This is a genomic window from Nocardioides sp. InS609-2, from assembly GCF_023208195.1.
In the GTDB taxonomy this organism is placed as follows: domain Bacteria; phylum Actinomycetota; class Actinomycetes; order Propionibacteriales; family Nocardioidaceae; genus Nocardioides.
The window spans coordinates 1,180,125-1,233,274 of the sequence record NZ_CP060034.1 but is presented as its reverse complement, the minus strand read 5'-3'; the positions used below and the strand labels follow the sequence as shown (position 1 = coordinate 1,233,274).

66 protein-coding genes and 3 tRNA genes (2 of these 69 cut by a window edge) are annotated in these 53,150 nt (G+C 69.2%); 32 read left to right on the top strand and 37 right to left on the bottom strand.

The features are described 5' to 3' along the window. The 23 genes from H4Q84_RS06475 to H4Q84_RS06370 form a co-directional block, all read right to left on the bottom strand. Nucleotides 1-401, bottom strand: the 5' portion of a protein-coding gene (locus tag H4Q84_RS06475; protein WP_248582580.1) for a hypothetical protein. The gene continues 145 nt to the left of window position 1, outside the view; the window shows 401 of its 546 coding nt (coding positions 1-401); it begins with the start codon at nucleotides 399-401; the stop codon falls past the left edge of the window. A gap of 550 nt (nucleotides 402-951) precedes the next feature. After that, nucleotides 952-2,589: a DnaB-like helicase N-terminal domain-containing protein gene (locus H4Q84_RS06470; protein ID WP_282580318.1), complete on the bottom strand. Its 1,638-nt coding sequence runs from the start codon at nucleotides 2,587-2,589 to the stop codon at nucleotides 952-954. Between the two features lie 196 nt (nucleotides 2,590-2,785). Continuing rightward, nucleotides 2,786-3,316: a hypothetical protein gene (locus tag H4Q84_RS06465; RefSeq protein WP_248582578.1), complete on the bottom strand. Its 531-nt coding sequence runs from the start codon at nucleotides 3,314-3,316 to the stop codon at nucleotides 2,786-2,788. Continuing rightward, on the bottom strand, nucleotides 3,313-3,537 hold the full coding sequence (locus tag H4Q84_RS06460) for a hypothetical protein (protein WP_248582577.1): 225 nt from the start codon (nucleotides 3,535-3,537) through the stop codon (nucleotides 3,313-3,315). Before H4Q84_RS06460 ends, H4Q84_RS06465 begins: the two co-directional genes overlap by 4 nt. Continuing rightward, nucleotides 3,537-4,253: an Lsr2 family protein gene (locus H4Q84_RS06455; RefSeq protein ID WP_248582576.1), complete on the bottom strand. Its 717-nt coding sequence runs from the start codon at nucleotides 4,251-4,253 to the stop codon at nucleotides 3,537-3,539. The genes H4Q84_RS06460 and H4Q84_RS06455 overlap by 1 nt, the downstream gene beginning before the upstream one ends. Further along, nucleotides 4,250-4,534 (bottom strand): WhiB family transcriptional regulator, encoded by a 285-nt coding sequence (locus H4Q84_RS06450; protein WP_248583621.1) that lies wholly within the window; start codon nucleotides 4,532-4,534, stop codon nucleotides 4,250-4,252. Before H4Q84_RS06450 ends, H4Q84_RS06455 begins: the two co-directional genes overlap by 4 nt. A 5-nt stretch (nucleotides 4,535-4,539) precedes the next feature. Then, entirely contained in the window at nucleotides 4,540-5,088 is a 549-nt protein-coding gene (locus H4Q84_RS23130) for a RusA family crossover junction endodeoxyribonuclease (RefSeq protein ID WP_282580317.1), read from the bottom strand. Beyond that, the gene (locus tag H4Q84_RS06440) at nucleotides 5,085-5,906 is read right to left on the bottom strand and encodes a hypothetical protein (RefSeq protein WP_248582575.1); all 822 of its coding nucleotides are present in this window, start codon (nucleotides 5,904-5,906) and stop codon (nucleotides 5,085-5,087) included. Before H4Q84_RS06440 ends, H4Q84_RS23130 begins: the two co-directional genes overlap by 4 nt. Next, nucleotides 5,903-6,352 (bottom strand): hypothetical protein, encoded by a 450-nt coding sequence (locus H4Q84_RS06435; protein ID WP_248582574.1) that lies wholly within the window; start codon nucleotides 6,350-6,352, stop codon nucleotides 5,903-5,905. The genes H4Q84_RS06440 and H4Q84_RS06435 overlap by 4 nt, the downstream gene beginning before the upstream one ends. Before the next feature lie 94 nt (nucleotides 6,353-6,446). Then, complete coding sequence (locus tag H4Q84_RS23125) at nucleotides 6,447-6,572, bottom strand: hypothetical protein (RefSeq protein WP_282580316.1); 126 nt, start codon at nucleotides 6,570-6,572, stop codon at nucleotides 6,447-6,449. Continuing rightward, nucleotides 6,573-6,833 carry a hypothetical protein gene (locus H4Q84_RS06430; protein WP_248582573.1) on the bottom strand — a complete coding sequence of 87 codons (261 nt, stop codon included), beginning with the start codon at nucleotides 6,831-6,833 and terminating at the stop codon, nucleotides 6,573-6,575. Further along, a complete protein-coding gene (locus H4Q84_RS06425) occupies nucleotides 6,830-7,711 on the bottom strand; it encodes an exonuclease domain-containing protein (protein WP_248582572.1) in 882 nt (293 codons plus the stop codon). The genes H4Q84_RS06430 and H4Q84_RS06425 overlap by 4 nt, the downstream gene beginning before the upstream one ends. Then, nucleotides 7,708-8,580 carry a hypothetical protein gene (locus tag H4Q84_RS06420; protein WP_248582571.1) on the bottom strand — a complete coding sequence of 291 codons (873 nt, stop codon included), beginning with the start codon at nucleotides 8,578-8,580 and terminating at the stop codon, nucleotides 7,708-7,710. Before H4Q84_RS06420 ends, H4Q84_RS06425 begins: the two co-directional genes overlap by 4 nt. Further along, entirely contained in the window at nucleotides 8,577-9,707 is a 1,131-nt protein-coding gene (locus tag H4Q84_RS06415; RefSeq protein WP_248582570.1) for a hypothetical protein, read from the bottom strand. Before H4Q84_RS06415 ends, H4Q84_RS06420 begins: the two co-directional genes overlap by 4 nt. Before the next feature lie 2 nt (nucleotides 9,708-9,709). Then, a complete protein-coding gene (locus H4Q84_RS06410; protein ID WP_248582569.1) occupies nucleotides 9,710-9,910 on the bottom strand; it encodes a hypothetical protein in 201 nt (66 codons plus the stop codon). Between the two features lie 71 nt (nucleotides 9,911-9,981). Further along, the gene (locus H4Q84_RS06405) at nucleotides 9,982-11,010 is read right to left on the bottom strand and encodes a hypothetical protein (RefSeq protein WP_248582568.1); all 1,029 of its coding nucleotides are present in this window, start codon (nucleotides 11,008-11,010) and stop codon (nucleotides 9,982-9,984) included. Then, nucleotides 11,007-11,189, bottom strand: a complete 183-nt coding sequence (locus H4Q84_RS06400) for a hypothetical protein (RefSeq protein ID WP_248582567.1) — start codon at nucleotides 11,187-11,189, stop codon at nucleotides 11,007-11,009. The genes H4Q84_RS06405 and H4Q84_RS06400 overlap by 4 nt, the downstream gene beginning before the upstream one ends. After that, complete coding sequence (locus H4Q84_RS06395; protein ID WP_248582566.1) at nucleotides 11,189-11,506, bottom strand: hypothetical protein; 318 nt, start codon at nucleotides 11,504-11,506, stop codon at nucleotides 11,189-11,191. The genes H4Q84_RS06400 and H4Q84_RS06395 overlap by 1 nt, the downstream gene beginning before the upstream one ends. Continuing rightward, nucleotides 11,503-11,883 (bottom strand): hypothetical protein, encoded by a 381-nt coding sequence (locus tag H4Q84_RS06390; protein WP_248582565.1) that lies wholly within the window; start codon nucleotides 11,881-11,883, stop codon nucleotides 11,503-11,505. Before H4Q84_RS06390 ends, H4Q84_RS06395 begins: the two co-directional genes overlap by 4 nt. After that, on the bottom strand, nucleotides 11,880-12,287 hold the full coding sequence (locus tag H4Q84_RS06385) for a hypothetical protein (RefSeq protein WP_248582564.1): 408 nt from the start codon (nucleotides 12,285-12,287) through the stop codon (nucleotides 11,880-11,882). Before H4Q84_RS06385 ends, H4Q84_RS06390 begins: the two co-directional genes overlap by 4 nt. Next, nucleotides 12,257-12,580 carry a hypothetical protein gene (locus tag H4Q84_RS06380; protein WP_248582563.1) on the bottom strand — a complete coding sequence of 108 codons (324 nt, stop codon included), beginning with the start codon at nucleotides 12,578-12,580 and terminating at the stop codon, nucleotides 12,257-12,259. Before H4Q84_RS06380 ends, H4Q84_RS06385 begins: the two co-directional genes overlap by 31 nt. A 74-nt stretch (nucleotides 12,581-12,654) precedes the next feature. Next, on the bottom strand, nucleotides 12,655-12,864 hold the full coding sequence (locus H4Q84_RS06375) for a helix-turn-helix domain-containing protein (protein ID WP_248582562.1): 210 nt from the start codon (nucleotides 12,862-12,864) through the stop codon (nucleotides 12,655-12,657). Next, complete coding sequence (locus tag H4Q84_RS06370; RefSeq protein ID WP_248582561.1) at nucleotides 12,861-13,112, bottom strand: helix-turn-helix transcriptional regulator; 252 nt, start codon at nucleotides 13,110-13,112, stop codon at nucleotides 12,861-12,863. Before H4Q84_RS06370 ends, H4Q84_RS06375 begins: the two co-directional genes overlap by 4 nt. A 214-nt stretch (nucleotides 13,113-13,326) precedes the next feature. On the opposite strand from H4Q84_RS06370, the gene H4Q84_RS06365 reads away from it, so the two are divergent. The 5 genes from H4Q84_RS06365 (at nucleotide 13,327) to H4Q84_RS06345 (ending at nucleotide 16,214) form a co-directional block, all read left to right on the top strand. Further along, on the top strand, nucleotides 13,327-13,734 hold the full coding sequence (locus H4Q84_RS06365; protein WP_248582560.1) for a hypothetical protein: 408 nt from the start codon (nucleotides 13,327-13,329) through the stop codon (nucleotides 13,732-13,734). Then, on the top strand, nucleotides 13,701-14,165 hold the full coding sequence (locus H4Q84_RS06360; protein ID WP_248582559.1) for an ImmA/IrrE family metallo-endopeptidase: 465 nt from the start codon (nucleotides 13,701-13,703) through the stop codon (nucleotides 14,163-14,165). The genes H4Q84_RS06365 and H4Q84_RS06360 overlap by 34 nt, the downstream gene beginning before the upstream one ends. After that, a complete protein-coding gene (locus H4Q84_RS06355) occupies nucleotides 14,162-14,530 on the top strand; it encodes a hypothetical protein (protein ID WP_248582558.1) in 369 nt (122 codons plus the stop codon). Before H4Q84_RS06360 ends, H4Q84_RS06355 begins: the two co-directional genes overlap by 4 nt. A gap of 80 nt (nucleotides 14,531-14,610) precedes the next feature. After that, nucleotides 14,611-15,063: a hypothetical protein gene (locus tag H4Q84_RS06350; protein ID WP_248582557.1), complete on the top strand. Its 453-nt coding sequence runs from the start codon at nucleotides 14,611-14,613 to the stop codon at nucleotides 15,061-15,063. A 23-nt stretch (nucleotides 15,064-15,086) separates the two neighbouring features. Then, complete coding sequence (locus H4Q84_RS06345; RefSeq protein WP_248582556.1) at nucleotides 15,087-16,214, top strand: site-specific integrase; 1,128 nt, start codon at nucleotides 15,087-15,089, stop codon at nucleotides 16,212-16,214. 21 nt (nucleotides 16,215-16,235) lie between these two features. Here the strand turns inward: H4Q84_RS06345 and H4Q84_RS06340 are convergent. The 4 genes from H4Q84_RS06340 to H4Q84_RS06325 all read right to left on the bottom strand — a co-directional run bounded on the left by H4Q84_RS06340 (nucleotide 16,236) and on the right by H4Q84_RS06325 (nucleotide 17,573). Continuing rightward, a tRNA-Arg gene (locus H4Q84_RS06340) sits at nucleotides 16,236-16,312 on the bottom strand. Between the two features lie 79 nt (nucleotides 16,313-16,391). Beyond that, nucleotides 16,392-16,676, bottom strand: a complete 285-nt coding sequence (locus tag H4Q84_RS06335; protein ID WP_248582555.1) for a hypothetical protein — start codon at nucleotides 16,674-16,676, stop codon at nucleotides 16,392-16,394. Nucleotides 16,677-16,706: 30 nt separating this feature from the next. Then, nucleotides 16,707-17,306: a hypothetical protein gene (locus tag H4Q84_RS06330; RefSeq protein WP_248582554.1), complete on the bottom strand. Its 600-nt coding sequence runs from the start codon at nucleotides 17,304-17,306 to the stop codon at nucleotides 16,707-16,709. Between the two features lie 9 nt (nucleotides 17,307-17,315). Beyond that, complete coding sequence (locus H4Q84_RS06325) at nucleotides 17,316-17,573, bottom strand: hypothetical protein (RefSeq protein ID WP_248582553.1); 258 nt, start codon at nucleotides 17,571-17,573, stop codon at nucleotides 17,316-17,318. 43 nt (nucleotides 17,574-17,616) lie between these two features. On the opposite strand from H4Q84_RS06325, the gene H4Q84_RS06320 reads away from it, so the two are divergent. Both H4Q84_RS06320 and H4Q84_RS06315 read left to right on the top strand, forming a co-directional pair. Further along, the gene (locus H4Q84_RS06320) at nucleotides 17,617-17,955 is read left to right on the top strand and encodes an HIT domain-containing protein (RefSeq protein ID WP_248582552.1); all 339 of its coding nucleotides are present in this window, start codon (nucleotides 17,617-17,619) and stop codon (nucleotides 17,953-17,955) included. Further along, the gene (locus tag H4Q84_RS06315) at nucleotides 17,952-18,842 is read left to right on the top strand and encodes a hypothetical protein (protein ID WP_248582551.1); all 891 of its coding nucleotides are present in this window, start codon (nucleotides 17,952-17,954) and stop codon (nucleotides 18,840-18,842) included. The genes H4Q84_RS06320 and H4Q84_RS06315 overlap by 4 nt, the downstream gene beginning before the upstream one ends. Here the strand turns inward: H4Q84_RS06315 and rlmC are convergent. After that, nucleotides 18,812-19,969, bottom strand: a complete 1,158-nt coding sequence (gene rlmC / locus H4Q84_RS06310) for a 23S rRNA (uracil(747)-C(5))-methyltransferase RlmC (RefSeq protein WP_248582550.1) — start codon at nucleotides 19,967-19,969, stop codon at nucleotides 18,812-18,814. The two genes, H4Q84_RS06315 and rlmC, sit on opposite strands and share 31 nt — an antisense overlap. 7 nt (nucleotides 19,970-19,976) lie before the next feature. After that, nucleotides 19,977-21,395 (bottom strand): aminopeptidase P family protein, encoded by a 1,419-nt coding sequence (locus H4Q84_RS06305; protein ID WP_248582549.1) that lies wholly within the window; start codon nucleotides 21,393-21,395, stop codon nucleotides 19,977-19,979. Between the two features lie 60 nt (nucleotides 21,396-21,455). On the opposite strand from H4Q84_RS06305, the gene H4Q84_RS06300 reads away from it, so the two are divergent. From H4Q84_RS06300 to ettA, 6 genes are all read left to right on the top strand, one after another. Continuing rightward, complete coding sequence (locus H4Q84_RS06300) at nucleotides 21,456-22,589, top strand: PrsW family intramembrane metalloprotease (protein ID WP_248582548.1); 1,134 nt, start codon at nucleotides 21,456-21,458, stop codon at nucleotides 22,587-22,589. Then, nucleotides 22,586-24,409 (top strand): dynamin family protein, encoded by a 1,824-nt coding sequence (locus H4Q84_RS06295; protein ID WP_248582547.1) that lies wholly within the window; start codon nucleotides 22,586-22,588, stop codon nucleotides 24,407-24,409. The genes H4Q84_RS06300 and H4Q84_RS06295 overlap by 4 nt, the downstream gene beginning before the upstream one ends. A 39-nt stretch (nucleotides 24,410-24,448) precedes the next feature. Then, the gene (locus tag H4Q84_RS06290) at nucleotides 24,449-26,104 is read left to right on the top strand and encodes a GTPase (protein WP_248582546.1); all 1,656 of its coding nucleotides are present in this window, start codon (nucleotides 24,449-24,451) and stop codon (nucleotides 26,102-26,104) included. 150 nt (nucleotides 26,105-26,254) lie between these two features. Continuing rightward, nucleotides 26,255-26,671, top strand: coding sequence for a single-stranded DNA-binding protein (locus H4Q84_RS06285; RefSeq protein ID WP_248582545.1), 417 nt, complete (start codon nucleotides 26,255-26,257; stop codon nucleotides 26,669-26,671). Between the two features lie 449 nt (nucleotides 26,672-27,120). Then, entirely contained in the window at nucleotides 27,121-28,782 is a 1,662-nt protein-coding gene (locus H4Q84_RS06280; RefSeq protein ID WP_248582544.1) for an ABC-F family ATP-binding cassette domain-containing protein, read from the top strand. Nucleotides 28,783-28,824: 42 nt separating this feature from the next. Beyond that, nucleotides 28,825-30,507: an energy-dependent translational throttle protein EttA gene (gene ettA, locus H4Q84_RS06275; protein ID WP_248582543.1), complete on the top strand. Its 1,683-nt coding sequence runs from the start codon at nucleotides 28,825-28,827 to the stop codon at nucleotides 30,505-30,507. A 134-nt stretch (nucleotides 30,508-30,641) separates the two neighbouring features. Here the strand turns inward: ettA and H4Q84_RS06270 are convergent, their stop codons facing one another. The 3 genes from H4Q84_RS06270 to H4Q84_RS06260 are packed head-to-tail and all read right to left on the bottom strand — an operon-like array spanning nucleotide 30,642 to nucleotide 33,027. Next, nucleotides 30,642-31,145: a MarR family transcriptional regulator gene (locus H4Q84_RS06270; protein ID WP_248582542.1), complete on the bottom strand. Its 504-nt coding sequence runs from the start codon at nucleotides 31,143-31,145 to the stop codon at nucleotides 30,642-30,644. Nucleotides 31,146-31,153: 8 nt separating this feature from the next. After that, nucleotides 31,154-32,380, bottom strand: a complete 1,227-nt coding sequence (locus tag H4Q84_RS06265; RefSeq protein WP_248582541.1) for an acetyl-CoA C-acetyltransferase — start codon at nucleotides 32,378-32,380, stop codon at nucleotides 31,154-31,156. A gap of 41 nt (nucleotides 32,381-32,421) precedes the next feature. Next, complete coding sequence (locus H4Q84_RS06260) at nucleotides 32,422-33,027, bottom strand: TetR/AcrR family transcriptional regulator (RefSeq protein WP_248582540.1); 606 nt, start codon at nucleotides 33,025-33,027, stop codon at nucleotides 32,422-32,424. A gap of 137 nt (nucleotides 33,028-33,164) precedes the next feature. Here H4Q84_RS06260 and H4Q84_RS06255 point away from each other — a divergent pair, with 137 nt between their 5' ends. Next, the gene (locus H4Q84_RS06255; protein WP_248582539.1) at nucleotides 33,165-33,347 is read left to right on the top strand and encodes a hypothetical protein; all 183 of its coding nucleotides are present in this window, start codon (nucleotides 33,165-33,167) and stop codon (nucleotides 33,345-33,347) included. A gap of 46 nt (nucleotides 33,348-33,393) precedes the next feature. Beyond that, on the top strand, nucleotides 33,394-34,260 hold the full coding sequence (locus tag H4Q84_RS06250) for a thioesterase family protein (protein WP_248582538.1): 867 nt from the start codon (nucleotides 33,394-33,396) through the stop codon (nucleotides 34,258-34,260). On the opposite strand, the gene H4Q84_RS06245 is transcribed toward H4Q84_RS06250, so the two are convergent. Together H4Q84_RS06245 and H4Q84_RS06240 are read right to left on the bottom strand one after the other, a co-directional pair. Then, a complete protein-coding gene (locus H4Q84_RS06245) occupies nucleotides 34,244-34,636 on the bottom strand; it encodes a globin (RefSeq protein WP_248582537.1) in 393 nt (130 codons plus the stop codon). The genes H4Q84_RS06250 and H4Q84_RS06245 overlap by 17 nt on opposite strands. A 28-nt stretch (nucleotides 34,637-34,664) precedes the next feature. Then, nucleotides 34,665-35,726 (bottom strand): mechanosensitive ion channel family protein, encoded by a 1,062-nt coding sequence (locus H4Q84_RS06240; protein ID WP_248582536.1) that lies wholly within the window; start codon nucleotides 35,724-35,726, stop codon nucleotides 34,665-34,667. Between the two features lie 87 nt (nucleotides 35,727-35,813). Between H4Q84_RS06240 and H4Q84_RS06235 the strand changes: the two genes are divergently transcribed. Next, complete coding sequence (locus H4Q84_RS06235) at nucleotides 35,814-36,185, top strand: hypothetical protein (protein WP_248582535.1); 372 nt, start codon at nucleotides 35,814-35,816, stop codon at nucleotides 36,183-36,185. Next, nucleotides 36,163-36,555: a DUF5130 family protein gene (locus H4Q84_RS06230; RefSeq protein WP_248582534.1), complete on the top strand. Its 393-nt coding sequence runs from the start codon at nucleotides 36,163-36,165 to the stop codon at nucleotides 36,553-36,555. Before H4Q84_RS06235 ends, H4Q84_RS06230 begins: the two co-directional genes overlap by 23 nt. Nucleotides 36,556-36,557: 2 nt before the next feature. On the opposite strand, the gene pepN is transcribed toward H4Q84_RS06230, so the two are convergent. Continuing rightward, the gene (pepN, locus tag H4Q84_RS06225; RefSeq protein ID WP_248582533.1) at nucleotides 36,558-39,101 is read right to left on the bottom strand and encodes an aminopeptidase N; all 2,544 of its coding nucleotides are present in this window, start codon (nucleotides 39,099-39,101) and stop codon (nucleotides 36,558-36,560) included. Nucleotides 39,102-39,741: 640 nt separating this feature from the next. Between pepN and H4Q84_RS06220 the strand changes: the two genes are divergently transcribed. Beyond that, entirely contained in the window at nucleotides 39,742-40,341 is a 600-nt protein-coding gene (locus H4Q84_RS06220) for a DsbA family protein (protein ID WP_248582532.1), read from the top strand. Between the two features lie 6 nt (nucleotides 40,342-40,347). Here the strand turns inward: H4Q84_RS06220 and H4Q84_RS06215 are convergent, their stop codons facing one another. Next, nucleotides 40,348-41,028 (bottom strand): GPP34 family phosphoprotein, encoded by a 681-nt coding sequence (locus H4Q84_RS06215; RefSeq protein WP_248582531.1) that lies wholly within the window; start codon nucleotides 41,026-41,028, stop codon nucleotides 40,348-40,350. Nucleotides 41,029-41,087: 59 nt separating this feature from the next. Here H4Q84_RS06215 and metG point away from each other — a divergent pair, with 59 nt between their 5' ends. The 13 genes from metG (at nucleotide 41,088) to H4Q84_RS06150 (ending at nucleotide 51,798) form a co-directional block, all read left to right on the top strand. Further along, a complete protein-coding gene (gene metG, locus H4Q84_RS06210; protein ID WP_248582530.1) occupies nucleotides 41,088-42,875 on the top strand; it encodes a methionine--tRNA ligase in 1,788 nt (595 codons plus the stop codon). Nucleotides 42,876-42,878: 3 nt separating this feature from the next. Then, a complete protein-coding gene (locus H4Q84_RS06205) occupies nucleotides 42,879-43,640 on the top strand; it encodes a DUF3626 domain-containing protein (protein ID WP_248582529.1) in 762 nt (253 codons plus the stop codon). A gap of 66 nt (nucleotides 43,641-43,706) precedes the next feature. Beyond that, on the top strand, nucleotides 43,707-44,156 hold the full coding sequence (locus tag H4Q84_RS06200; protein ID WP_248582528.1) for a hypothetical protein: 450 nt from the start codon (nucleotides 43,707-43,709) through the stop codon (nucleotides 44,154-44,156). Beyond that, nucleotides 44,087-44,734: a hypothetical protein gene (locus tag H4Q84_RS06195; RefSeq protein ID WP_248582527.1), complete on the top strand. Its 648-nt coding sequence runs from the start codon at nucleotides 44,087-44,089 to the stop codon at nucleotides 44,732-44,734. Before H4Q84_RS06200 ends, H4Q84_RS06195 begins: the two co-directional genes overlap by 70 nt. 97 nt (nucleotides 44,735-44,831) lie before the next feature. Beyond that, nucleotides 44,832-45,401: a hypothetical protein gene (locus tag H4Q84_RS06190; RefSeq protein WP_248582526.1), complete on the top strand. Its 570-nt coding sequence runs from the start codon at nucleotides 44,832-44,834 to the stop codon at nucleotides 45,399-45,401. A 2-nt stretch (nucleotides 45,402-45,403) separates the two neighbouring features. Continuing rightward, nucleotides 45,404-46,174 (top strand): MBL fold metallo-hydrolase, encoded by a 771-nt coding sequence (locus H4Q84_RS06185; RefSeq protein WP_248582525.1) that lies wholly within the window; start codon nucleotides 45,404-45,406, stop codon nucleotides 46,172-46,174. Between the two features lie 154 nt (nucleotides 46,175-46,328). Beyond that, on the top strand, nucleotides 46,329-46,844 hold the full coding sequence (locus tag H4Q84_RS06180) for a ribose-5-phosphate isomerase (RefSeq protein WP_248582524.1): 516 nt from the start codon (nucleotides 46,329-46,331) through the stop codon (nucleotides 46,842-46,844). Beyond that, on the top strand, nucleotides 46,837-47,700 hold the full coding sequence (locus tag H4Q84_RS06175; RefSeq protein WP_248582523.1) for a DNA-formamidopyrimidine glycosylase family protein: 864 nt from the start codon (nucleotides 46,837-46,839) through the stop codon (nucleotides 47,698-47,700). The genes H4Q84_RS06180 and H4Q84_RS06175 overlap by 8 nt, the downstream gene beginning before the upstream one ends. 35 nt (nucleotides 47,701-47,735) lie before the next feature. Then, entirely contained in the window at nucleotides 47,736-48,788 is a 1,053-nt protein-coding gene (locus tag H4Q84_RS06170; RefSeq protein WP_248582522.1) for a PP2C family protein-serine/threonine phosphatase, read from the top strand. Nucleotides 48,789-48,887: 99 nt separating this feature from the next. After that, nucleotides 48,888-48,961, top strand: a tRNA-Gly gene (locus tag H4Q84_RS06165). Between the two features lie 34 nt (nucleotides 48,962-48,995). Further along, a tRNA-Pro gene (locus tag H4Q84_RS06160) sits at nucleotides 48,996-49,068 on the top strand. 45 nt (nucleotides 49,069-49,113) lie between these two features. Further along, nucleotides 49,114-50,505 carry a trigger factor gene (tig, locus tag H4Q84_RS06155; RefSeq protein ID WP_248582521.1) on the top strand — a complete coding sequence of 464 codons (1,392 nt, stop codon included), beginning with the start codon at nucleotides 49,114-49,116 and terminating at the stop codon, nucleotides 50,503-50,505. Nucleotides 50,506-50,655: 150 nt separating this feature from the next. Beyond that, on the top strand, nucleotides 50,656-51,798 hold the full coding sequence (locus tag H4Q84_RS06150; protein WP_248582520.1) for a GPI inositol-deacylase: 1,143 nt from the start codon (nucleotides 50,656-50,658) through the stop codon (nucleotides 51,796-51,798). On the opposite strand, the gene H4Q84_RS06145 is transcribed toward H4Q84_RS06150, so the two are convergent. Then, on the bottom strand, nucleotides 51,799-52,635 hold the full coding sequence (locus H4Q84_RS06145; protein WP_248582519.1) for an aldo/keto reductase: 837 nt from the start codon (nucleotides 52,633-52,635) through the stop codon (nucleotides 51,799-51,801). Nucleotides 52,636-52,795: 160 nt separating this feature from the next. Between H4Q84_RS06145 and H4Q84_RS06140 the strand changes: the two genes are divergently transcribed. Beyond that, a protein-coding gene (locus H4Q84_RS06140) for an ATP-dependent Clp protease proteolytic subunit (RefSeq protein WP_248583620.1) crosses the window boundary here: on the top strand, nucleotides 52,796-53,150 show its 5' portion. It continues 263 nt past the right edge of the window; 355 of the gene's 618 nt are visible here — the first part of the coding sequence; its start codon is at nucleotides 52,796-52,798; the stop codon falls past the right edge of the window.

Sequence of the window (53,150 nt, the reverse complement as noted above, 5' to 3'; positions counted from 1 at the left end):
GCCTTGTCCTGCTCGAGCTGGATGTGCTGCTCCGCGATCCCCATGTCGTGCGCCGCCTTCGCGAACCGCACCACCCGATCCCGCCACTCCGCCTCCAACGCAGCCAGACCACGCACCCGCTCACCCGTCTCCACCCGGGCGCCGCCATCACGACCCACGGCGTACGTCGGACCCACCAGACCCCATGCGTCCTCGTCCGCGACCTGCAACCGCAGCAGCTCGCCGTAGATGTCGGCCCGCAGCACCGCCACCCGCAGCTGGTCCATCACGACCTGACCCGGATCCATGGCCGCCAGCGTCCGACCCGACGCGGCGGCCGACGACCAGGCGAGCAGGTTCGCCTCACCCTGCGTCCTGGCCACGTCGAGCGCTTTGCCGACGTGGTGCCGACACATCGCCATGCCCCGAACCGCTGACGCATGGTGGTCAGGCTTGTTGGCCGAGCACTCCCACCGGTCGTGCTTCTCACACCACCTGGCACCCGACTGCCTCATGGGGTCCTCAACGGTCTTGGGCTGGCCGCTCACGACCGGCACCTCGAGCAGGTGAGTAGGAGGGCGAGGGTGCTGGGTCCGTCGCCGGTGATGCGGGCGACCTGGGCAGCTAGGAGGAGGTGTTCGGTCTGGTGCCGGCGGGTGTGGTTCGAGGTCGTCCCGGTAGCGGGGGACGAGCTGGTGGTGGGGGTGTGGTGTGTTTTGGACGTCTCGGCGACCTCGTCCCCCAGAGGGGAGGGGGACGAGGGACGAGGTCGCTGTTGAGGTCGTCCCCGATCGGGGGACGAGGTGGGGACGAGGTGGGGACGAGGTCGATTTGGCTGGATTTCGGTGGTTTCTGGCAGAAGATGCCCGCTCGCCTGGTCGGTATGCGTCTGGTGATATACCGAGCCTGCGGGACGAGGTGGGACGAGGTCGTCCGGTGTGGATTCGGTGTGCGTGTATGCGCTGGGTGACGTCATGACGCCTCCTCCTCGTGGTCGTGAAGAGCCGAGTGCTCGTCGGGAGCGGTGCTGTCCTCGGACTGGTAGTACGCCTTCATGTGGTGGTGGCTGACCCGGCCGCGTGACTCCTGCTTGGTCCCGATGTAGCCGCGGGTGACGAGGAGCTCGAGCGCGAGGCGTTTGGTGGCTGCCTTGCCGGAGACGAGGTCTTCGATGGCCTTCTTCGACAGGCCTGGGGTGAGCTGTACGGCGCGGCTGATCTTCTCCATGAGGTAGGTGGGTTCGAAGGTCTCGCCGCGGCGTCCGGAGGCTTCTCCGGGGGGTGCGAGGGTGGCGGTGAGGATGGTGTCGGAGACGGATGCGTCGAGGGTGAACTCGGCGATGGTTTTGCCGAAGGCGTGCTCGCGGACGTGGCCTGGTCGGTCCTTGCCGATCTCGACCTTGGCGAGTCCGCGCTTTCCGCGGGCGAAAGGCTGAATCATGGTGACGATGTAGGCGACTCCGTCGAGGCCGGCGAGCTTGTGTTGGGCGCCGAGGGCGAAGCGGCCTTGCTTCTCCTTGTCCTTGACGACGTGGTCGATGAGGACGACGGCGGGGCCGTGGTCGGCGATCCAGCGGGGGATGAGGCCTTGGAAGAGGGCGGAGTCGGCGTTGGAGTTGAGGTCGAAGCCGTGCATGGTCATGGCTTCGGTGACGCCGTCGACGATGACGAGTGAGGCGTTGTGGAGGGCTGGTGCGAGTTGTGCGCGGCCGTCGTCGTCGAGGGGTCTGTCTGGGCGTACGTAGGAGAAGTGGTCGCGGATCTGGTCGGGGGTGGCTCCGAGGGCCACGAGTCGGCCGATGACGCGGTCGGCGCGGTCTTCGAAGTCGATGAACACGACGTTGAGGGCGGCTTGGACGAGCTGTAGTGCGGCGATGAGGGTGAGCCAGGTTTTGCCGGATTCGGATTCGCCGGAGATGGAGTGGACGGCGCCGTCGTAGAGGAGGGGGATGCCGTCGGTGCGGCGGAGCATGGTGGGTGGTGGGTCGAGGTAGTCGCCGGCGAGGACCTGGGCGAGGTTGACGGGTGTCCAGGTGGTGGGGACGGGGAGGCCGGCGAGGTTGTCGCGGGCTTCGGTCATGGCGGCGGCGGTGTCGTTGAGGGCTTGGTCGACGTCCGCGTCGGCGCCGGGGGACCAGAGGCGTTGGAGGTTTCGTTCGTGGGCGGTGATGGCGCGGCGGCGGCGGGCGAGGGAGTCGACGCGGTGGGCGTAGAACTCGACTGAGCCGGCGGTGTCGAAGGCTTGGGCTGCGAGGTCGTGGATGTAGAGGCCGAGGCTGGAGTCTCGGAGTTGGCCGGTGTCGAGGAGGTGAGCGACGACGGCGGCTGGGGTGGTGGGTTGGCCGGCGCCGTGGAGGTGGGTGAGGGTGCGCCAGATGGTCTCGTGGGTGGGGCGGTAGAAGTCTGCGGCGGTGATGATGCTGGCGCAGGTGGTGACGGCGTCTGGTTCGTTCATCGCGGCGCCGAGGATGGCGGCTTCGAACGCGGCGTCGTGGGGTGGTGTGCGTCCGGTCTCTGGTCGGGTTCGGGGCGCGGTTGGCTCTGGCTCTGGGTCGTCCCAGGGCGGGGGTGGGTCGTCGACGATGGGTGGTCGGTCGTCGGTGTGGGTCAACGTGTTCGCCCTCGAGTCGTTGTGGTGGTGGCCTGGTCGTCGTTGCCCGGCTACCGGGTGGTGCAGGTGGTGCGGGGTGCGGCTGCGGGGCAGGTACTCCCTGGGCTGCGAAAGGGGGTTCAGCCGTGGTGGGGTGTCCTTGCCCGTGCGATGGAGTTGTAGGGCGGGTTTGACCCCGCAGCCGCAGGTCTGCGGGCTACGTCTCGTCGTCGTCGGGCTCGGGGTCGCCTTCGTCCTCGCTGAGACCGTCGTCGTTGTCGTCGACGAGGAACGGGTTGGCCAGGTTGCTGCGGTCGGCGTGCACGGGGGCGTCCTCCATGAGGCCGCAGACGTCGCAGGCTCCGTTGTCGACGGCGAGGCCGGAGGCGATGTACGGGTGGGCGGTGTGTCGTTGGCCGGCGGCGATGACCTCGGAGACCTTGGGCTCGATCTCCTCACCAGTCCCAGGGAGAGTCTGCTCGCCGGCAGCGAGCTGGCGTTCGTAGTAGAACTGCTGGGCGAGGTCGCGGAGGTGGTCGACGGTCATGTCGTTGGGTGCTGGCTCGACGGTGAGGATGGACAGCACGACCTTCTCGTCGCCGTTGCGCTTCTTCTGGCGGGCTTCCGCGACGAGCTCGACGACGGCGAGGACTTTCTTGCCGAGGTTGTTGTGGAGGGTCTGGGCGAGGTCCTCGGTGATGCCGGTGCCTGAGCAGCCTTTGGCTGAGATGTTGGCGGTCGTGGTCATGCGGTGTCTCCTGTCGAGGTGGTGTTCGGTGCGGTGTTGGCGAGGTCGGGGTGGGTGGCGAGGTAGTCGCGGCGTACGACGGCCTGGTCGTGCTCGACGCAGGCGGTCGCGTGCTCGGCGGCGAGACGGTCCCGCTTGGCGCCGAGCCGTTTGACGGTGCGCTCCGCGGTGGCCAATTGCTCCTCGGCGCGTTGGCGGGGTGTCTTCGCGTGGCGGGCCATCAGGACGCCTCGGCGTGCTGGTGTGCGTTGTTGTACGCCTCACGGACGTTGGCGGGCACGCGGCCGACACCGGGGCACTCGACGTCGTTCGCGACGGCCCAGGCGCGGATGTCGGCCGCGGCGGGTCCGTCGCTGGGTCCGCCGGGTGCCGGCTTCTGGACGGCAGGTTTGCCGCGCAGCTTGGCCTTGGCGTCGGCGAGCTGCTTCTCGAGCCGGGTGACCTCGGCCCGGGCGGCGTCCTTGGCAGCCTGCTCCTTTCGGCGCTCGGCGTTCTTCTCGTGATCCTCGGTCAGCAGGGTCCGGAGTCGGGCCAGGTCGTCGAGGACCTTGTTGGCCGCGGCCTGGATGCGCTTGGACGGGTGCTGCTTGCCACGGTCGATGAGGGTGTGGTGCTCGCTGACGGTCGTCGTGGCGGGTCCTGCCGCCGGCGGGGTCGAGGCACCGGCGGCAGGACGTGTGTGGATTTGCTGGTGGGCGAGGATCTTGGCGGCCTGGGGGTGCTCAGTGGGGGCGGCTGCGCCGTTGATCTTCTTCTCGAGGATGCCGGCGGCCCAGGCGAGCTTGTCGCGGTCGGGGTAGCCGTGGCGCGACGCGACGTCGAGGACCTCGGACCGGTCGCGGTGCGTGATCGTCGCGACGACATCGAGGTCCTTGCCGCCTGCGAGGTGCTTGAGGATGGTGAGGCGCTGTTCGGGTGTGACGTCGGGCTTGGTCATGACGCTTCCTGACTGGTGTTGGACGAGGTGGCAAGGCGGCGGCGTTCGCGTTCGGAGAGTCCGCCCCAGATGCCGAACCGTTCGTTGTGCTCGAGGGCCCAGTCGAGGCACTCGGCGGCGACCGTGCACCTGGTGCACACGGACTTGGCTTCGCGGGTGGGTCCGCCCTTTTCGGGGAAGAAGGCTTCGGGGTCTGTGGATGCGCAGAGAGCGTTGTCGGCCCAGGGTTGGGTGTCCCAGCGAAAGGCGGTCTGGAGGTCAACCGGGCTGTCGTCGGCCACTGCGGTCACAGGACTGCTCCCTGTCCGGCGGGGGCCTCCCCAGCTGGGCGGGCGGGGGAGGCCGCCTCAGCTGGGGAGGTGTCTGGGGTGGGGAGGGCTTCGACGATGACGGCGACGCCGGCCCGGGGTAGGGCGAGTTCGTGTTCGTCGGCGTAGAACTTGTGTGCGCGTACGTCGACTACTTGGCCGTCGTCGAGCCAAACTTTGGCGTCGGTCATGGCGTCGAAAGCGGCGCGTTGCAGCTTGTCGATGTCGTTCTTGAACGTGGGGAACCTCGGGGCGCCGGTGCGGAGGAGGTGTGCGTTGCGGCCGGTGCGGTAGTGGGAGCGGGGCCGGTCGAAGGTGAACCTGATCCACACCTGGACGGGCCCGGTGAAGGGGTCGACGTAGCGGGTGGCGTCTTCGGCGTGCTCTCTGACTTTCTTGCGCCAGGGTTTGAGGACTTTGGCGTTGTCGTCGTGCATGCCGTAGCGGTTGCGGGTTTTGGAGCCTTGGGTGATGGGGGTGCCGTGGCAGATGAACGCGATGCGTTCGGTGACGGACAGCTGGGTCATGACGACTCCGGGCGCTGGGAGTCGCGGTAAGGGTTGCCGTGACTCGGCGGTGCGGGGTGGTCGATGTCGAGCGCGGCGAGGTCGCTAAAACCCGACTCCCACCCCTCGGCCCACGCGCGTTCGGCAGCCTCCCTGACGGCGACCTCGGTGCGGGCCTCGGCTGACTCGGCGCGAGTAGTTGCTTCGTGTACTTGCGCAGACACGCGGGCGTAGTCGCGGCATACGCGAGCGAATCCACGGCCCGCCTCTTCGGCGTGGCTCTTCCAGTGGCTTACCTCAGCATCGGTGCGGGCCTGCTCGGAAGTGACGCCCTCCGCTCTGGCCCGTTCGATGCGGCGCAGCGTCTCCTGCTCCATCCACGACATCTCAGCGTCTTCATCGGTGCGGGCCTGCTCGGACTCAGCCAGCACGGCAGCAATGCCAGTAGTGGTCTCTACGTAGCGCAGGCAGTGACGAATGAACTCGCGCTGCGCTGCATGCTCGACGGGGTCTGTGGTGTGCTGGTGGACGCCGAGCGGACCCATCCCCTCGATGGCGTTGATCCCCCACATCGCTCGGTGCAGGGCCTCGGCGAAGCGCTCCGCGACGTCGGCTACCAGGCGGGCGTCGGCGGCACGCTCGGCGGGGAGAATCCACGATCCCGCGTAGAGCTCGCGCTCGCCATCTCCGCTGTAGAGCGTGTGCGTTTGTGAGTGGCCAGAGTCGTGACCGCATCGCCAGTCGTCGGCGCGGGGGTATCTCGTTGTGATGGGATCGGTGGCCACGTAGGGGCATCGGTCGTCGGTCGGGGTCGGGTCGCTGCCCGGCAGGGTGGTCACGACGTCGCCTCGACACCGGCGTAGCCCGGGTGCTGGCCGGCCATGTGGGACGAGAGATTCTGGAAGGTCCGCTGGCAACACGGGCAGACCCCAGCCGCGATGCGCTTCTTCGTCTTGGTCAGCTGCCCCTTCGCTGCACGCGCCCTGTAGTCGGACGTGCGGGCGTCGGCCTCAGCACGCTGACGGCGGCCGGACTCACGCTGAGCTAGCGACCGGGCGGCCTCGAGCTCACGCTCGGCTCGGGTGGCGCGCTTCTCGGCGTCGCTCGGCCCCTTGTAGGACAGGCTGTGTCCGTTGGGGCAGTAGAACGACTGGTGGTCGGCGCGTCGGCGCTTCATGAAGTCGTCGCCGATGCCGAAGTCGATCGAGCAGTCGGCGCACTCGATGATGTGGATCTTCGACTCGATGTAGACGGTGCGGGTGACCGGTATGACCTGAGCGTTCATCGGGGTGTTCCGTTCGTGAAGAGGGCGAGCACGGTCAGGAAGGTGGACGCGGCCAGCACGACACCCAGCACGTAGAGGGCGCGGTCACGGCGGGTCATGAGCTGGCCTCGTTGACGACGAGAGCGGCGCGCAAGTGATCGACGCTGACGACTTCGACTCGCTCGATCTGGCCCTCGACGAGCTCGACTTCGAGCACGTCGTAGGGCTCCTCGACGGACACTCATCGGGCACCACTCCCGCGGCCGTGCAGGCAACGCTCACCGCATGCACACAACGGTTCGATCGGGATCGACCCGGCGCCGGCGATGCGGGCCTGCCGCTCCACCGACCGCACCAGGACGAACAGGGCGTACCCGCGCCGCGACGGACGCTCAGCGAGCAGCTCGACCGCCCGACGTACGGCCGACCGGCGCTCCATGTCGATCGACGACACCGGCGTGGATGCGAACCGGGCAGCGTTCTCCTGCCACACCGTGCTCATGCCGCACCCCGCTCGCTGGTAGTGGCGCGGCTGTTCAGTGGCCACCCGGAGTCGACCTCACGCCACCGCTCGTCCCGCTTGCGCTTCCAGAAGTCGCGCAGGCCGTCCGACTGCTCGGCGCGCCAAGTCACCTGATGCTTGTGCAGGGTGGCCAGCTTGAGACGCGCGGTGTCGGGCCACGCCGCAGCGAGCTTCCCCGCAAGGCGGATCGCGGCAATCGCGTCGGCATCAGCCGAGTGCGCACCCGGGAGTACGACGCCATAGTGCTTGCAGAGACTCGTCAGCGTCCGGTCCGTAACTCCGCAGCCCCCGCACTGCACCCGGCCGCCTCGGCAGCCACCGCACTCGTGGAGCTTGGCATCGGCGTCGCAGCCCGGTGCCTTGTAGCAGCTCTTGCGGAACACATCGAACTGCTTCTCCAGGACCATCGGGTCGATGACGCCGCGGATCCCACCACGCCTGTCAGACAGCGGCTGGAGGCTCTGGCGGCCGAGCTCGGTCTCCAGGAGCGTGAGGTCGTAGGCGGCGTTATGCACCACCAGCGGGGCCTCGGCCTCCATCGCGGTCCACGCCTGGGCTGCGATCTCGGAGATCGCGCCCTTCCGGGACAGCGGCATCTCGTTGCGTCCGGTGAGGCGGAGGGCGTCACGGCCGCGGAGTCGTTCTCGTAGCCTGTCGGTGGTCCAGCCGTGGACGTCCGAGGCCTCCTGGGGGATGTCGGTGCCGGGGTCGATGAGCCACTGGATGGTGGTCGGTCGCTGACCGGGGCGGGTGTGGACGATGGCGGCGGTGACGATGCGCGCCTCGAAGGGGTCGATCCCCGTTGTCTCGGTGTCGAGGGCGACCATGGGGCCCTCGTGCCACTTCACGGCGGTCACGAGGCACCGCCATGCTCCGGCCTGTCGAGCAGGTCGTGCACGCGCTGCAGGTCGATCACGGCCACGTCGCGCAGCTCGTCGTCGCCGTCCTGGGTCGCTGGCCACTGCTGGGTGTCGTCGGGCTCGAGATACTCAAGGGATCGGCGCAGCTGGGCCAACTTGCGCTCGGCGGCCAGTGCGCGATCGTTCTGCTCGGCCCACTTGGTGCTACGGGCCATCAGAATGCGGTCGATGGCCTCAGCCAACGGTGGCCGGCCACCCCAGGTGCCCCTCTCGCCGTGGTAGCCGGGCTCGCCGTAGAGCTTGCGGTGGAGGGCGTCGAACTCGGTCTCGTCCTTACGTGCCTGCCGCAGTACAGCGTCGAACCCATAGGAGTCCCTCCATGCAATGAACGGGCCGGCGTCCTGAATGGGCCACTCGTAGCCGGTGGCAGTGGACGGGTTGTGCTCGGCGCGCTGCCAGCCGGTGCCGTACTGCCGGCGGCGGTAGACCATGCCGGTGGTGAGGCACAGCAGCGCCGACACACCCTCGTCAGGTTCGGGGCCGGTGGGCGCCCACACGGTGCCGAACTGGGGGTCCTCCTGCACCATCGACAGTGCCTGCTCGGCCTGGGTCCGGTAGAACTCGTGCTGCACCAGCAGCTCGGTCAGCGCTGTGATCCGCTCGTCCGCGGCCGCAGCAACGACGAGCGCCTCCGCGTACCGAGTGGCCCGCATGTGAAGGCCCTCTTCGACGGGTCCGACGGGCTGCTGGGGGACGGCCTTGTGGTCGGTGTCGAGCTCGAACTTGCGGTGCTTCCACTCGCGGGACCACCGCTCTATGGGGGCGCCGCAGCCGTCGTGGCCACACCAGTCGTAGTCGTAGCTCATGCCGCCACCTCGCCGGTGAGGAGACCGAGGTAGTGGGTCAGCTCGGCCGCGGACGCCGAGTCGGAGGTGACCCCGCCCATCAGGGACGCGAAGTGGTCCTGCAGGTCGGGCAGCGACATCCCGCGCTTGCCCGCCTCGGAGACGATGCGCTGCCAGATCGCGTCCTCGTCCTCGCCCGTGGGCGGGTCGACGAGCTGGGCGTCAACGATCCCGTCAGCGTCCGGCACAGCCGCAGCCGCAGGAGCAGCGGCCGGGGGACTCGCCACCGGCTGCTGTGCCGCGACCTTGATCTCCTCGGCCCGCTTGGCCAGATGGTCCGAGAGTCCCTGGGTCATGTGGCCGGCTTCGTTCGCACGGATCCACAGGCTGCGGATCTCGTCCGCGGTCTCGAGGTCGGCGGCCAGGGCGACATAGTCCGGCCCAGCAGCGGCCAGCGCGGGGGTCTCGGCCACGGGGCCGCCGGCGAGCGCAGGGGCAGCGACACGACCGTGGCCGGCCATCAGTTGCGCAGGGGTCACGTCGACCTCGATGATCGGCACCATGTAGTGGCGGGTCAGCGGCTTGTCGCCTGTGTTGTCGATCGAGGTGCGCTGCTCGAGGGAGAGCCACCCGTTGACGTAGCCGCCGGCGGCCGCGAGGAACTCGGCTACGTCGGGGAGCTCGATCGCTGCGTTGAACCCATGGGTCTCGACGCGCCAGACACCGATGCCTTCGACGTCGCGGAGTACGACGTTGAGGCGGGTGGTGGGCTTCTTGATGGCCTCGAGGTGCTTGGGGTCCTCGGGGTCGCACGGCTCGTCGGTCAGCACGTTGGTGCGGCCGTCGCACCGGTGCTGGCACCCGGCGCGAGTCCAGAACTCGTACCACTGGGACACGGGCTGCGGGGGCACCATGATCGGCACTCGTGCGGTGTCGGAGATGACCTCCCACTGCTGGGTGCCGCCGGCGGGGGTCCACTGGCGGGCTTCGCCGCCGTAGAGCTCGGCGATCTTCGTGAGGAGTGCCTGGGAGTGTCCGGTGAAGCGGAAGCGGTCGAGCTTCTGGGGTGCGCCGTTGGCGGACTTCTGGCCGAGGCGGATCCGGCCGAGCTCGCGAGCGCGCTTCTGGAGATCAAGGATCGGTGACATGGTCACGCTTCTTTCGTTGCGATGTGCCGGACGTAGATGAACCAGGAACCGTCCGCCTGCTCGGCGTAGCGGCCTTCCCAGTCGTGACCGGACCACCCGTTGAGTGACCGGTTGATGCGCGAGACCATGGCGGCTGCGGTGTTTCGCGAGGACACGGCGTCGATGCGCGCCCACTCCCCGGACCGAGTGATCAGGGCTGCCATGGCGTCGGCGTGTTTGGGGTTACGTCCGCGGCTTCTCCTTGTGGCGGGCGGCTCTTCCCAGATCACGGCCATCACGCCACCGCCTCAGCCGCGACAGGCACCTGCAGCGGCCGGCCGATGACCGGGTGATCGGCCTTGGCTGATGCCATCCGGGACGACCACTCGTCGACCATCTGCGCGTGCCGGAAGTACCGGTACTGCAGGTCTCCGCACCGTGCCGGGTAGATCCGGTAGCCCTCCGGCCGCAGGTGCAGCACGACACCGACCTCAGCGGTCACCGGCATATCGACGACCGACCCGTCACGCAACCAGGCCTTGGTGGCCTTCCGGTAGGCCGACATCTGCAGCCCGGCCTCGGGGTACACCCCGTGGACGTGGCCAGCCGAGGTGATGCGGTCCCACTCGCCACCGGTCTTCGTGTCACCCATCAGGTCGACCTTCGGCGGCACCACAAACCCAGCGGCACGCAGCGAGTCACCGATGAGGCCCAGGCCGGCGAGGGTGAAGTCCAAGGTCCCGGCGTACCCGTCCACGGGGTTGGCCACGACCATCTCCGAGGCGGTCCACACCGGGTCCCACTCGGCCTCGAACCGCAGGAAGTTCGCCAAGAACGGTGCGAGCTCAGGCCCGTCGATCGCCCACTCGGTCTCACCGACCTTGATCGACTCGGGCAGCTGCGTGCCGAGGAGCCGGGACTCAACGACCTTGTGGACCAGCGAGCCGACCTCGGCGCGCTCGTCCTTCTTCCTGGTGTGCGCCCGCAGGACCCACGAGCGGAGCTCGGCGAGCTGCTCGGGGTGCCGTGACGCAACGACGAGTGCGGGGAGGTTGTCGATCGCGGAGTCGGTGCACTGCTGCGCGGCCCAGAACATGAGGGCCGGCTTGGGGACGCCGCCGCCGAGGATGGTGGTGACCGAGCGCAGCCGGTCGCCGGTGCTGTGGTCGGCGTAGTAGCCGTTGCCCTGACGGGCGGGGATCGGGCCCTTGTCCTTCTTCCTGGGCTGGGCCTTGTGGTCCATGACGCGGCCCTCGACCGGCGGGACGTTGTCGCCGTCGATCATCAGCGGGCCGGTCAGCTCCATCTGGCTCGGGTCGCTCATGACGCACTCCCTGCGATCTTGCGGAGCGTCTTGACCTGGGCGAGCGAGGCGTCGAGGTAGGCCTGCCACTCCGCGTTGAGCGGGATGGTGGCCGGAGCGACGTCGTCGGGGTGGGGGTCGTACCCACGCTCGTACGCGTCGTCGTGGCGTTGGGTGTGTCGTGGTCCGCAGGGGATCATCAGGCACCCCGCTCGTCGTCGAGGTCGCCGTAGTAGAGGTCGGCGTCGAAGTCGAAGACCTCACCGTCCGGCTCCTGCACGTCGTCGGCGTGCTCGTCGGCCCAGTAGCGGCGGGGTGCAGCAGCCTGCGACCAGGCAAGAGCCACACCCGTGTCGGACAGCGTGTACGGGATCGGGGCGTCCAGCGGGAGCTCGTAGGAGATCTCCTCGGAGATCTCGTCCAGGGTGAACACCGGGCCGGTCAGGCGCCGGCGTACGACGGGGGCGACAGCGAACGTGCCCAGCACGCAGGCCACGAGGATCAGCACGGTGATCATCGGCAGAACCCCCGCACGATCAGGCCGTTGTCGACGCCGTTGATCTCCTGCTCGAGTGCGGCCCCGGTGAGGTCAGCACCCACGTAGACGGTGTCGCCGTTCGGGAGCGTCACCACAGAGTGGCCCGGGAGCACCCCGACCATGTCGGCCGGCGGACCCTCAGCCCTGGTCCAGCAACCGTGTTCGACCACGAGTGCGGCAGGGGAGCCGGTGGTCAGCGGGCGGGCCAGGGTCGGCATGTTGGAGAGGTCGACACCGACACCGTTGTCGGGCGCCGGGACCGCGGCCTGCATGCCGATCAGGGTCACGACGTACGCGGCCGCGATCAGGCCGACGGCGAGCTTCCAGCGCAGCTGGTGCCACACAGTGCGCCTCATGCCGACACCTGCTCAGCGGCGTCGGCGTCGCACGCCTCAACAGCGGTGAGGACCGGCTGACGGTTCGCGAGCATCAGACCCGAGATCTCCACCCGCACACCGACACCGGGAAGCCGACCGTGTGCGGTCCACCGGATGACCGGCCCGAACAGTTCGGCGAGCTTGCCCCCGGTGATGGACTCCTGCTCGGTCTCGTCGATGACCAGGGTTGCGGCCCAGGCGGCGAACGTGTGCGGCGGCAACGGCATCCGGATCGGCTGGTCGTAGGTGCCCGGGTCGATGCTGAACGGCACGGGCAGCTGGTGGGTGGTGGCGTGGTCGATGACCGCATAGAGCGCGACCCACGTGTGGCCGGCCGGGACCGTCGTGGCGATCATGCCGACACCGGCGTTGTCGAGTTCCACATGGATCCGTCCTCATCGATGAACACGGGGAACATGCCGACGACGTCGAGGTCGGGATCGGCCAGCCATGTCTCGGCGAGCACGTCGACGTGCTGTACGTCTGCCTGCCGCTGGAACCCGGCAAGTCGGGCGGGCTGCCCGCGCCAGTAGTCCTGGCGGGCGATCGAGCCGTCAGCCTCGACGTGGTACGGGTAGGGCAGCGGCTTCCGCACGTCGTATGAGCCGTCCGCCGTGTTGGCGATGTGGATCGCTTTGGGCGGTGCAGCGCTGGTGGTGCTGTTCGTCTCCGACATGGGAGACTCCTTTCAGTTCGTGCGCCTCGGTCTCGCTTGTCGGTGGGCCGGGGCGCCGGCTATTTCGGGGTGGTTCAGGACGCCTTCGCGGCGACGTGGGGACACGGCTGGCCGAGGACCCAGGCGTCGAGGCAGTCGATGTGGATCCGCCAGGACGAGCGGCCGGGAACGGTCTGACCGCCGTGCAGGTCGCCGGCCTCGCAGGCTCGACGCACCGTCTCCGGGTGCCGATCGGCGCGCTCACCGGCCTGCCGAGTCGTCAGCCAGATCTGGTTCGCCTTCATGCCACGGCCTGGGCGGGGTGCTTGATCGCGATCTGCTCGACGTCGAGCAGGCGAGCGGCGCGGGCGAGGATGTGGTCCGGAAGGGGTTTCCGGCCCGCCTCGATGTTGGAGAGGTAGGCGTACGAGATGTCGATCTCGGTGGCGAAGTCTCCGAGCTTCCAACCCCTCGTGGTCCGGATGGTGCGGAGGGTCGCTCCGACGCGCTGGCGCTCGGCCAGCTGCTCCGGGGAGATGATCTTCGGGTTCATACGGAAGACGATAAGGAACACTGGGGAACGTGTCAAGGGAAACAGGGAAGTTGATGCAGAAGATCACGTTTCCGCAGGTCAAAGCCCCACATGAGTCCGTAGTTACAGGGCGGTATTCCCGATCAAGTGCCTCGGTGTACGGATTCCTGGGGGTTGATGTTCCCTGTGTTTTCCGGAAACAGTTCAGCCATGAGCAACCAACGAGGACCACCAAGTGGCGCAAACCGAAACACAGCGGCGAGCTAGCCGGGCGGTAGCAAGGTGGCTTGCTCACCGTGAAGCGAACACCGCCTGGTTAGTACGTCAGACAGGCTCGGACCCAGGAACAATCGGCGACTTCCTCAACGGGAACCGGTGGCCGAAGTTCAAAACCCAGGGACGCATCGAAAAGGCGCTCTCCTGGCCGGCCGGAACTCTTACGGCGATCGCCGATGGCGCCGATGCGCCCGACCCGGATGTGAACCAACCCGAGAATGTCGGTGGGGACACCCATGATCCCGAGGACAACGAGCTGTTGTACCGCCGCCCCGACAACCTGTCGGATGCGGAGTGGGAACGAGTCAAGGCTGAATCACGGGGGTTCATCGAATGGCAGATCGAGAAGGCGTCGCGCGAGCGGTGACGTACGACCCTGGTCGTGACGCTGCCGAGCGGTACCCCGACTGGGTCATCCGGCACCGGCCACTCAGCCACGGGATCCCCGAGGTGTTGTGTCGCCGGCGCCGGGTGATCCTGATCGCCTCGCACCAGGATTGGGCCAGCAAGCGGAGCTCGTTGGCGCACGCGGTGGCGCACCTCGACCTCGGCCACTGTCATGAGACCGCGCGGTTCTTCAACCGTCAGCACGAGGTCGAGGCCAACCAGATGGCCGCCCGGCGGCTGATCTCGCTACCTGCGCTTGCGGATGCCCTGTGCTGGACCCGCGACTATCACGAGATCGCGGGCGAGCTCGACGTCGACGTGGAGCTGCTCAAGGTTCGAGAGACGCATCTACACGCCACCGAGCGCGGATACCTACGTCGCGCCGTTTCTAACTTGGAGGCAAGCGCATGAAGATCAGATTGACGAGCGCCGCGGTGGCGACCATGTCGGTGGTGGCACTGTCAGGCTGCGGAAGCGACGGAAACCAAGGCGGCACCGATGTAGGCAAGTACGAGCAGACCTGGCCACGCGCCTATAGCGAAACGACCTGCGACGATTGGGCCGACGAAATGACCGGCCAGCAACACTTCGCTGCGGCGGCCGACATGTTGACGTCCGCGCGCAACAAGATCGACGGCGGCGAAGGCCTGCCACCAGACAGCCTGATCGAGCGTTTTCAGTCCGACATTGCCTCGACATGCCAGATCGAAGGCACGCTGACCATCACGGATGCCGTTTACGTGGTCTACAACGACGACCCCTCGTACAAGCCGTGAGCGCTACGGCCCGGCACCTGCTGGAGCACCTGCACGCGGCAGAGCGTGGGCTGGTTGAGGCAACGATTGGAGGGGCAGGGATGAAGCACATCATCACGGTCGGAGGCGTGGTCCTAGCGCTTGGGGTGCTGTCTGGTTGCGGTGGCGAACCGCAGTCGAAAGCGGAGCCCAAGGAGCCCGAGACGTTCTTCGTCCGCGGCACGATGCGGCTCATTGATCACAGCGGGATCAACTACGAGTTCCGCGGCAAACGTGATGAATTGTGCTGGGGGGAGGACGGGTATAGCGACGTGTCCGGGAGAGCATCCGTAGTGATCAGGAACAGCGGTGGCGAACGGATTGGCCTTGGCTCGCTCGGCCCTGGCCGGGTGTCCGACAACGTCAAGGAAACGTTGCTTTGGACGTGTGACTTCGCGATCGCGGTTGATGACGTCCCGATTGACGGTGAGATCTACACCGTCGAGGTGGCGAGCCGCGGCGAGGTCACGTTCAAGCTCGAGGATGCCGAGTCCCTCGAGGTGTCGCTCGGATGACGTACAAGGTGTCGGGGTGAGTCGTGGCGTGGGCTGAGCGTCTGCAGTCAGGTCGTTACCGCGGCCGCTACCGCGACGCGTACGGCAAAGCCCGCACTCTCGACGAGACGTTCACGCACAAGGCTCGTGCGGAACGGGCCGCCGGCGCGGCCGAGGAAGCTGCGCGTCGCTCGATGGTCGCCGACCCCGACGCTGGGCGGCGTCCGTGGGGAGACTGGTGTGAGGAGTGGTGGCCGACCCGACAGGTCGAAGAGCAGACCCGGCTCACCGACGAGGGGCGACGCCGCAACTATCTCGAGCCCCGTTGGGGGACCGTGCCCCTCGGGACCATCCGCCGGCACGACGTCAACGCCTGGATCACCGCGCTGCGGTCGCGCGGAGTCGGCCCGGGCGTCATCACCCATGTCGTACGCCTGTTCTCAGTGTCGCTCTCGGCCGCCGTCGACGCCGAGATCATCCCCACCAACCCCGCGGCCCGGATCAAGCTGCCGCCAGCAGCCGTGGCTGTCGAGCGGTTCCTCACCCGGGAGGAGTACTCCGCCGTCCGAGCTCAGCTCCCCACCGACCTCGACCAGCTGATCGCGGACTGGCTGGTGAACACCGGGATGCGTTGGGGCGAGATGGCCGGTCTCCACCGGCACCGCTACGAGCACGGCCGCGAAGTCGCACGAGTGGTCGAGACGTTCGAGGAGAAGCCGGGCACCATCAAGGCCTACCCCAAGGGCCGGCGCATCCGCAGCGTCCCGTTGCCGACATGGCTTGTCGACGAAGTCGAGGGGCTGCTTGACCCGGACCCGGGGGCGTGCGGACTGCTCCACCGCGACGGGCAGGCATGTCGCTCAGGGCTGCTCCTCACGTCGTCACAGGGCAGCGTGATGCGGAACTCCAACTGGGCCGAACGGGTGTGGCAGCCGGCGGTGCGGCGCTCCGGTGTTGGGCACTGTCGGATCCACGATCTGCGGCACACCTACGCGTCGTGGCTGATCCAGGCGGGGGTGTCGCTGGCCGAGATCGGGAGGCTGCTCGGGCACATCTCGCCGATCACCACGCAGCGGTACTCGCACCTGGCCGAGACTCCCCGCGAGAAGGTCCTCGCGGCGCTCCCTGCCCCAGATCTGCCCCACGTGGTGATCGATCTGCCGGGCGCGTGACACGTCGTTGCAGGTGAGATGTGGTGCCCCCGGGTGGATTCGAACCACCGACCGGCGGATTAGAAGGCCGCTGCTCTATCCAGCTGAGCTACGGGGGCTGGGCGCGACCATTGTGACGGATCACGGAGTGCGTTACGCAGGTGCCACCCCGTGACACCTGGGTACGGCACTGAAGCCCTAGCGGTGTCGCGGGATCGTGATCCGGTTGCGGTGGAGGTCGACTGTCCACATCGGGCGGTCGTCGTCGTCCGGTGAGGGGAGCAGCGCTCCCTGGTTCTTCCTGCTCTCGAGGTCGAGGTCGGCCCGGGAGCGCGCCGGGTCGAAGACGTCGATGAAGTTTCCCATCGCGTCCCTCACCCCGCCGGTTCGAGCACGCGGCGAGGTCAGGGTCCGGTGCCCGGCCCAGAGCGCGAGAACGAGAAGTACGACGGCCGCCGGGCCTACCACCCACACCGTGGACATGTCCCGAGAGTAGCCCGCGATTCCACGAGCTCAGTCGCAGTTGTCGCAGATCCCGGTCGATGGCAGCACCATGAAGCAGGTCGGGCAGAGGGGAGCCGGTGCCGGTTCGGGCTTGCGTGCCGTCGTGCGACGGGTTGCCGGTGCGGCTGGGCTCCTGGGACGGCTCGTGCCGGCCGCTCGGCGTACTGGTTGGGCTCGAGGTGGAAGCGCCGGCTCTCCACCGCCGGGCGGCAGCTCGGCCCCGTGCACGCGGTAGCAGTCGAGCCGCTCCTCCGCCGCGTGCTGCTCCGGGTCGGTGACCGTGTCACCGCGGACCGTGGCCACGGTGTCGGCGTACCAGTCGCTCATCTGTCCGCCGGGGCCGACACAGAGCGCGCCGAGCAGCGGCTCGCGGCGCTGTTGGCACGCCCTCGCGACCCGGTACAGCACGTCGCCGAGCCACAGTCCGGCCGCCTGGCGGTTGCGGATGCGGGTGCGTTGCTGCACGGCCTCGGCAAGCTCGGCGACGGTGATCACCGCGTGGTAGTCGGCCGCGGTGTCCGACAGGATGTGTCGGGCGGCCAGTGCCCACGTCTCCCGGGCGGTCTCGGTGTCGAGCGTGCGGGCTTCGATCCAGGCAACTTCATCCACGGCCTGAACCTAGCTGGCGGCGTGCCGGTACAACGCATCGTCCTCTGCCCCGTACTTGCGGCGCAGGCGCCAGAGGCAGACCCCGGCGATCGCGATGGCCGCCATCGAGACCCACACGATGAGCCGCAACCCGAAGATGTCGTCGAAGCGGACGGGATCGATCCTGATGTTCTCGATCCACATCCGCCCGGATGCGTAGGCACGGATCGGGACGACGCCGAGGTGGATCACGACCTGGCTGGGGCTCGGGCTGAACAGCGAGCGCACGTTTCAGCCTCTCGAGCGGTCGACGACGGTTAGCGTGACTGCCATGTATGCCGGCACCGACTTCTACTGCGACGTGGCGATCCCGCGCACGCAGAAGCTCGACGTTGTCCACGAGTCCCACGAGGTGCTCGCCTTCCACCACACCCGGCCGCACTGGCGCCATCACGTGGTCGTCGTACCCAAGCGCCACATCGGGTCCTTCACCACGATCACCCAGGACGACGAGGTGGTGGCGCGTGAGCTGTTCGAGGTGGTGCTGCGGGTGGCACGGGAGGTCGAGGAGGAGTACGGCGAGGCGGCGGTCCTCACGAACCTCGGCCGCTACCAGGACTCCAAGCACCTGCACGTGCATGTGCACGCCGGGCCGAAGCGGGACGCGTGAGCCACGACCCCGGGCATCCGGGAGCGGTGGACGACCGGTGGCGCCCGGGCAGCGGTGGGACGAGCGGTGTGGACTGGGTTCGCACCGGTTTGGCCGGACTGATCGGCCTGATCGCGGTGGCCCTGCTGTCTGTCAGCTGGCTGCTGGTGGTGGCTGCCGTGCACGTGACGTCGCCCGACCACCCTGGCCGGGTCGCGGCGGTGGCGTTGGCGGTGCCGCAGCTGCGCGACGAGGCGGCCGAGTCGCTGGTGTCCGACGTCGAGGAGAAGCTGGAGCGAGACCTCCAGCCGGCCGAGAGGCAACAGCTCGTGCGCACGCTGGACGACGTACTCGCCTCGGCCGAGGTCGAGCGATCGCTCATCGACCTTCGGGTGGTCGACGGCACCCTCGACGCACGACCGTTCCTCGCGGTGGTGAGTGACCAGCTGAACGACCCAGCCGAGCAGTCCGCCGCGACGGGGGACGCAGCAGCCGTGCTGGAGCAGCTCGCCACCGGTGCCACGAGTCCTGAGGTCGACGGGGTCGGCCCGATGGACGAGGACATCACCTCCGGCCTCGAGTCCGTCCGTAGGCTCACGCTCGGTGCTGCGGTGGTCGCCGCGGTGCCCGCAGTCATCGCCGCCCTGATCTGCATCGCCATCGCCAGACGACGCGGTCGGACGGTCATGGCAGTCATCTCGGGGTCGCTGCTCGGGGCGGCCCTGGCGCTGACCCCGGCCGGGTCGGTCCTCGGGGACGCCCTCGGCCCGGCCGTCACCACCGTCGGATCGATCGCGGGAAGCGGCACGGTGTGGACCCTGGTCCTCGCAGCTCTCGTGGCGCCGACGGTGCTGGTCGCGGTCCGTGCCCGGCGCGGTCAGCGCGAGAGCAGCATCATCACTTCGTAGTGCCGCGTCTGCGGGAACATGTCGAGGAGCACCGCCTCGACCGGCCGCAGTGACGGCATCAGTGCGAGGTCCCGAGCGAGCGACTCGGCGTTGCAGCTCGAGTAGACGACGTGCCGCACGTCTGATGCCTCGAGCCACGTCGCGAGCTCGGGCCCGATGCCGCGGCGTGGTGGGTTCACGATGACCAGCTCCGGCGCGGCCGACGAACCCACCGCGTACGCCGTGGCGTCAGCAGCGACGAACGTGACTCCGGTGAGCCCCGACTCGGCGGCCGTGAGCGCCGCGGACTCGACGGCCGACGTACTCACCTCGATGCCGGTCACCTCCCGGCCCGGCGCAGCCCTTCGAGACGCCTCGTCCCTCGGCTCCTCAGGAGAGCCGCAGTGCAGCGCGAAGCCACCGACTCCGCAGTAGAGGTCCCAGAGCGAGGCAGGCGCCAGGTCGGAGACCCACGAAGCTGCCTGCTGGTAGAGCGACGTGGCCACCACCGTGTTGGTCTGGAAGAACGACTGCGGCTGCAGGTGGAGATCGAGGTCGCCGACCCGCATCGTCAGCGTCTCGGCCGGCGTCAGCACGATCTCGCGCTCGCCCTCCAGCACCGCCTTGTGCTCCGGCTGCAGGTTCACCGACACCACGCAGACCTGCGGCAGCTCGTCGAGCAGGACCGGCAGGTGCTTGCGGATCCGGGTCACCGGCTCCTGCGACCGCAGCACGAACCGCACCATCAGCTCACCCGACGGCGCCTCCGTCACCAGCAGGTGCTTGAGCTCGCCCTGCCTCGTCCCGATGTCGTACGGCGCCAGCCGGGCCGTCGCGACGAACGTCGCGAGCACCGGCAGCACGGCCTGGAGCCCGGGGGAGTGCAGCCCGCAGTCGCGCAGGTCGACGCCGTCACCCGACGGGTCGAGGATCCCGATCGTCGGTGCGTCGACGGTGCCCGCCACGACCATCTTGGCCTTGTTGCGGAACGCCGACTCCGGGCCGGTCACCGCCGGCAGCCACGTCAGCCCGGGGGAGGCGACGAGCGAGCGACAGTGCAGTTCCTTGTCGCGCACCTGGTCGTCGTACCCGATCTCGAGCAGGGTGCAGGAGCGACACCGGAAGGCGTCGTAGTGGTGGCACTCCATGGACTGGTCAGCCGCGGAGGCGGCCCATCCACTCCTCGACCTCGGCCGACGTGCGGGGCAGCGACGCGGAGAGATTTCGGTAGCCGTCGGCCGTCACGAGGATGTCGTCCTCGATGCGGATGCCGATGCCACGCAGCTCCTCGGGCACGAGCAGGTCGTCCTCCTGGAAGTACAGACCCGGCTCGACCGTCAGCATCATGCCCTCGGTGAGGTCGCCCTTGGGGTAGACGTCGGCGGACGCCCGGCCGCAGTCGTGCACGTCCATGCCGAGCATGTGTGAGGTGCCGTGGAGGGTCCAGCGCGCGTAGATCTTCTTCTCGGGATCCAGGGCTGCCTCGGCAGAGATGGGCAGCAGGCCCATGTCGTCGAGCCCGTGCGCGAGCACCTCCATCGCGGCGTTGTGGGCGGCGAGGAACGGCACGCCCGGACGGACGGCTTCGATGCCGGCCTGCTGCGCCTTGTAGACCAGGTCGTAGAGGTCGCGCTGCACCTGGGTGAACGTGCCGTCGACCGGGAGGGTGCGCGTGACGTCGGCGGTGTAGAGGTTGTTGCCCTCGACGCCCATATCGAGCAGCACCAGCTCGCCGGGCGTGATGGGTCCGGTGTTGTCGATCCAGTGCAGCGTGGTGGCGTGCTTGCCGCCCCCGACGATGGAGTCGTAGCCGATGTCGTTGCCCATGGCGCGGGCCCGGCGGAAGAAGGTGCCCTCCAGCCAGCGCTCGCCGAACTCGAGGACGCGGTCCCACTCACGCACGGAGTCCTCGAAGCCGAGGGTGGTGATGTCGCACGCCTCTTGCAGCTCGGCGACCTCCCACTCGTCCTTGACCAGTCGCATCTCGGAGGCCACCCGGGCCAACTCGTCGTCGGTGGTGATGTCGCGGGTCTTGCGGTCGTCGTCGAAGGACGGCAGGTCGTCGACGTGGCGCACCTCGATGCCGAGCGAGTCGGACATCTCCTTGACCGACGGGCGTCGGCCGGCCCACAGCTCGCCGTACTGCCGGTCGCGGAAGAACTCGTCGGTCTCTCGCGACGAGCGCGGCCGGGCATACAAAATGGCCTCGCCAGCAGCGTCTCCATAGATCACGAGCACGGCATCGCTCGTCTGGTTGCCGCTGTAGTAGGTGTGCGCGGTGTCGGACCGGAAGCGGTAGTCGGTGTCGTTGGAGCGCATCTTGAACGTGCCCGACGGCAGCACGAGCCGCTCGCCGGGGAACGCCTCGGCGAGCCTGGCGCGTCGCGCTTCGGCGTACGACGTGACGGGGTGCGGTGGCAGGTCGAGCTCGCGCTCGCCCCAGCCGGTGCGCATGAAGGCGGCGTACGCCGCGGGCACCGCCGGATCGTGCGACTCGGTGTGCAGCTCGTCAGTGACGGGTGCCCCGGTCTCGCTGGTGGATTCGCTTGCGGCCTGTGGTGTCTGGTCGGTCACAGACCGCACTCTACGCCGTGCATGGGGTCGGCTCCGAGCTGCTCGGATAGGCTGCCGCCCATGGTCGCGTACCGTCGAGAGACCCGTCGAGACGGAGTTGCCTTCACCGTCGTCGTCACGGTGCTCTCGCTCGCCGGAGCCCTCGCGATGGGCCTCGTCATCGCCCTGTCGGGGGCTCCCGGGTCGCTCCTGCTGGCGACCGCCCTTGCCGCGCTTCCGGTGGGTCCGCTGGTCGGCTGCTTCCTGTGGCTCGACCGCTACGAACCCGAGCCGCGCAGTCTGCTCATCGCCGGCCTGGTGTGGGGGGCCGTCGTCGCGACCGCCGCCGCGCTGGTGTTGCAGGGCGTCGGCGGCTGGCTGGGTGGCTTCGACGACATGAGCATGCTCGCGGTCGTCGCGCCGGTGACCGAGGAGGCGACCAAGGGCCTCTTCCTCTTCCTTCTCCTGTGGTGGCGCCGGCACGAGCTCGACGGCGTCCTCGACGGCATCGTCTATGCCGGCCTGGTCGGCGTCGGCTTCGCCTTCACCGAGAACATCCTCTATCTCGCCGCGGCCTACAACGGCACCGACGGCATCGGCCCGGGCGGCACCGAGGCGCTCACCGGCACCTTCGTCGTGCGCTGCCTGGTGAGTCCGTTTGCGCACCCGCTCTTCACCGCGTTCACCGGAATCGGTGTCGGTCTCGCGGTCTCCAGCCGCACCGGCCTCGGCCGATGGCTCTTCCCGCTGACGGGTTACGCCGTCGCCGTGCTCGCGCACGGCCTGTGGAATTCCGCAACCCTCGGCGGCATCGACAACTTCGCGAGTGTCTATCTCACCCTGATGGCACCGGCCTTCGTCGCGCTGATGCTGTTCGCCGTGTGGCGACGGCGGTCCGAGCAGGTCATGCTCACCGCAGCTCTGAACGACGCTGCCCGCCGTGGCCTGCTGCCTGCGACCGACATCCCCTGGCTGGTCGGTCTCGGCGCCCGCCGCGCGGGCCGCGCGCACGCCCGCGAGGTCGGCGGTGAGGCCGGCGAGCGCGCGATGCGCGACTATCAGCAAGCCGCGGTGGAGCTGGGCTTCCTGCATCATCGGTACCTTCGAGGTACGCCGCCGCCCGACTTCGAGGTGCGCGGACAGCAGTACGTCGACCGGCTGGGTGCCGTTCGTCCCTATATCTCCTTCCCTGGACAGGTGGTACCCACCCGATGAGCGACACCCCTCGCCACGGCGCAAGACGCGGGGCAACCGACGCGCAGGACGGTGACGCCGCCAGCAACCGCATGCTGACGGCGCTCGTCCGGCTGCGCGGCTCCCTGCAGGAGATCGGCCTGCCGCTGGAGATCCCGGGGGTCGAGGAGCAGCGGCAGTCGCAGCGCGAGATGGTCGACCAGCTCGAGGACTACGTCATCCCGCGACTGATGACCATCGAGGCGCCGATGCTGGCCGTGGTCGGCGGCTCGACCGGCGCCGGCAAGTCGACGCTCGTCAACTCGCTCGTCGGTCGCCGGGTGACCGAGCCGGGCGTGCTCCGCCCCACGACGCGTTCGCCCGTGCTGGTGCACAACCCCGCCGATGCTCACTGGTTCGGCCAGGACCGGTTGCTGCCCGATCTCGAGCGGGTGACCCGGTCGACCAACGACCCCGAGGCGCTCCAGCTGGTCGCCTCCGACGAGATCCCGGCCGGCCTCGCGATCCTCGACGCACCCGACATCGACTCGGTCGAGGAGCGCAACCGCACCCTGGCCGCCCAGCTGCTCGCGGCCGCCGACCTGTGGCTGTTCGTCACCTCCGCCGCGCGCTACGCCGACCAGGTGCCGTGGGAATTCCTGCGCCGGGCCGCCGAACGCTCCGCCGCTGTCGCGATCGTGCTCGACCGCACGCCGCCCGACGCCGTCGAGACCGTCTCCACCCATCTGGCCCGGATGCTCGCCAGCCGTGGTCTCAAGGACTCCCCGCTGTTCACCGTCACCGAGGGGGGCGTCAACGCCGAGGGCCTGCTGCCCGCCGCTTCCGTCTCCGACATCCGCGGCTGGCTCGAGTCGCTCGCGGCCGATGCCGAGGCCCGCACGGCGGTCGTCAAGCAGACCCTCGACGGCGCGATCCGCAATCTCACGCGTCGTACCCACCCGGTGGCGGACGCTGCAACCGAGCAGGTCGATGCCGTACGACGGCTGCGCGAGGACGCCAACAAGGCCTACGACGCGAGCATCGCCGAGATCGTTGCGGCATCCGCCGACGGCACGCTGCTGCGCGGCGAGGTGCTGGCCCGCTGGCAGGAGTTCGTCGGCACGGGCGAGCTGTTGAAGTCGCTCGAGAACCGGGTCGGCTGGATCCGCGACCGCATCGTGAACGCCGTACGCGGCAAGCCGCAGCAGGCCGAGCGGGTGACCGTGGCTGTGGAGTCCGGCCTGGAGACGCTGATCCTCGAGCACGCCGAGGCCGCGGCCGAGCGAGCTGAGGGTTCGTGGCAGTCGATGGCCTCCGGGCAGGCTCTCCTCTCCGACGCCGGTGAGGACCTCGGTCGGGCCTCCCGCGACTTCCGCCGCAGGGCCGAGCGCACGGTCCGTGACTGGCAGTCCGGGGTCCTCGACATGGTACGCAGCGAAGGTGCCGACAAGCGCTCCACCGCTCGGTTCCTGGCCTTCGGCGTCAACGGGCTGTCGGTGGCCCTGATGGTCGTCGTCTTCGCGCACACAGCGGGAGTGACGGGCGCCGAGGCCGGCATCGCCGGTGGCTCCGCGGTGCTCGGTCAGAAGCTGTTGGAGGCGGTCTTCGGCGACCAGGCCGTGCGCACCCTCGCCGAGCGCGCCCGCAAGGATCTCGAAGTCCGCGTCCGCGACCTTCTGGAGTCCGAACGGCGCCGCTACCTCGACCTCCTCGACGGACTCCCGGTGTCGCCCGAAGCCCCCGAAGCGCTGCGGCAGGCCTCGCGCCGGGTCGACGACCTGCGCTTCGCGGCCCAGCGCAAGGAGCCAACAAATGTCCTTTCGGTCGACCAGGAATCGGGAGGATCGAGCCCGGACCAATAGGCTGGTCCAGCCATTACCGGACTGCCGCCGAGGGAGACCATGACCTCCGTGCTCGAGGGAGCCAAAAAGCTGGTGACTCGCAGTTCCGACATCGGGACGCGCATCACCGGACTCGAGCAGGCCGTCACGGCCTCACGGGGTCGCGTCGACCACCAGGTCGTCGAGGAAGCGCATGTCGTCGCCGACCGGGCAGCCAGCCGCCTGCGGCTCTCCGCCGACCACACCGTCGTGGCGATCGCCGGTGCCACCGGCTCCGGAAAGTCGTCGACCTTCAACGCGCTGACCGAGCTCGAGCTCTCGGCCGTCGGCGTACGTCGTCCCACCACGTCGTGGGCGAGTGCGTGTGTCTGGGGGAGCGAGGGAGCCTCCGAGCTCCTCGAGTGGCTCGGCATCCCCGCGCGTCACCAGGTGACCCGCGACTCGCTGCTCTCCAGTGGCCGCGAGGACAAGATGCTCCAGGGCGTCGTCCTGCTCGACCTGCCCGACCACGACTCGACCGAGGTGTCGCACCACCTCGAGGTCGACCGGCTCGTCCAGCTGGCCGACACGCTCGTGTGGGTGCTCGACCCGCAGAAGTACGCCGACGCCGCGGTCCACGACCGCTACCTCAAGCCGCTGGCCAACCACCAGGAGGTGGTGCTGGTCGTGCTCAACCAGATTGACGTGGTGCCCGAGGGTCGCCGTGAGGCGATGCTCGACGACGTACGTCGCCTGCTCGCCGCCGACGGCCTTGCCGGTGTGCCGGTGCTGGGCGTGAGCGCCCGCGAGGGCTGGGGCGTCGACGAGCTCCGCACCGAGATCGCCAAGCGGGTCGCGGCCAAGAAGGCCACCCGCCAGCGGCTCGAGGCCGACATCAAGGCTGCGGCCACGAAGCTGCAGGAAGCCACCGGCGAGGGCAAGGTGCGCCGCCTCGCCAAGGATCGCGTAACCGCGCTCGACGACGCCTTCGCCGAGGCGGCAGGTGTGCCGACGGTGGTGAAGGCCGTCGAGGACTCCACCCGTCTGCGCGCCAACCGGGCCACCGGCTGGCCGGTCACGTCGTGGCTCTCCAGGCTCAAGCCCGACCCGCTCAAGCGACTGCATCTCGACCTCGGCAGCGCCGGCAAGGCGCTCACCGGCACGGCCCGCACGTCGATGCCACAGGCTACCCAGGTGCAGCGTGCCCGCGTCGACACCGAGGTGCGCGCGCTGGCCGACCAGGTGTCCGAGGGTCTCGCACGGCCGTGGGCGAGCGCCGTACGCCGCGCGTCGACCACCCGCCTCGACGACCTCGGCGACCGCCTCGACAAAGCTCTCGCCGGCTCCGACCTGGGCGCGACCAGGATCCCGATCTGGGCCGGCCTGGTGCGCGTGCTGCAGTGGCTGCTCATCATCACTGCTGTGGTGGGCGCGGTCTGGCTCGGTCTGCTGGCGTTCGGCGCCTACCTGCAGATCAACGACGTGCCGACACCTGAGGTGGCCGGTTTGGCGGTGCCGGCGTTGTTGCTCCTCGGCGGAGTGCTGGCCGGTGTGCTGCTGGCACTGCTGTGCCGGGTGCTCGTGGGGCTCACCGCACGCGGGCGCGCGCGAGCCGCAGACAAGCAGCTGCGCGGAGCGATCTCGGAGGTCTCCCGCGAGCTGGTCGTGGAGCCGGTCGAGGCCGAGCTCGCGGCGTACTCCTCGGCGCGCTCCGGGCTCGACGCAGCCCTGCGCTGAGCCGTAGCGGGCCGCAAACCGTCCACAGGGACCGTGTTTTCGCGGTTGTCCACAGGGCGTCGGCGGTGTCGTCGTGCCCGTCGGTGGTCGTGCGGACTCTGGTTGCTGCGACGCAACCGCGTCGCTGCTCCCACCACTGAGGACGTCACGATGAACGACACGATGATCACCTTCACCGGCTGGGTCGGCGGCAACGTCGAGCTCAACCACACCACCACGGGCACGCCCGTGGCGACCCTGCGCGTCGGCAGCACTCCGCGCCGCCTCAAGGACGGCACCTGGGAGGACCAGGAGACCATCTGGTACTCCGTGAAGGCCTGGCGCACGCTCGCCGAGAATGTCGCGGCCAGCGTCCGGCGCGGCCAGCCGGTGCTGGTCACGGGCCGGCTCGTCGCCGAGACGTGGGACCGGCCCGACGGCACCAGCTCCACCAGGCACGTCGTGGTGGCCGCGACGATCGGGCATGACCTCTCGCGAGGGCGCGCGGACTTCAGCCGGCCGCCGCGTCCGGTCGAGCAGCCTGCCGACCAGCCGGTCGAGGAGGTGCGCCAGGAGTCCGCGGCGTGACGGCCGTCAGTCGTCGGCCGGGGGAGTCCAGTCCTGCCAGGTCGGGTCCTCGGCGATCGCGCGCACCTGCTCGACGGTGAGGGCCGGCCGGTCGGCGGTGACCGGCGCGCTCCACTTCTCGCCGGAGGTGTCGTCGGAGACCAGCCCTGCACCAGGCCCTCGTCGTCGGTCAGGACGTGCGAGTCGAAGAAGGCCGCGCCCAGGCTGTCGGCGTTGAAGCTGATGCCGTACGCCGTCCCGTCGGGCCGACGCAACGGCGTGCAGTCCTTGCTGCCGACCGCACCACACAAGATGTCGAAATCGTTCGACGGCAAGACGCCGCGAGGACCGTGCAGGTCTCATCGTATTTCGGTTGGTCTTCACGCCCGACCCGCGTAGCGTGCGGGTCGTGAAGAACTCCTGAGCCGACCAACCGCCGTGAGCGGTCCGTCCGACTCCCCGGGACTCCCATGTCTTCGACCTCTTCTTCGCACACCACTGCCACCGTCACGCTGAACGACCTCGGCGTCGCGTTCGGTGCGCGCACCCTCTTCACGAGCCTCGACCTGGTGTTGGCCGCCGGCGACGTCACCGTCGTCGTCGGCGTCAACGGCTCCGGCAAGTCGACGCTGATGCGCACCATCGCCGGTGAGCTGCCGGTGGACTCCGGCACGGTCCGGGTGGCGCCGGCCGACGCGACGATGGCCTGGTTGCCGCAGGTCGTGCCCGACGGCACCGAGTCGCTGCTCGACTACGTGCGCCGACGCACAGGCGTGGCCGCAGCCGACGAGCGCCTCGAGTCGACCTCACTCGCCCTGGCCGAAGGTGGCCCGGGCGCCGACGACGCCTACGCCGGCGCTCTCGAACGCTGGCTCGCCCTCGGCGCCGCCGACCTCATCGACCGCCTGCCCGGCGTGGCGGGCCGCGTCGGACTCGACGTCGACCCGCACCGCCCGCTCGGCACGCTCTCCGGTGGCCAGGTCGCCCGGGCGTGCCTGGTCGCGGTGCTGCTCAGCCAGTACGACGTGCTCCTGCTCGACGAGCCCACCAACAACCTCGACCGCCGTGGGCTCGAGCTGATGGCCGACTTCGTGACCTCGCACGACGGTCCGGTGCTGATCGCCAGTCATGACCGGGCGTTCCTCGACCGGGTGGTCACCTCCGTGGTCGAGCTCGACCTCCACCAGCAGTCGATCGCCCACCACCCGGGCGGCTGGTCCGACTTCGTCGCCGCCAAGGAAGCGGCCCGCGCGAGAGCCTGGGCCGACTACGAGAAGTACGCCGACGCCCGCGACTCGTTGGTCACGCAGTCCCGGCAGCGGCGTGCCTGGGCCGAGAAGGGCCTGCTGGCCGTCAAGCGCGGAGACGAGCGCGACAAGCACCTGCGTGAGCGCGACAAGGCGCGCGCCGATCGGCAGGGCGCCAAGGCCTCACGCCTGCGGGACGCGGTCGACCGCCTGGACGGCGTCGAGCAGCCACGCAAGGAGTGGCAGCTGAGGTACCAGCTGACCTCCGGCCCGCCCTCGACCGACGTGGTCGGCACCCTGACCGACGCAGTCGTACGACGCGGCGACTTCACCCTCGGTCCGGTGACCCTGGCCGTCGGGCGGGCCGACCGCATCGCGCTGTTGGGCGACAACGGCAGCGGCAAGTCCACGCTGCTGGGCGCCCTGATGGGGGAGGTGCCGCTCGATGGTGGGCGGCGTTCGCTGGGTGCCCGGGTCACGCTCGGCATCCTCGACCAGGAGCGAAGGCTGATGGACACCGACGAGTCGGTCGCCGAGGTCGTAGGGCGCGAGCTCGGCGGAGCCGAACCGGGCGACGTACGCACCCTGCTGGCGAAGTTCGGTCTCGGTGCCGAGCACGTCGACCGGCCCGCCAGCGGACTGAGCATGGGGGAGCGCACCCGCGCACTGATGGCCGTCTTCCAGGGCCGCGAGGTCAACACCCTGGTGCTGGACGAACCCACCAACCACCTTGACGTCGCGGGCATCGAGCAGCTCGAGGCAGCGGTCGGAGCGTACGACGGCACGTTGCTGGTCGTGAGCCACGACGAGCGCTTCCGGGAGGCGGTCGGGGTCACCCACGAATGGCGTCTCGACGGAGGTCGGGTGAGCGTCGTCGCGCTCTGAGCGATGCGAGCTCGAGGCGCCTCCGCAGGTATGGTTCCCGCCATGGCTGAGTACGTATTTACCTTGCGCAATGTGCGCAAGGCCCACGGCGACAAGGTCGTCCTCGACAACGTCACCCTCTCGTTCCTGCACGGCGCCAAGATCGGTGTCGTCGGCCCCAACGGCACCGGCAAGTCGTCGCTGCTGAAGATCATGGCGGGTCTCGACAACGCCAACAACGGCGACGCGATCCTCGACCCCGGCGCGACCGTCGGCATGCTCCAGCAGGAGCCGCCGCTGAGCGAGGGCAAGACGGTCCTGGAGAACGTCGAGGAGGCGGTCTCGGAGATCAAGGGCAAGCTCGACCGCTACAACGCGATCTCCGAGGAGATGGCCAACCCCGACGCCGACTTCGACACCCTGCTCGCCGAGATGGGCGACCTGCAGACCGACCTCGACCACGCCAACGCGTGGGACCTCGACAGCCGCCTCGACCAGGCCATGGACGCCCTGCGCTGCCCGCCGCCCGAGGTGCTCGTCGACAACCTGTCCGGTGGTGAGCGCCGCCGCGTGGCCCTGTGCAAGCTGCTGCTCCAGCAGCCCAGCCTGCTGCTCCTCGACGAGCCCACCAACCACCTCGACGCCGAGTCCGTGCAGTGGCTCGAAGGCCACCTCGCGTCGTACCCCGGTGCCGTCCTCGCCGTCACCCACGACCGATACTTCCTCGACAACGTCGCCTCCTGGATCCTCGAGCTCGACCGTGGCCAGGCTCACCCCTACGAGGGCAACTACACGACCTACCTCGAGACCAAGCAGGGCCGCCTCAAGATCGAGGGGCAGAAGGACGCCAAGCGCGCCAAGATGCTCGAGCGCGAGCTCGAGTGGGTGCGCTCCAACGCCAAGGCTCGCCAGACCAAGAGCAAGTCGCGCCTCGCGCGCTATGAAGAGATGGCGGCCGACGCCGACCGGATGCGCAAGATCGACACCTCGGAGATCAACATCCCGGCCGGTCCGCGCCTCGGCGACATCGTGCTCGAGGCACACGACCTCGACAAGGGCTTCGACGACCGTTCGCTGATCCACGACTTGAACTTCTCGCTCCCGCGCGCCGGCATCGTCGGCGTCATCGGCCCCAACGGCGTCGGCAAGACCACGCTGTTCCGGATGATCACGGGCGAGGAGGAGCCCGACGCCGGCGAGCTCAAGGTCGGCACCACGGTGAAGATCTCGTACGTCGACCAGAGCCGCGGCGGCATCGACCCCCAGAAGAACGTCTGGGAGGTCGTCTCCGACGGGCTCGACTTCATCAAGGTCGCCAACTTCGAGATGAACTCCCGCGCATACGTCGCGTCGTTCGGCTTCAAGGGTCCCGACCAGCAGAAGAAGGCCGGTGTGCTCTCCGGTGGTGAGCGGAACCGCCTCAACCTGGCGCTGACGCTCAAGATGGGCGGCAACATGCTGCTCCTCGACGAGCCCACCAACGACCTCGACGTCGAGACCCTGCAGTCACTCGAGGACGCGCTCCTCGACTTCCCCGGCTGCGCCGTGGTCACCTCGCACGACCGGTGGTTCCTCGACCGCGTCGCGACCCACATCCTGGCCTGGGAGGGCGACGCCGAGGACCCCGCCAACTGGTTCTGGTTCGAGGGCAACTTCGCGGCGTACGAGGAGAACAAGATCGAGCGTCTCGGCATCGAGGCGGCCCGTCCGCACCGCGTCACGCACAGGCGTCTGACGCGCGACTGACGTCGTCCTCTGCTTGCCGGTGGTCGAGGCCGTCGATCGTCCCACCGGGTCTCGACACGCCGGTTCAGCGCCTTCGCAAGCTCAGTCGCTGACGGCTTGCTCGACCGAGCTGAGACGTAGGCCGCTGGCGCGTCCTACCTGAGCTCCATCTCCGGGTGGGCTGCGATCAGGTGGTCGGCAACGGCGTTCAAGACCCGCCCGATGGCTTCGAGGTCCTCGGGGCTGGCCAGGTCGACCAGGTTCTCGCGCACGCCGTCGACGTGGGCGTGCGCGGCCTTCTCGAGCAGCGCGAAGCCGGCGTCGGTCATGGTCGCCACGATGCCGCGGCCGTCGTCGGGAGACGGCGCACGGGTGACGTAGCCCGACCTCTCCATGCGGTCGATGGTGTGCGTCACCCGGCTCCGGCTGTGGGCGAGCGCGTCGGCGAGCTGGGCCATCCGCATCCGCCGGGCCGGCCGCTCGGAGAGCCGCACGAGGATCTCGTACTCGACCAGTGACAGGTTGTGGGTGCGGCGCAGGTCGTCGTCGAGCCGGCCCATCAGCAACGTGTTGCCGAGGATCCAGGCTCGCCAGATCTGTTGCTGCGACTCGTCGAGCCAGCGGGTCGGGACCGGAAGTGGCGTGACGTTGTCCGACATCGCGATCCTCAGAGACGCTCGAGGATCAGGGCCATGCCCTGTCCGCCGCCGACGCACATGGTGATGAGGCCGGTGGTCTTGTCGTGCCAGTCGAGGCTGTTGAGCATGGTGTTCTGCAGCCGCGCACCGGTCATGCCGAACGGGTGACCTACCGCGATCGCGCCACCGTTGACGTTGAGGCGGTCGATGTCGATGCCGAGATCCTGGTACGACGGCACGACCTGCGCCGCGAACGCCTCGTTGATCTCGACCAGGTCGATGTCGCCGATGCTCATCTGGGCATGGGCCAGGGCGATCTTGGTGGCCTCGACCGGGCCGAGGCCCATGATCTCGGGGGACAGCGCGGATACGCCGGTCGAAACGATGCGGGCGAGCGGGGTCAGCCCGAGCTCGGCGGCCTTCGTGTCGGACATGATCACCACGGCAGCCGCACCGTCGTTCAGAGCGCAACAGTTGCCTGCGGTCACCACACCGTCGGGGCGGAAGACCGGCTTGAGGTCCTTGATGCCTTCGTACGTGACGCCCGCGCGCGGGCCGTCGTCGGTGCTGACCACGGTGCCGTCGGGGGTCGTGACGGGAGTGATCTCACGCGCCCAGAAGCCGTCGTTGATCGCCTTCTCAGCGAGATTCTGCGACCGCACGCCGAACTCGTCGAGCTCTTGGCGCGACAGGCCGCGCATCTTCGCGACGTTCTCGGCGGTCTGACCCATCGCGATGTAGGCGTCGGGCAGCGTGCCGTCGTCGCGCGGGTCGTGCCAGTCCCCTGAGTCGGCAGAGCCGCCCTCGGCCCGTGATTTCGTGCGCGCCTGGGCCTCGGCGAACTGCGGGTTCTGGGTGTCGGGCCAGTGGTCGGAGGTGCCCTTCGCGAACCGCGACACCATCTCGACGCCGGCCGAGATGAACACGTCGCCCTCGCCGGCCTTGATCGCGTGGAACGCCATCCGCGTGGTCTGCACCGACGAGGCGCAGTAGCGGGTGATCGTCGCGCCGGGCACGTCGTCCATGCCGTTGAGCACGTTGACGATGCGGCCCATGTTGTTGCCGGACTCACCACCGGGCAGCCCGCAACCCAGGTAGAGGTCGTCGACCGTGTTGCGGTCGAGACCCTCCACCTTGTCGAGCGCCGTCTTCACGATGAACGCGGTGAGGTCGTCGGGCCGGAGGTCCTTCAGCGACCCTTTGTTCGCGCGGCCGATGGGCGTGCGGGCCACGGAGACGATGACTGCCTCAGGCATGGAAGCTCCGATCTGGGAAGGCGGTGACTGCGCTCGTCACCCTAGACGGTCGTCGCGGGGGCGTCGTTGAGGGAGGCGAAGACCTGCGTCAGCGAGCGCTGGAGGTACGCCGGCCGCTGGCGTGGGGACTTCAACAGCCCACCAAGCAGCACGCCGTCGAGGGCGGCCACGACCGTCTCGGCCCGGGTCGCGTCGTGCATCTTGCCGGCGGTCGCGAGCGCCTGGTCGACCGTTTCCACGAGCTGGCCCCGTGCGGTCGCCAGCAGCTCGGAGAGCTCGTCGTCGCGGACGGACTCGAGGGTGAGCTCGAGACGGGCGACCAGCCGGTCGCGGTCGTGCAGCCAGCGCCGGAACAGGTCGCCGGTGACGTCGGCGGCCCGGACCGGATCGCCCTGGCACTCGGTCAGTCGCACCGACAGGGCCTCCACGTCCATCGCGTGCTGGCCCACGACGTACTCGGCCAGGGCGAGCTGGAGTGCCTTGCGGGTGCGCAGGTAGGCCGACGTACTGCCCTCGGGAAGACCGGCCGCGCGGTCCACCGCGCGGTGCGTCAGCCCACGCAGGCCCTGCTCGGCGACGACCGCCTGAGCGGCCTCGAGGATCGCCCGGCGGCGCGGACTGATGTCGCTGCGGGACGGCTCGGGCACGGCTCCTCCTCGGCAATGTCAACGGTGCGGACGACGGTGTGAGACAGCCCACGCTAGCCCGACTTGCCCCCAGTGTTCTACAGGCGTAGTTTCTACAGACGTAGAGATTCTACAAATGTAGAAAAAGGAGAAGTCCCATGGTCAACTTCGATCCCGAGTTCATGACCGCGTTCATGGTGTCGATCCTCGCGGTTGCCGCCGTCACCGCGGTCCTCACCGTGGCTGTCGCGATCAGCGGCGTCGTCCGCAACCGCAAGATCCGTCTCATCCGCCGTGAGTCGATCCCGACCTACTACGGCCGGCTCGTCGCGCACCACTGAAACGGGCACTGACGCACCAGTCCGCCGAGTCTGGGAGCATCGAGGCGTGCGCCACGTCTACGAGTGCCCGATGCGGTGGGCCGACCTGGATCTCCTGGGTCACGTCAACAATGTTGTCTATGTCGACTACCTCCAGGAGGCGCGGGTCGACATGATCCGCAAGCACGTGCCCGCCAGCCGCCCTGAAGGCGCCGAGCTGACGGAGGGCGTCGTCGTGGTGCGCCACGAGGTCAGCTACCTCGCGCCGCTCACCTTCCGCTTCCGCCCGATCCGCATCGAGTGCTGGGTCACCGAGCTCCGGGCCGCGTCGTTCACGATGGGCTACGAGGTCTTCGACGAGGACGACGCCGGCCGCCGTACGACGTACCTGCGGGCCACGACGGTGCTGACGCCGTACGTCTTCGCGACCGGGCGCCCCCGCCGCATCAGCGAGACCGAACGCGAGATCCTCACGCGTTTCCTCGAGCCCACCGAGAAGCGCCCGCGCGTGAAGCTGGACCCGCCGCCCGAGGACACCCGGGCGCACTTTCCCTTGTACGTGCGCTTCTCCGACGTCGACGTCTACGGGCACGTCAACAACGTGAAGTACTTCGAGTACTTCCAGGAGTCCCGCATCCAGATGCTCTCCGGCCTCACCCCGGGCCTCGGCCACGAGCACGAGACGCTCGGCGTCGTCGTCGCACAGACCGACGTCGACTACCGGGTGCCGATCCTCTTCCGCGAGGAGCCGTACGACGTCTGGGCGCACGTCTCGCACGTCGGCAACAAGTCGTTCACCATCGAGTCCGAGATCCGCGACGGCGACACCCTGCTGTCCCGGGCGCGCGTCGTGGTGGTGGTCTTCGACGCTCAGACGCAGCGCTCGACGGAGCCGTCGGCGGAGTACCGCGCGAGGCTCACTCGAGCGAGTTGACCATGAACTGCGCCGCGTGGGTGACGTAGTCCCAGAACTGCTCGTCCTGCGCGGGCGTCAGCTTGGCGGCGTCGAGTCCGGCGCGGAAGTGCAGCAGCCAGCGGTCCTTGGCCAGCGGCGTCACCGCGAACGGCGCGTGCCGCATCCGCAGCCGCGGGTGCCCGCGCGCCTCGGAGTAGGTGGTCGGGCCGCCCCAGTACTGGATGAGGAAGAGCGTGAACCGCTCCGTGGCCGGGCCCAGGTCCTGCTCGGGATAGAGCGGCCGGAGCACGTCGTCCTCGGCCACCCCGGCATAGAAGGTGTCGACGATCGTGCGGAAGGTGGCTTCGCCGCCGATCTCGTCGTAGAAGCTCAGCTCGGTGTCAGGGGAGGACATGATGCGACCCATTGTGCCCGGCGCCCGGTCACTGCCTCTCCCCGGGCGCGGGGTCGACGGGCGGTGCGGGCTCGGCGGCGACGGGCGTCAGCGGCATGTCGAGGCGCGACACCAGCCGGTGCGGCATCTCGATGCCCTCGTGGTCGAAGCGGGCCTTGATCCGCTCGCGCATCTCGCGAGCCACGGCCCACTGCTCCATCGGCGCGGTCTTGAGCGTGACCCGCACGTTGACGGAGTCGGCCGTCATCGACTCCACGCCCCAGATCTCGGGCTCCTCGATGATCTGCCCCTTGAACTCCTCGTCGACCCACAGATCGTGGGCGATGTCCTTGAGCACCCGACGCACCTGGGAGAGGTCCTCGCCGTAGCCGACCGCGACGTCGAGCACCGTGCGCGCCCAGTTCTGGCTCATGTTGCCGACCCGGACGATCTCACCGTTGCGGACGTACCAGACCGTGCCGTTGACGTCGCGCAGCCGGGTCACCCGCAGGCTCACCGCCTCGACGGTGCCGTTCGCCTCACCGAGGTCGACGACGTCGCCGACGCCGTACTGGTCCTCGACGATCATGAAGATGCCCGAAAGGAAGTCCTTCACCAGGCTCTGCGCGCCGAAGCCGAACGCGACACCGATGATGCCGGCGCTGGCGATGATCGGCGCGATGTCGACGTTCATCTCGCTGAGCACCATCGTGCCGAACACCGCGACCACGATGCCGCTGATGATGCTGTTCAGCAGGCTGCCCATGGTCTTCGCGCGTTGCACCCGCCGCGTGGAGGTGGCGACGTCGTGCGGCGGCTCGGCGCTGCGGCCGAGCTTCGCGCGGGCGCCGACGACCCTCGAGAGCCGGTCGGGCACCATCCCCTCCTCGGCGTGGCGCACGACCCGGTCGACGAGCCGGTGCAGGAACCAGCGAAGGACGACGCCGAGCAGGATCAGCCCGACGATGGCCAGGGGTGCCCCGATGAGTACGTCGGCCACCTCGGCCGCCTGCTCGCTGTCGGTGGCATCACGCACCCAGCCGCAGACGATCTCACCGCTCGTGCAGTCGCTGGTGGGCAGCAAAGAGAGGGTCGGGGGAAGAGCAGACATGGCGCCCAGTATGGCGACCGGCTGGGCAGATGACCGAGTTGACCCGGTGCCTGCGGGACCTGTGCCGGGAGCCGATATCCTCACCCCGTGACCACGCAGACCTCGTCCACCCGCAGGCTCGCCCGCCGCGCCTCCGTGATCGCCGGCGGCCTCGCCGCGGTGGTGCTCACCGCACGGCCCGCCCTCGCCGACGTACCCGAGGGCTGGTCCGACCCGGAGCCCGTCTCGGTGCTGCACGCCCTCCTGCTCCTGGGTGGTGTGCCGCTGCTGCTGTTCGTGCTGATCGCGCTCGCGGTCTACGTGCCGGCCCTGGCTCGAGGTGAGAAGCTCGCCCCCGGTGCCGCTCCGATCGACGACGAGTGGTTCGGCGGACCCCGCGCGGGCACCGGTGAGCTGACCAGCCGTTCCGCCGACTCCGGTCACGAGAAGGAAACCGGTGGGGCGAGTGGCAGCTGGTGAGCTGACCGCGCGTCAGCGCGCGGACATCGACAAGGCGATCCGCTCGGCGGAGCAGACCTGTCGCTTCGAGTTCTCCGTCTTCCGGGGCATCGCGCAGGGCAGTCCCGCAGACCACGCCCGGTCGCTGCACGCCGCCCTGGTGGCGCCGTCACACAGCGTGCTGATCCTGGTCGACCCGACGGTGCGCGCCCTCGAGGTCGTCACCGGAGCCGACGTACGCCGCCACCTGCCCGACCGCGAGGTCGAGCTGGCAGTGATGGCGATGCAGTCGGCCTTCGGCGAGGGCGACGAGGTCGGCGGGCTCAAGCGCGGCATCGCGATGCTCGCCGAGCACGCCAAACCCCAGCAGACGCTGCACGCCGAGAGCTAGCCTCAGCTGGCATCCTTCTCGCGCGCAGTCAGGGCTCGTGCCATATCGGCGCGGCCTTCCCTGACGTAGCGCTTGGCGGCCGGGTTGGCCGGGGAGCTCTCGAGCCAGCCGTCGACCTCGGCGAGCGTCTGCGGGGAGATCAGCGGCATCGGGAACATCAGCTCCAGCGCCGTGGACGCGCGCTGCACGCCCTTCTCCTCCCAGATGGTGTCGGCGACTGCGAGGTACTTCTCGAGGTACGGCGCGAGCAGCTCGCCCTGGCCGGCCACGGGGAACGCGGCGGCAATCTGGCGCTGCGTCTCGTTGGGTACGTCGTCGCGCTCGATCGCGTCGTGCCAGGCCTGGGCCTTGGCCTCAGGCGTCGGTCGGACGGTGAGCGCCATCGCGGCGTGCTCCTGGCCGGAGATGGTGTTGTCGCGCACCAGCTCCTCCTGGATGCGGGCAGCGTCGACGCGACCGTTGACGGAGAGACCCGTGAGGAGGGTCCAGCGCAGGTCGGTGTCGACCTCGAGTCCCGGCACGGTCTCCGAGCCGTCGAGGAGACCCTCGATGAAGTCCAGCCCCTCGTCGGAGTGCGCGGCCGAGGCGTAGGCCCGCATGAAGGCCAGCTGGTGGTCGGACCTGGGCTCGGCGGCCTCGAGCAGGCTCCGCAGGCCCTGCTCCCAGGTCGCCTCGAGGGCGTCGCGGTGCTCGGGCGCTGCGTAGTAGTGGACGGCCGTGCGGGCGTAGACCGGCAGCCGGCTGACCGCGGTGAGGTCGGTCTCTGTGCCGATGCCGCGCAGCACGAGGGCCACGAAGTCGGTGGCCCGCGTCTCGGCATCGCGGGTCATGTCCCAGGTGGCGCCCCACAGCAGCGCGCGAGCCAGGGAGTCCTCGACCTTGTCGATGTTGTCGATGACGGTCTTGAGCGACCGCTCGTCGAGCCGGATCTTGGCGTAGGTGAGGTCGCCGTCGTTGAGCAGCACCAGGTCGGGCTGCGCGTGACCGACCAGCTCCGCGATCGTGGTCTTCTCACCCTCGACGTCGACCTCGACGCGGTGGCGCAGGGTCAGCTTGTCGTCGACGACGTCGTAGAGGCCGATGCCGATGCGGTGACGACGAATCGTCGGGAACTCCGGGGCCGCGCTCTGGGCGACGACGAACGAGGTGAACGCGCCCTGGTCGTCGACCTCGAAGACGGGGGCCAGCGTGTTGACGCCGGAGGTCTGCAGCCACTCCTTGGCCCACGAGTCGAGCTCGCGACCCGAGGCCTCCTCGAGGGCGGTGAGCAGGTCGGCGAACTCGGAGTTGCCGAAGGCGTGCGCCTTGAAATAGGCACGCAGGCCGTCCATGAACGGTTCGAGACCCACCCAGGCGACGAGCTGCTTGAGGGTCGAGGCGCCCTTGGCGTAGGTGATGCCGTCGAAGTTGACCTCGACGGCCTCGAGGTCGTAGTTGTCGGCCGCGATCGGATGCGTCGAGGGCAGCTGATCTTGGCGGTAGGCCCAGTTCTTGCGGGCGTTGGTGAAGCCCGTCCAGGCCTCGGCGTACTTGGAGCCGACCACCATCGCGTGGTGGGAGGCCCACTCGGCGAAGGACTCGTTGAGCCAGAGGTCGTCCCACCAGCGCATCGTGACGAGATCGCCGAACCACATGTGGGCCATCTCGTGCAGGATCGTGTTGGCACGCTGCTCGTAGAAGGCGTGGACCTGGCGCGAGCGGGGAAGGTACTCGTCGCGGAACGTCACGCAGCCGGCGTTCTCCATCGCACCCATGTTGTATTCGGGCACGTAGAGCTGGTCGTACTTGCCGAACGGGTACGGGTAGTCGAAGGCCGTCTCGAAGTAGTCGAAACCCTGGCGCGTGACCTCGAGCAGCTCGTCGATGTCGAGGTGCTGCTTGAGCGACTGGCGGCAGTAGTGGCCGAGGCTGATCTCGCCGAACTTGCCGGAGTAGGTGTCGATGACCTCGTGGTACTCGCCGGCGACCAGTGCGGTGATGTAGGTCGACATCCGCTCGGTGGGCGGGAAGTTCCACAGGGCCTTGCCGTCGCTCAGCGGGCTCGGCTCGGGGGTCGGCGCGTTGGACACGACCTTCCAGTGCTCCGGCGCTGTGACGTTGAAGGTGAACGTGGACTTCAGGTCGGGCTGCTCGAACGTCGCGTAGACACGGCGGGCGTCGGGCACCTCGAACTGGCTGTAGAGGTAGACGCGGTCGTCGGCAGGGTCGACGAAACGGTGCAGGCCCTCGCCGGAGCGGCTGAAGGTGCAGTCGGCGCGGACCACCAAGGTGTTGTCGGCGGCCAGGTCGTCGATCTGGATGCGACTGTCGGAGTAGACCGTCAGGGGGTCGAGCGACCGCCCGTTGAGGGTGATCTCGTGGACCGTCGCGCCGACAAGGTCGACGAACGTAGCTGCGCCCGGCTCACGAGCCGTGAAATCGATCGTGGTCGTCGACGCAAACGTCGTCTCGCTCGTCGTCAGGTCCAGGTCGATCGTGTAGGACTTGACATCGAGCAGCTTGGCCCGTGCCGCTGCTTCGTCGCGATGAAGATTCGTGCCACCCATGCCGCGATCCTCTCACCTGATGCGGACGCGGGCGTAACCGGTAGAGGTGATCTATGGCGGCCGCGACCCGTCGCCGCACACTCCGCAATGGCGCGTCGCAGAGGTGGTCACACTCGTCTGCGCGCTCGCGGGATCGCTACTCCCGAGCTCACCGCGCATGCGGCCGCACTGGTCTACACCGTGCGCCCCCGATCAACGCCGAGGTCTCGGGCACCACGTGCACCCTCACCGCCAAACGAGGCACCGGGACGCCGGCGCCCACGAGCTACGCCTATCAGTGGCACGTCGCGGGTGCCGCCGTGGCCGGAGCCACCACCGCGACCCTGCACGACGACGCCTGGCTCCCCGGATCTTGGTCCGCGACGTCGGGCGCGACCACGCCCGCGCTTCGTGCTGCACGTGAGCGGTGGAGGCAAGGGAGCCAGCGGAAAGGGCGCCGTGATGGTGGGCAAGCGGGACAAGGCCACCAAGCTCCACCACGGCCGCGCCGCCATCCGGCCGACGAAGCTCGAGCTCGGCACGAAGAAGTACGCCGGGATCTTCCGCGGCAGCACCACCATCGGCCCCGGGCACACGGAGCGGCTGGGTCGCCGTCGGCCGCTGAGGAATAGCGTGCGGGGGCTGGTGGTTCACATCCGACATGACGACTGCCGACTTCTGGTTCGACCCCCTGTGCCCGTTCGCCTGGATCTCGTCGCGGTGGATCCTCGAGGTGGAGGAGGTGCGTGACATCTCCGTGCAGTGGCACGTGATGAGCCTCGCCTACCTCAACAAGGACAAGGACATCCCCGACGACTATCGCGAGATGCTGAAGCCGGCCTGGGGCCCGGTGCGGGTCTGCATCGCGGCGGAGCACAAGCACGGCAGCGAGGTGCTGTTGCCGCTCTACACGGCGATGGGCACGCGCATCCACAAGGGCGGCGAGTCGCTCGACCGCGACATGATCGCGGCGGCGCTGGCCGACGCCGGCCTCGAGCCCGAGCTGGTCGACGCGATGGACGACTCGTCGTACGACGACGCGGTGGCGAAGTCGCACCACGAGGGCATGGACCAGGTCGGGGACGACGTGGGCACGCCGACGATCGCGATCGAGGGCACGGCGTTCTTCGGCCCGGTGCTCAGCAAGATCCCGCGCGGCGAGGAAGCCGGTCAGCTGTGGGACGGCTGCGTGGCCCTCGCGAAGGTGCCGTACTTCTACGAGCTCAAGCGCTCGCGCACCGGCGAGCTCGACTTCAGCTGACCCGGCTCAGCTGCTGACGACCGTCGCCGACGTGGCGGCGGTGACCGCCGCGGTGGTGGCGGCCACCGACGCCGCGATGGCGTCCTTGACGGCCTTCGCGGCCCAGGCGCCCTCGGAGATCTTCTTGGCTCGCGCCTTCACCTCCGCGGCCGGCATGTCCTGACGGTCGATCACCTTGTGCGCTTGGCCGATCGCGTGCAGGAGCGCGATCAGCGCTCCGGTGCGCTCGTCGGGCGTCGCGCCCAGGAGCAGGCTGGCCTCGATCGCGCGGCGTACGGTCTGCTCGTGCGTCGAGTCGACGCTGGGCCAGGTGGTGCGTGGGAAGAGACCGAGGACCTTCCCGTCGCGTCGCTCGAGGATGCCGCGCTGCTCGAGGCGCGCGGTCAGGGTCTCCTTGAGGCCCTTGCCGAGCCGGTTGACGAGGTCCTGGGCGCCGCGTTCCTTGTCGTTGACCACAGCCAGGGCGTCGACCAGCACGGGATCGGCCGGTCTGGCGTCGAGCCGCGCACGCACCTTGGCGGTCCGCCAGAAGCCCTCCTTGTCGCCCACCTCGACGGCCTCGGTGAGGGCCAGCTCGATGAGCAGGCCGCCGCCCAGGATCGTCTGGGGGTAGGAGGTGGCAGTCAGGGTGCCCTTGGCGTCATCGAGCAGGAGCAGCAGCAGGTCCTCGGCGATGAGAGTGCTCATGGATCGACTCTAGGAGACTGCCGACAAACGGGTGGCGCCTGCCTCATAGGATCGCCCGCATGAGCAAGGTCCTATCTGCCGTCGCCTGGCCGTACGCCAACGGCCCGCGCCACATCGGCCACGTGGCCGGTTTCGGCGTGCCCTCCGACGTCTTCAGCCGTTACATGCGGATGGCCGGCCACGACGTGCTCATGGTCTCCGGCACCGACGAGCACGGCACGCCGATCCTGATCGCCGCCGACGAGGCCGGCATCCCGCCGCAGGAGCTCGCCGACCGCAACCACCGGTTGATCGCCGAGGACCTCGTCGCGCTCGGGTGCAGCTACGACCTCTACACCCGCACCACGACGCGCAACCACCACTCCGTGGTGCAGGCGATGTTCACCGGCGTGCACGACAACGGCTACTTCCTCGAGCAGACGACGTACGGCGCGGTCTCGCCCTCGACGGGCCGCACCCTGCCCGACCGCTACATCGAGGGCACCTGCCCGATCTGCGGGTACGACGGCGCGCGCGGCGACCAGTGCGACAACTGCGGCAACCAGCTCGACCCCCAGGACCTCAAGAACCCGGTCTCCCGCATCAACGGCGAGACGCCGAAATTCGTAGAGACCCAACACTTCTTCCTGGACCTGCCGGCGCTGGCCGAGGCGCTGGGGGAGTGGCTCGACGAGCGCGAGTCCACCGCCACGTGGCGCCCCAACGTCATCAAGTTCAGCCAGAACATCCTCAAGGAGATCCGGCCGCGCGCGATGACCCGCGACATCGACTGGGGCATCTCCATCCCGCTCGACGAGTGGCGCGACAACCCGACGAAGAAGCTCTACGTCTGGTTCGACGCGGTCATCGGCTACCTGTCGGCATCGATCGAGTGGGCCCGTCGCAGCGGCAACCCGGAGGCCTGGCGCGAGTGGTGGAACGACCCCGAGGCGTTGTCCTACTACTTCATGGGCAAGGACAACATCACCTTCCACAGCCAGATCTGGCCGGCCGAGCTGCTGGCCTACAACGGCAAGGGCAGCAGGGGCGGCACCGCCCACGAGCTCGGCACGCTCAACCTGCCGAGCGAGGTGGTGAGCTCGGAGTTCCTGACGATGGAGGGCAGGAAGTTCTCGTCGTCGAAGAAGGTCGTCATCTACGTCCGCGACCTACTCGACCGCTACCAGGCCGACGCGTTCCGCTACTTCGTCGCCGCCGCCGGCCCGGAGAACCAGGACGCCGACTTCACCTGGGCCGAGTTCGTGCAGCGCACCAACTCCGAGCTCGTCGCCGGCTGGGGCAACCTCGTCAACCGCACCGCCACCCTGATCGCCAAGAACTTCGGCGAGATCCCGGCCACCGGTGCCCTCACCCCTGACGACGAGGCCGTGCTCGCCGCCGCCGAGGCCGCGTTCGACAACGTCGGTGACCTGATCGGCCGCAACCGCATGCGCCAGGCGATGGCCGAGGCGATGCGTGCCGTTGGCGAGGTCAACAAGTACGTCTCCGACTCCGAGCCGTGGAAGATCAAGGAAGACCCTGAGCGGCTGGGCACCATCCTCGCCGTCACCGCCCAGTGCGTGAGCGACCTCAACACCGTGCTCTCGCCGTTCCTGCCGTTCTCGGCCAACGCGGTCGACCGGGTCTTCGGCGGCGCCGGCGACGTGCAGCCGCTGCCGCGCATCGAAGAGGTCGAGGACCTCGACGGCGGCGCGGGCTACCCGATCATCACCGGTGAGTACGACGGCGCCCGGGCGTGGCGTCGTACTCCTCTCGTGGTGGGCACGCCGGTCGAGAAGCCGGTCCCGGTCTTCACCAAGCTCGACCCGGCCGTGGTCGACGAGGAGCTCGCCCGCCTGGCGGATTGACCCGTGGACGGCCACCGGATCACCGTCCAGTTCCACCCCGACTGGCCTTTCCGCGACGGCCTGGTCGTGGATGCGTTGACCGGCGACGGCGTCTACCTGTCGCAGTTCGTCACCGGCACCTCCAACGGCGGCCTGACCGCGCACGCCCGCGGCGACCGGTGGCGCTGGGAGAGCCGCCTCTTCGAGGGCCGGTACGACGCTTCCGAGCCCACCACCCGCCCGGTCTACGGCGCGCTGGACGATCGTCGTGATCCGTACGGCGCCAGCCCGCGCTTCGGGTCGGCGTACCTCCTGCTGCGTCCCGAGGTCACCGAGCGAGCGACGTTCTGCTTCCCGGACTCGGTCTTCGAACCCGCCGCGTTTGGCGGCCCGGACCTGATCGCCGAGCTGGTCGCCCTGCGTGAGGCAGCCGGGCACGACGCGCTCGACGACTACGTCGAGGCGCACGTGCACGGCGGTCTCCGGATCGACCGGGACGTCGAGGCCTTGGTGCTCGACCCGTGCTTCCGCGGCACCGCCGTCGGGGCAGCCGCTGACGCGATGGGCTGCCCGGTGGAGTGGCACTCGGGCTACTCGGTGCTCACGGGTGGCCTGGATGTCGGCTACCGCGGACCCGAGTACGTCGCCCTGGCCGCGTCGCTGGGCGACGTACTCACTCCCGACGTGCTGGGCGATGCCGCCCGAGCTGGTGAGCACGATCCCCAGGCGCTGAAGAAGGCCTGGCACCTGTTGGCGCGCTTCGGCCGAGCCCGCCTCACGGACTGACCACAACAGCGTCACGGTTGGGTGTCGGCCCCGCCGTTCCGGGCCTCCCGAAGGGAGGATGCCCGCATGACGGGGGGCGTACGACGACGCTGGGCGGCGCCGGCTGCTGCCGCGGCCGTGCTCGTCGTCGTGGCCGGGGCAGCGCTGGCGCGGACCAGCTCCGGCGACGATGAGCCACCGGACTCCTCGGCCCTGACCGGGACGCGGGTCGTGTCCTACCGCGACGTGCTGTTGGACGTGCCTGCGGACTGGGGCTGGGGCCACGCCCCAGGGCCAGACTGGTGCGCCGACGTGCCTGGTGGTGATCGAAGGTTTCCGGACTCCCCGTTCGCCCAGACCCAGAGCCGCGGCTTCGTCATGACGATCGCCTGTCCCGACGACGAGAAGAACGTGCCCGCGGCCTTCGGTGACGCTCCCTCTCGTCTGTGGGTCCCGCACGTGGACTGGTGGACGCTGACTCCGACTTCGTCTCCCAGGTGCCCGACGGGGAGACCACCCACGAAGGCTGGACCCTGACGGCGCGCACGGTGGGCGCGGCCCAGGTCCGCGTGCTGTCCGACGCGTCGACCGCCGGGCTGGTGCGGCCAATGCTCGACTCCGCCCGTGTCGTCGACACCACGCCGGAGGGCTGTGACGTCAGGTCGCCGGCCCAGGCCACGGACCACCCGCGGCCGCCGGCCTTCGACCTGTCTGAGCTGGCGACGGTCGATCGCATCGCCGTCTGCCAGTACTCCCGGCTGCCCCTCGACCGCGCCGGCCTCGTCGCAGCGCGCTCGGTCGACGGCGCGGCGGCGCAGTCGCTGCTCGAGGCGATCCAGCAGGCACCGGCCGGCGGCGGCCCCGACACCCCGGCGAACTGCGCGGAGGACGACTTCGGTGACGAGGTGATGGTCCTCCGGCTGGCGGTGCCGGATGCGGAGTCGCACGACGTGTACGTCGGCTACTCGACCTGCCGCGGCAACGGCTTCGACGACGGCACCACGGTGCGCAAGCTCACGCGCGACTCCTGCCTTCCGTTGTGGGAGGAACCCGTGGTGCTCACCGGAGGTCAGTTCGGGGTCTTCCAGCTCTGCAGGGAGAACATGGACAAGTAGCAGTCCGCCGACACGACCGCTTGGTCTCCCGGGACGTCATACAAATCGTGGGAGCGGGTGCTCGGTCCGTATGACGTCGCACGCCTAGGCTGGGCCCATGACCGCACAGATGCACCTGCCCCAGTTCTTCGTGAAGCAGAAGCTCACGATGATGGTGAACCGCTACGAGATCTTCGCGCCGGCTCCCGGCGGTGGCAACGGTGAGCTGATGGCTTTCGCGGAGCAGAAGCGCTTCGCGTTCAAGGAACAGGTCACTTTCTTCACTGACTCGTCGCGCACCCGGCCGGTCTTCGGTTTCAAGGCGCGCGCCGTGATGGACCTCAACGCGGGCTACGACGTCACCGACGAGACGGGAGCGCAGATGGGGTTCTTCCGCAAGGACTTCGGCGCCAGCCTGCTGCGCTCGACGTTCCATCTGGAGGGTCCGGGCTACGCCGGCACCGGCCAGGAGCGCAACATGGCGATCGCGCTGATCCGCCGGTTCACCGACTTCGACTTCCTGCCGATCCACTTCGACTACGTCGGCAGCGACGGCGCCCCGCTCATCTCGGTCAGCCGGCAGATGAGCCTCGGCGACCGCTACACCGTCGACGTACCCGACCCGCGTGTCGACTTCCGGGTCGCGGCGGCGGTCGCGGTCGCCATGGACGCCCTGATGTCGCGCTAGTGGTGGACAGCCGACTCGTCGTACTCGGCAGCAGCGGCGCCTGGCCAGGAGCCGGGCACGCGTGCAGCGGCTACGTGCTGGAGCACCGTGGCTTCCGGGTGGTGCTCGACTTCGGCTACGGCACCGTTGGCCCGCTGCTGACCCTCCTCGACTCGCACGCCGGCGACGGTGTCGACGCGGTCGTCGTCAGCCACGCGCACGCCGACCACATGGGCGACCTGCACGCGTTCTACCGCGCCCGCTGGTTCGGAGCGCGTACGGCGCCCCCGATCCCCGCGTTCGCACCGCCCCAGGTGCGCGACCAGCTGTGGGCGGTCGAGTCCATCGACGGTCCGGACGACGGCGCGATCGACCGGGTCTTCACCTGGCACAAGCTGCCGGCCGCGGAGTACACGGTGGGTCCGTGGCGGCTCGAGTCGGCCGACCTGCCTCACTACGTGCCCAACGCGGGCGTCCGGCTCGTCTCCGACGACCTGGTCGTGGCCTACACCGGCGACACCGGCCCGTCACCCGTGCTGGCCGAGCTCGGGCGCGACGCCGACCTGTTCATCGTCGAGTGCACCGACTACACCCAGCTGGCCGAGCCGAAGAAGGAACAACTGCATCTGAACGCCCGCACGGCTGCCGAGGCGGCCCGCGACGCCGGTGCCAAGCGGCTGCTGCTCACCCACTTCTGGCCCGGCGTCGACCGCGAACGCACCGCCCGCGACGTCGCCGAGATCTACGACGGCGAGGTTCTGGTCGCCCGGGAGGGGCTGGTCGTCGGTTTGTGACCGATGCGAGGTGCAGGTCTCGATACACCCGTTCGTTCCTCGCGGGCACTCGACCACCGAAGTTCGCTGGTCGAGTAGCGAGCGCCAGCGAGCGTATTCAGACCTCGGCTGACGCGCCCCACGGCGGCCCGCCGCCAGATGGAACAATGTCGCCATGCGCGTCCACCTGGGTTCTGACCACGCCGGCCTCGAGCTCAAGGAACACCTCACCAACTGGTTGCTCGACCACGACTACGAGCCCGTCGACCACGGCCCGTTCGTCTACGACGCGGTCGACGACTACCCGGTGTTCTGCCTGCGCGCGGCCGAGGCCGTCGCTGCCGAGCGGGCCGAGGGCGGGGACGCACTCGGGGTCGTGATCGGCGGGTCCGGCAACGGCGAGCAGATGGCGGCCAACAAGGTGAAGGGTGTGCGCGCTGCGCTCGCCTGGTCGGAGGAGACCGCCGCGCTGGGCCGGGAGCACAACGACGCCAATGTCGTCAGCGTCGGCGGCCGGATGCACTCCGTCGACGAGATGACCCGCTTCGTCAAGGTGTTCCTCGAGACCCCGTTCAGCGGCGACGAGCGGCACGTACGCCGCATCGGCCAGCTCGCGACGTACGAGACCGACGGCGAGCTGCCGCCGCTACCCGACTCGGCGCTCGGTGTTGCCCAGGGCCGCGATGCCTGAGGGGCACACCCTCAGGAAGCTGGCCGACGACCTCACCAGCGCGTTCGCGGACTCGACCGTGCGGGTCAGCAGCCCACAGGGCCGGTTCGAGGCCGACGCCACCACCCTCGATGGTGCGCTGCTCGTCGCCGCCGACTCGGCCGGCAAGCACCTCTTCGTGGAGTTCGCCGGCGAGCGCTTCCTGCACGTGCACCTCGGCCTGATCGGCTCGTTCGACGTGCACACCGGCGTCGACGAGGTGCCCCCGCCGGTGGGGCAGGTGCGGGTCCGGATCGCGCGACCCACCGCGTACGCCGACCTTCGCGGCGCCACCCAGTGCGAGCTGATCGGGCTGGCCAGGCGTGACGAGATCATCGACCGTCTCGGCCCCGACCCACTGCGTCCGGACGCCGACCCCGGTCGCGCCTGGCGCCGCATCGCGAAGAGTCATCGACCCATCGGCGACCTCCTGATGGACCAGGAGGTGCTCGCCGGGGTGGGCAACGTCTACCGGGCCGAGGTGCTGTTCCGCCACCGCATGCACCCGTTGCGGCCCGGACGGACTCTGCGCCGCGGCCAGCTCGAGGCGATCTGGGACGACCTGGTCGAGCTGATGACCGAGGGCGTGCGCACCGGTCGAATCGACACCGTCCGGCCCGAGCACACGCCCGAGGCGATGGGCCGAGCGGCGCGCAAGGACGACCACGGCGGCGAGGTCTACGTCTACCGTCGCACCGGACAGCCGTGCCTGGTGTGCGGGACGGCCGTGCGCACCGACGTACTCGTCGGACGCAACCTCTTCTGGTGTCCGCAATGTCAACGCAGGTTCCGATCCCGGGCCGTAGGCTCCGCGCAGGTGGATCGAGGAACGACATGACCGACGGCGGATCGAGCTGGGTAGGGCCGGCGCGCATGGCGCGCAGGCGCTGGCAGACGTTCACGCGCACCGAGGGTGCTCACCACCTCGGCTGGCTGGTCGTCGTCACCCTGCTGCTGACCGCCGTGATCGTCAGCTTCCCGGAGTACGTGCCGTTGCTGGTCCTGGTCGTGCCTCTGGTGCTCTCAAGCATTCTGCTAGGCCCGCGGCAGCTGCCCTGGTTCGTGGTGTTCGTGCTGCTCTTCTTGGTGGTTGCGCTGACCAAGCAGCCCGACTTCAACGTCCGCGTGGTGATCGGCGTCATCGTCATCTTCGGGCTCGGACTGATCGTGCTCCTCGGCTCGTTCCGCCGCTCGCGGCTCGGTGTCGCCGGGCTGATGGGTGAGTCGATGTTCGTCGACCTGCGCGACCGCATCCTCAAACAGGGTCGCATCCCGACCCTGCCGTCCGACTGGTACGTCAGCAGCGAGCTCCGCTCGGCCGGCGGTACGGCGTTCGCCGGCGACTTCGTGGTGGCCTCCCGGTCCGCCTCGGGTGCCCGGCTCGAGATCGCCGTCGTCGACGTCTCCGGCAAGGGCGAGCAGGCGGGCACCCGGGCACTGCTCCTGTCCGGCGCCTTCGGCGGACTGATGGGCGCGCTGCCGTCGGAGGAGTTCCTGCCGGCGGCCAACACCTACCTGCTCCGCCAGGAATGGGACGAGGGCTTCGCGAGCGCGATCCACTTCTCGCTCGACCTGGTCAGCGGCGACTTCGTCGTCTGGTCGGCGGGCCACCCGCCAGCCGTACGCAGGTCTGCCGGCACGGGCAAGTGGTCGGTGCTGCCCAGCTCAGGCCCGCTGCTCGGCCTCATCGACGACGCGGAGTTCGAGCCCGTCACCGGGTCGATGAGCCGCGGCGACGCGATCATGCTCTACACCGACGGTCTGGTGGAGACGCGTGGCCGGGACATCTCCTCGGGCATCGACAAGATGATCGGGCAGGCCGAGCGGGTCCTGCGCGGAGACTTCCGCGACGGTGCCGCCCGGCTGATCGACACCCTGGGTTCGGCCGACGACGACCGGGCCCTGTTGCTGGTGCAACGGCGCTGAGCGCCGTCGCGGGCGCGCTCCTCGGTTGGGGTGCACACGGTTCTGTGTGGCACCATGACAGCGCACGATTCCCGCTCACGCACGAGCGGGCGGATGCGCGCGGATGTAGCTCAATGGTAGAGCTCCAGTCTTCCAAACTGATTACGCGGGTTCGATTCCCGTCATCCGCTCCAAGGCTGGTTCCGACGCACGTCGGACCCGCCTTGGCGGGGCGTAGCGTAGTGGCTAGCGCGCCTGCTTTGGGAGCAGGAGATCGCAGGTTCGAGTCCTGTCGCCCCGACAGCTTCAACGACTTTCATGCTCACCCATCGATAGGAGAACACCTGTGAAGAGCGCCGTCGAGACCTTGAGCCCGACTCGGGCCAAGCTGACCGTCGAGGTGCCCTTCGAGGAGCTCAAGCCGAGCCTCGACGCGGCGTACAGGAAGATCGCCTCGCAGATCAACGTCCCCGGCTTCCGCCGCGGAAAGGTGCCGCCGACCGTGATCGACCGCCAGGTCGGCCGTGGCGCGGTCCTCGACGAGGCGATCAACGAGGTGCTGCCGCAGAAGTACATGGAGGCCCTCAAGGAGAACTCCCTCGAGCCACTGGCCCAGCCGGAGATCGAGGTGACCAGGTTCGAGGACAACGAGACCCTCGAGTTCACCGCCGAGGTCGACGTGAAGCCCGAGTTCGACGTGCCTGCGTACGACGGCATCGCAGCCGAGGTCGAGGACATCGTGGTGACCGACGACGATGTCGAGGAGCAGGTCCAGGCGCTGCGTGAGCGCTTCGGCACCCTCGTCGACGTCGAGCGCGCCGCCGCTGAAGGCGACTTCGTGACGCTCGACCTCGCAGCAGCCGTCGACGGCGAGACCGTCGAGGGTGGCGAGGTCTCCGGCATGTCCTACAAGGTCGGCCGTGGGGGCATGCTCGAGGGCCTCGACGAGGCGCTCGTCGGCATGGCTGCCGCCGACTCCAAGACGTTCCCGTCGCAACTCGTCGGTGGCGACCTGGTGGGCCAGGACGTCGAGGTGACCGTGACGGTCACCGCCGTCCAGGAGCAGGAGTTGCCCGAGGTCGACGACGAGTTCGCCCAGCTGGCCTCCGAGTTCGACACCGCTGACGAGCTCACCGCCGACGTGCGTGAGCGGCTCGGGCGGGGCAAGCGCCTCGAGCAGGCCGCGGCCGCACGTGACGCCGTACTCGAGGCGCTCCTCGAGAAGACTGAGATCCCGCTGCCCGAGAGCCTGGTCACCGACGAGCTCAACTCGCGCCGCGAGAACGTCGAGCAGCAGATCGCCTACGCCGGCCTCACCATGGAGAAGTACCTCGAGGACGAGGGGCAGACCCAGGAGGAGTTCGAGGCTGACCTCGAGCGTCGGGTGCGCGACGCCGTCGCGGCCCAGTTCATCCTCGACGCCGTGGCGAAGAAGGAAGAACTCGGCGTCGAGCAGGAGGACCTCTCCTCGCACCTGGTGCGTCGTGCCCAGCAGTCCGGTCAGGACCCGCAGGAGTTCGCGAACCACATGTTCGAGCACAACCACATCCCAGAGCTCGTGCAGGAGATCCTGCGCGGCAAGGCGCTCGCGACAATCGTCGAGTCGGCGACGGTCAAGGACGCCTCGGGCAACGCGGTCGAGCTGAAGAACCTGCGTCCCGACGGCACCATCGGCGAGCCCGAGTCCGAGGCCGAGGTCGTCGAGGCAGCGCCGGCCGAGGAGCCGGCCGAGGCCTGATCCACGCACTTTCATCCACCGACCCGTCGCACCTCGGTGCGGCGGGTCGGTGTCATTTCTGGCCGGTCAGCTCACGGGTACGACGACATGTGTCAAGCATCCCATCGAGTTGAGTGAACAACTGTGCACCGTTGAACTACGATCGTGCCCATGCGTACCGAACCGGGCCTCGCCGACGCCCTCTCGCTCGCCTGCCAGGTTGTCGAGGAAGTGGTGCTCGACAGCGCCCGGGACACCCATCTGGCCGTCGTCGACCGGGTGCACGGGCTGCTCGGCCCGGCCACCGGGATGAGCGGCACCACGCACCGGGCGGTGGCCGGCGCGGTCTACTCCGGCGTCGGAGTCGCCCTCAAGGCCGCTGCCTGGGGCTTCGGCACGGCGGCCGAGCGGGGCGCTGGTCCGCTGATGGAGTCCGGCCCGAAGAGCCGGAGGGTGCGGGCGATCGCCGGCGGCCTCATCGGCGACCGCCTCGAGCGCGAGCGGCCCCGGCTGGCCATCCGGATGGCGGTGCGCGCCCACGATGCCGACGTACCCCTGGAGACCGACGCACTGACCGAGGCCTTCCCGGCGGCGGCTGGCCGGGTCGTGGTGTTCCTGCACGGCTGGTGCGAGAGCGACGAGCAGTGGCGCCGCCGCCGCGAGCTCCGCGGCACGACGTACGGCGAGGAGCTGGCGGGCGACGGCTGGACGCCGGTGCTCCTGCGTGCCAACTCCGGACTCTCCGTACGCCGCAACGGCGCCGAGCTGGCCGGGCTGCTCGAAGGACTCGTCGACGCCTGGCCGGTGCCTGTCGAGCGGATCGCACTGGTCGGCCACTCGATGGGCGGTCTCGTGATCCGTGCGGCCGGCGCCGTCCAGGGTGGTCACCGCTGGCCCGACCTCCTGACCGACGTGGTCACGCTCGGCACCCCTCACCTTGGGGCGCCGTTGGCCGGCGGCGTGCACCGGGGGAGCGGCCTGCTCGGCCGGGTGCCCGAGGTGGCTGCGTTCGGGCGCATCCTCGACCAGCGGGCCGAGAGCGTCGCCGACCTGATCTGCGGCCTCGACGAGGAGTGCGCGGCGCTGCCGGGTGTGCGCTACCGGCTCGTCTCGGCCACTCTCAAGGCGTCACCGAAACACCCGGTCAGCGGGTTCCTCGGTGACGTGCTGGTGCGCCAGCCGTCGGCGTACGGCCGCGACCGGCGGGGCCGCGACCTCTTCCCGGGTGCCGAGGTGCTGCACATCCACGGCGGCCACTTCGACCTGCTCAACCACGAGGCGATCAGTACGGCGCTGCGCCGCTGGCTCGCGTAGCTACATCTCCTCGTGCGACTCGGGGTCGCCGCCGAAGAGCCGTCCGGCGGGCCGGCCGAGCGCCGTGATCGCGGCCATCTCGTCGTCGGTGAGCTCGAAGCCGAAGACGTCGAGGTTCTCGAGCTGGCGCGACGGGGTCGCCGACTTCGGGATCGGTACGGCGCCCAGCTGGACCTGCCAGCGCAGGATCACCTGGCCCGGCTGCACCCCGTGCGCCTCGGCGGCAGCGGCCACCGGTGGCTCGGTGAACGGCGCCTGGCGCTTGCCCAGCGGGCTCCACGACTCGGTACGGATGCCGAGCTCGGCGTTGACCGCGCGCATCTCGACCTGGGGGAAGTAGGGGTGCAGCTCGATCTGGTTGACGGCCGGCGTCACGCCGGTCTCGTCGATGATCCGGCGCAGGTGGTCGCCGGTGAAGTTGGAGACCCCGATGCTGCGCACCAGCCCTTCCTTCTGGAGGTCGACCAGCGCGCGCCAGGCGTCGGCGTACCTGCCCCGGTCGGGGTTGGGCCAGTGGACGAGGTGCAGGTCGAGGTGGTCGAGGCCGAGCCGTTCGAGGGACCCGTGCGTGGAGCGGATGGCGTCGTCGTACCCGTGGTCGCGGCCGGGGATCTTGCTGCAGACCACCAGCTCCTCGCGGGGGACGCCCGCGCGGCGGATCGCCTCGCCGACCTCGGTCTCGTTGCCGTAGTTGACCGCGGTGTCGAGGAGCCGGTAGCCGACCCCGATCGCGGAGGCGATCGCGGTGATGCCTTCGTCGCCCTCGAGGGGATAGGTGCCGAAGCCGATCGCGGGCAGGGCCCGACCGTCGTTGAGGTCGTGGGTGGGGATCTCCATGACCGCCACGCTAGAGGAGCCGGGAGGTGCTCACGGCTCTCGTCTGACTCCGATGTGTCCGCCTTGTGCGCTCTCGGCGAACACCGGCTCACATCGCGTGGAAGTGTCCGGGCTTCCGGCTAGGGTCGGCGACGTGAACCAGAACTCCAGCGCTTCCGAGATGAACGGCGGCCAGTCGGCCTACGGCCTCGACGACCACATCTACCAGCGACTCCTGCGCGAGCGGATCGTGTTCCTCGGCTCCGAGGTGCGCGAGCAGAACGCCAACGCGATCTGCGCCCAGCTGCTGCTGCTCTCGGCCGAGGACCCCGACGCCGACATCTTCCTGCACATCAACTCACCCGGCGGCTCCGTCGATGCCGGCATGGCGATCTACGACACCATGAACTACATCCCCAACGACGTCGCGACAGTCGGCATGGGGCTGGCCGCGTCGATGGGCCAGTTCCTGCTCTGCGCCGGCACCAAGGGCAAGCGCTACGCCCTGCCGCACGCGCGGATCATGATGCACCAGC

Coding starts and splice junctions, on each gene's coding strand:
- H4Q84_RS06465 (WP_248582578.1), bottom strand. CDS start 3,316: ATGACCACGACCGCCAACATCTCAGCCAAAGGCTGCTCAGGCACCGGC.
- H4Q84_RS06460 (WP_248582577.1), bottom strand. CDS start 3,537: ATGGCCCGCCACGCGAAGACACCCCGCCAACGCGCCGAGGAGCAATTG.
- H4Q84_RS06455 (WP_248582576.1), bottom strand. CDS start 4,253: ATGACCAAGCCCGACGTCACACCCGAACAGCGCCTCACCATCCTCAAG.
- H4Q84_RS23130 (WP_282580317.1), bottom strand. CDS start 5,088: ATGACCCAGCTGTCCGTCACCGAACGCATCGCGTTCATCTGCCACGGC.
- H4Q84_RS06435 (WP_248582574.1), bottom strand. CDS start 6,352: ATGAACGCTCAGGTCATACCGGTCACCCGCACCGTCTACATCGAGTCG.
- H4Q84_RS06430 (WP_248582573.1), bottom strand. CDS start 6,833: ATGAGCACGGTGTGGCAGGAGAACGCTGCCCGGTTCGCATCCACGCCG.
- H4Q84_RS06420 (WP_248582571.1), bottom strand. CDS start 8,580: ATGAGCTACGACTACGACTGGTGTGGCCACGACGGCTGCGGCGCCCCC.
- H4Q84_RS06415 (WP_248582570.1), bottom strand. CDS start 9,707: ATGTCACCGATCCTTGATCTCCAGAAGCGCGCTCGCGAGCTCGGCCGG.
- H4Q84_RS06410 (WP_248582569.1), bottom strand. CDS start 9,910: ATGGCAGCCCTGATCACTCGGTCCGGGGAGTGGGCGCGCATCGACGCC.
- H4Q84_RS06405 (WP_248582568.1), bottom strand. CDS start 11,010: ATGAGCGACCCGAGCCAGATGGAGCTGACCGGCCCGCTGATGATCGAC.
- H4Q84_RS06400 (WP_248582567.1), bottom strand. CDS start 11,189: ATGATCCCCTGCGGACCACGACACACCCAACGCCACGACGACGCGTAC.
- H4Q84_RS06395 (WP_248582566.1), bottom strand. CDS start 11,506: ATGATCACCGTGCTGATCCTCGTGGCCTGCGTGCTGGGCACGTTCGCT.
- H4Q84_RS06390 (WP_248582565.1), bottom strand. CDS start 11,883: ATGAGGCGCACTGTGTGGCACCAGCTGCGCTGGAAGCTCGCCGTCGGC.
- H4Q84_RS06380 (WP_248582563.1), bottom strand. CDS start 12,580: ATGTCGGAGACGAACAGCACCACCAGCGCTGCACCGCCCAAAGCGATC.
- H4Q84_RS06375 (WP_248582562.1), bottom strand. CDS start 12,864: ATGAAGGCGAACCAGATCTGGCTGACGACTCGGCAGGCCGGTGAGCGC.
- H4Q84_RS06370 (WP_248582561.1), bottom strand. CDS start 13,112: ATGAACCCGAAGATCATCTCCCCGGAGCAGCTGGCCGAGCGCCAGCGC.
- H4Q84_RS06360 (WP_248582559.1), top strand. CDS start 13,701: ATGGCAGATCGAGAAGGCGTCGCGCGAGCGGTGACGTACGACCCTGGT.
- H4Q84_RS06355 (WP_248582558.1), top strand. CDS start 14,162: ATGAAGATCAGATTGACGAGCGCCGCGGTGGCGACCATGTCGGTGGTG.
- H4Q84_RS06350 (WP_248582557.1), top strand. CDS start 14,611: ATGAAGCACATCATCACGGTCGGAGGCGTGGTCCTAGCGCTTGGGGTG.
- H4Q84_RS06335 (WP_248582555.1), bottom strand. CDS start 16,676: ATGTCCACGGTGTGGGTGGTAGGCCCGGCGGCCGTCGTACTTCTCGTT.
- H4Q84_RS06320 (WP_248582552.1), top strand. CDS start 17,617: ATGTATGCCGGCACCGACTTCTACTGCGACGTGGCGATCCCGCGCACG.
- rlmC (WP_248582550.1), bottom strand. CDS start 19,969: ATGGAGTGCCACCACTACGACGCCTTCCGGTGTCGCTCCTGCACCCTG.
- H4Q84_RS06300 (WP_248582548.1), top strand. CDS start 21,456: ATGGTCGCGTACCGTCGAGAGACCCGTCGAGACGGAGTTGCCTTCACC.
- H4Q84_RS06295 (WP_248582547.1), top strand. CDS start 22,586: ATGAGCGACACCCCTCGCCACGGCGCAAGACGCGGGGCAACCGACGCG.
- H4Q84_RS06290 (WP_248582546.1), top strand. CDS start 24,449: ATGACCTCCGTGCTCGAGGGAGCCAAAAAGCTGGTGACTCGCAGTTCC.
- H4Q84_RS06285 (WP_248582545.1), top strand. CDS start 26,255: ATGAACGACACGATGATCACCTTCACCGGCTGGGTCGGCGGCAACGTC.
- H4Q84_RS06280 (WP_248582544.1), top strand. CDS start 27,121: ATGTCTTCGACCTCTTCTTCGCACACCACTGCCACCGTCACGCTGAAC.
- ettA (WP_248582543.1), top strand. CDS start 28,825: ATGGCTGAGTACGTATTTACCTTGCGCAATGTGCGCAAGGCCCACGGC.
- H4Q84_RS06270 (WP_248582542.1), bottom strand. CDS start 31,145: ATGTCGGACAACGTCACGCCACTTCCGGTCCCGACCCGCTGGCTCGAC.
- H4Q84_RS06265 (WP_248582541.1), bottom strand. CDS start 32,380: ATGCCTGAGGCAGTCATCGTCTCCGTGGCCCGCACGCCCATCGGCCGC.
- H4Q84_RS06255 (WP_248582539.1), top strand. CDS start 33,165: ATGGTCAACTTCGATCCCGAGTTCATGACCGCGTTCATGGTGTCGATC.
- H4Q84_RS06245 (WP_248582537.1), bottom strand. CDS start 34,636: ATGTCCTCCCCTGACACCGAGCTGAGCTTCTACGACGAGATCGGCGGC.
- H4Q84_RS06240 (WP_248582536.1), bottom strand. CDS start 35,726: ATGTCTGCTCTTCCCCCGACCCTCTCTTTGCTGCCCACCAGCGACTGC.
- pepN (WP_248582533.1), bottom strand. CDS start 39,101: ATGGGTGGCACGAATCTTCATCGCGACGAAGCAGCGGCACGGGCCAAG.
- H4Q84_RS06220 (WP_248582532.1), top strand. CDS start 39,742: ATGACGACTGCCGACTTCTGGTTCGACCCCCTGTGCCCGTTCGCCTGG.
- H4Q84_RS06215 (WP_248582531.1), bottom strand. CDS start 41,028: ATGAGCACTCTCATCGCCGAGGACCTGCTGCTGCTCCTGCTCGATGAC.
- metG (WP_248582530.1), top strand. CDS start 41,088: ATGAGCAAGGTCCTATCTGCCGTCGCCTGGCCGTACGCCAACGGCCCG.
- H4Q84_RS06200 (WP_248582528.1), top strand. CDS start 43,707: ATGACGGGGGGCGTACGACGACGCTGGGCGGCGCCGGCTGCTGCCGCG.
- H4Q84_RS06190 (WP_248582526.1), top strand. CDS start 44,832: ATGACCGCACAGATGCACCTGCCCCAGTTCTTCGTGAAGCAGAAGCTC.
- H4Q84_RS06180 (WP_248582524.1), top strand. CDS start 46,329: ATGCGCGTCCACCTGGGTTCTGACCACGCCGGCCTCGAGCTCAAGGAA.
- H4Q84_RS06175 (WP_248582523.1), top strand. CDS start 46,837: ATGCCTGAGGGGCACACCCTCAGGAAGCTGGCCGACGACCTCACCAGC.
- H4Q84_RS06170 (WP_248582522.1), top strand. CDS start 47,736: ATGGCGCGCAGGCGCTGGCAGACGTTCACGCGCACCGAGGGTGCTCAC.
- H4Q84_RS06150 (WP_248582520.1), top strand. CDS start 50,656: ATGCGTACCGAACCGGGCCTCGCCGACGCCCTCTCGCTCGCCTGCCAG.
- H4Q84_RS06145 (WP_248582519.1), bottom strand. CDS start 52,635: ATGGAGATCCCCACCCACGACCTCAACGACGGTCGGGCCCTGCCCGCG.